This window comes from Pedobacter zeaxanthinifaciens (assembly GCF_003313335.1).
GTDB classification, from domain to species: Bacteria; Bacteroidota; Bacteroidia; order Sphingobacteriales; family Sphingobacteriaceae; genus Pedobacter; species Pedobacter zeaxanthinifaciens.
Window position 1 is genome coordinate 230,686 of record NZ_QMHP01000003.1, and the last position, 57,671, is coordinate 288,356.

Sequence of the window (57,671 nt, forward strand, 5' to 3'; positions counted from 1 at the left end):
ATTTTGGAAGTACAGCTTTACCAAAGCTATTTTCGTTAGCTTTTAAAATACCAGTGTAAGAAACTGGATCATACTGTACTAATTTTGCTGTAGGATATTTCGCAGTAAAATCAGCAACAACAGCTTTAGCCGATGGGCTATTTAAACTGCTAGCTACAACGCGAATTTTTTTACCCGAAGCCTGTACTTTGTTCAACTCGCCTTTAACGAATTTGTCCAAATCAGCCCAAGTAGTTTCCTCTAATACATTTTGTTTCTTCTGTAAAGGATTTTTTAGTTTAGAAACATCATACAAATCCAACACTGAAGCTTGCGCTTGTGCATCTGTACCTTGATTAAAGATACCAGCATTAGGGTTAGCCTCAATTTTGATTGGACGACCCACTACTGTTTTTACCAACACACTGTTTCCTTTAAAAGTAGAAACGTAGTAGTTAGGAATACCAGGAACTACCTCTTCTGGTCTAACCAAATAAGGAATCGATTTGTGTACTGGTGCTTTTTGACAAGCTGCCAAAGTAACTGCTCCCAAACCAAAGCCTAACGCCTTTAAAAAGTCGCGGCGTGGGGTAACGGTACTTAAACCTGCTTCACTTAAAACATCTTCTATTGGAAGCGGTTCAGCAAATTCGCTTTTATTATTCTCAACGAATTCCGGAGTTTGATTCAACTCCTCTAAACCTTTCCAGTATTTTTTGTTGCTTTCCATTTAAGCTATATTACTGTTTATCGAACGTTCTTAAAAAACTCTATTTATTAATAGTGGCATTTACCACACTCTAAACCACCTAACAATGCTGGTGTAATTTTCTCGCCTTTTTTGATTTTCTCATGGGCAGCAATTACGTTAGCATAAAACGCATCGTTTTTCTTGTTAGAGATATCCGCTTCGCGGTGACAGTTGATACACCATTTCATGGTTAATGGAGAATATTGATAAACTTCTTCCATTGTGTTAACTGGACCGTGACAAGCAAAACAAACTGGATCTTTAGGGTTGATACCTGCTTGTTTACGGATAGCCTGCTCGCCAACAACTACGTGCTGTGAGTGGTTGAAGTAAGCGAAATCAGGTAAGTTGTGAACACGAACCCACTCAATTGGCTTCTCTTTAGTTTTATCGTAAGTCTGCGTATCAGGGTTGTAACCTAAAGCATTGTATATTTTTTGAATTTCTGGAGAAATTGCACCATCTTCTGTTCTAGCTTGTACGTTTTTGTGACAGTTCATACAAACATTCAAAGAAGGAATGGTTGAATTTTTAGATTTGAATGCACCAGTGTGACAATACTGACAGTCGATTTGGTTAATACCAGCGTGTAATTCGTGAGAGAACTTGATTGGCTGTGTTGGCTGATAACCAGTGTGAACACCTGTTTCCCACATGCCCATCCAGCCGAAAGAACCTAATACAATTACTAAACAAAGTACAGTGAAGAAAACAAATTTCTTGTTTTTGAATAAACCTTTAACACCTGTAACTAGTGATACGTTTTCATCTTCGTTAACCTCGATGCCTTGTTTTTCTAGAATTAAGCGCTCCAACATTTTGATGGCTCTGCCTAAAACTACTAATACAACGATAGCTACTAAAATGATGGCAATTACACCAGCAATTGAAAGACCTGAAACGCCTTCGTCAGTAGCTTGTGCAGCACCAACTTCAGCTTGTTTCTTAGGCTCTCCAACTTTAGCATAAGCGATGATGTTTTTGATTTGATCATCGGTTAAGTTAGGAAACGCAGTCATTTCCGAAGGTGAGTACTTAGCTGCCTCGATTGCCTGCTTGTTACCAGAAGCTCTTAGCTCAACGTTGTTTCTGATCCATGGAATCAAGAACGACTCTTCAAGCTCGTTCATTTTTGGCGTTAGCGCAGGACCGGTAGCATCATGATCTAAGGCGTGACAAGAAGCACACTTTGACTTGAACAAAGTTTTCCCCTCAACAACATCTTGCGCTTTCGATACAGTTACAGTTAAAAAAGATAGTGCAGCTAAAATGAACGTTGCTTTTCTAAATTTTTTAAGTCCGAATGAGATATCCCTCATAATGAGTATTTTATGCTTTATATTGAAATTAAATTTTTAATCTGAGTGACGAATGAACATTTACCGCTCAGAAATATTGGACAAAAGTAATCTTTATTAAGATACCAATGACATGTTAATGACAGTGAAATACAATTTATAATCATTCTAAACTATTTGTATTTTCTGCACTGTAGCTAAATAAATCAGCGATTTTGGTTAAAAATCGCTGATGTAGTTTAAGTTAAAAAACGAATAATATTTGCAAATTAATTATTGTTTTAATATCCAAGCAAACATTAACGGCGCAACGATTGTAGCATCGCTTTCAACAATGAATTTTGGTGTATGGATATCTAGTTTTCCCCATGTAATCTTCTCATTAGGAACAGCTCCCGAGTAAGAACCATAAGAAGTAGTTGAATCTGAAATTTGGCAGAAATAACTCCAAAACGGGATATTTTCCATTTCCATATCTTGGTAAAGCATTGGCACAACGCAAATTGGAAAATCTCCTGCGATACCGCCACCAATTTGAAAGAAACCTACTCCCTTGCCTTCCGAATTTTTCACATACCAATCTGCCAACCACGCCATATATTCAATACCGCTTTTCATGGTTGACGCTTTGAATTCATTTTTAATTACGTACGAAGCAAAGATATTTCCCATAGTACTATCTTCCCATCCTGGCACTACAATCGGCAAGTTCTTTTCCGCAGCGGCCAACATCCAAGAGTTTTTTGGATCAATTTCATAGTACTGCTCCAATACGCCACTTAATAACATTTTGTACATGTACTCATGCGGGAAATAGCGCTCACCTTTATCATCAGCATCTTTCCAAATGGCATGAATGTGCTTTTGTAACCTACGGAAAGCTTCCTCCTCAGGAATACAGGTATCTGTTACACGGTTGTAATGGTTCTCTAACAAATCCCATTCATCCTGCGGGCTCAAATCACGGTAGTTAGGTACTCTTTTATAATGTGAATGAGCAACAAGATTCATAATGTCTTCCTCTAAGTTAGCTCCGGTGCAAGAAATGATAGCCACTTTATCTTGTCTAATCATTTCAGCTAAAGAAATGCCCAATTCAGCTGTACTCATTGCGCCAGCCAAGGTAATCATCATTTTACCACCCTCTTCTAAGTGTGTTTCATAACCTTTGGCTGCATCCATCATAGCAGCAGCGTTAAAATGGAGATAATTAGTCTCCATAAATTTTGAGATTGGTCCTCTATTAATGCTCATCGTATAATCTTTTTGTTCGCGGCAAAAATACAAATGATTTACGATTTTACCCCGTGTGTACTAGAATGATTTACGATTTGGACTTGAAAGCGATTGAATTACTGAAGTTGTATTGACGAAACAATCACCAAACTTATCGCGATAGCTATTATTAAATGACTATTTTTGTGTTAACCTTCTTTAATAAAATGGACCAAAAAACTACAGATTTCACCAAGCAAACCGCAACCGTATTCCCCATCTTGTTCGCTTTAAGTTTTTCGCATTTGCTTAACGACACTATACAATCATTAATACCGGCAATTTATCCGCTGGTAAAAACCTCATACCATTTGAGCTTCTCGCAAATTGGATTGATCACCTTAACTTTTCAAATGGCAGCATCCCTATTTCAGCCATTTGTAGGTTTATATACTGATAAAAAACCGCAGCCCTTTTCCTTAGCTATTGGCATGGGCTTCACTTTAATCGGACTTATTACGCTTTCCTTATCCAACAGTTTTTATTTGATATTATTTTCGGTAGCCTTAGTCGGTACGGGATCTTCGATATTCCACCCTGAAGCTTCCAGAATGGCTCATGCCGCATCTGGCGGAAGAAGGGGCTTGGCACAATCTGTATTCCAACTTGGTGGCAACTTTGGCAGTTCAATTGGACCGCTGCTAGCCGCTTGGATTATTGTACCAAAAGGACAGTTTAGTGTTATTTGGTTTTCGGTGATAGCATTATTGGCTATTATGGTGCTGAGCTATGTTGGCAGATGGTACAAAGGTTATATCCTGAATAGGGATTTGAAAAAGACTGCTGCCGGCACAGAAAAACATCAGCTCTCAAGAACTAGAGTAATTACAGCCATTGCTATTTTATTAGTGTTGATTTTTTCGAAATACTTTTACATGGCCAGTTTAACCAGCTACTTCACCTTTTACCTAATTGATAAATTCCATGTATCGGTACAAACTTCGCAGATTTATTTATTTGTATTTCTGTTTTCGGTAGCTGCTGGCACCTTACTTGGCGGACCAATTGGAGACAAGATTGGCCGTAAATATGTGATTTGGGTTTCGATATTGGGTGCCGCTCCTTTTGCGCTATTGTTGCCACATGCCAATTTATTTTGGACTGGTGTTTTAATTGTTCCTATCGGGATGATTTTGGCTTCTGCCTTTTCAGCAATTTTAGTTTATGCACAGGAGCTGATCCCAGGAAAAGTAGGTTTGGTAGCAGGCTTGTTTTTCGGGTTTGCTTTCGGAATGGGCGGTTTAGGATCCGCACTAATTGGTAATTTGGCAGATAAAACTAGCATTAACCATGTTTTTAAAGTTTGCGCTTATCTACCATTAATTGGATTGATTACTGCATTTTTGCCAAACATCAGTACTACGAGGAAGGCCAAATAAAACTGATAAAAAAGCACTGGCTTTTGACCAGTGCTTACACAAAAACCAGACTACTTCAGCGCACTTAAAAATGCTTCAGTATGGTAGTCGATGAATTTCTTAGCGCCTGCGTACACGCCATCAATGTATTTTTTATTGTCAACCTTTATTACTTTGTTGGTTTCTGAAGTTCTATCTTCCGGATTAAAATAAGTGACATACATGTTGCTAACACCAACGTAATCGGTACCACCCCTAGCAAAACTAGTTACCTTGGTATCTTCAATTACATCGTCAATTTCTAAAGGCTTCGAGAGCTTCCCAATGTAACTTGTAGTGGCACCTAGTCCCATCTTACCATGAGCAAAGTTGACCGTACTATTTATTGCGGTGACGCTATTTTGCCCCTTAAGTCGTATAAACGAATCATTATCGGACATTACGATTGCTTCGTTATCTGCAATGCGCAAGTTAGTTTTGATTTTAATTGACGCTCCACCGCCTTGGAAAGCATTCTTATCCTCCACAAACATTACATATATGTTCACATCTGCAATAATAGCATCATTTAAATCTTTTGAAAGTTTTGGATATAAAAAAGACGCATTGCCCAAAAACCCTCCACTTTTAGTTTTCCCATCGTCTTTCACCTTTTTAACATACCACTCATAGCCGGTTGGCGCAGTTGTCATGGTGCCTGGAAATTGGGCTAAGCTTACTTTTCCACCTTGCATTTTCACATAATCGCTGTAAGTGTTTGCCTTACCAGCCTCATCGGCAGTCACGATCTCTAGACCTTTCGCTTTAATTTGCGATAAAAAATCTTGATAAAGCCTATCTGTAATTTGTTGCACATCTGCTTCCGTTAAACCAACTAAACCTACAGAGGCTTCAGCTTTCGCATCACCTTTATAGCCGCCGCCTAACATACGTCCGCCTTGCTTAAACTTTTGTTTTTCATTGTAGATTTGGTAATTGATGGCAAAGTTGGAGATGTAAATTCGCTTGGCATCTTTTGCTTTACCCAAGCCGTATTTGGTTTCATCGGGCTTGAATTCGCCCAGTGTTTGTGCTTTAGTGTTAATTGCGAATGCCGCAGATAACGATAATAGTAGGATTTTCTTCATTTTTAAGGATTTAGAATCAGAAAGCTTCAACTTTCCTCAGCTAAATTGCACAGTGAAACCGACTATCCGTATACCGCTTAACACGGATTTGAACTACGTATAATCACGTAGCGAAGACCAATCCAAAAGCATATCAGTTAAAATAGAATAGCCTTTAAAGCAAAAAGCCTCGCTAGTAGAACTAACGAGGCTTGTGTGGAAGCCGAGGGATTCGAACCCCCGACCCTTCCGATGTCAAATCGGAATGCACTGAACCGCCGAGCTAAGCTTTGCGAAAAGCCTTTAAAGCAAAAAAGCCTCGCTAGTAGAACTAACAAGGCTTATGTGGAAGCTGAGGGATTCGAACCCCCGACCCCCTCGGTGTAAACGAGGTGCTCTGAACCAGCTGAGCTAAGCTTCCATTATGTTTTCTTTTGAATTCACTATCCTGTGAATTGAATGTGGAAGCTGAGGGATTCGAACCCCCGACCCCCTCGGTGTAAACGAGGTGCTCTGAACCAGCTGAGCTAAGCTTCCATTTCTTTATAAACTAAAACGAACCGTCCGATTTCGTTTGGGAATGCAAATATAGCGTTATATTATTTCTTTACAATTCTTTTTTTCATTTTTTTAAGAAAGTACCTCTTCTAAAATTTGATGTGACTTTACTTGCCCAAAAGATGCTGTATGCAACTGATAGTAAATCAATATTTTATCTAACAGCAACCTACGGTAAGTATTTGAAAATTTAATTTCATTATTTTTATGAAACGATGTTTCTAACAACAGCATTAAGGATTTTCCTTCCTCAGCATTAGCAAAATAAGGATGTATGGGCGCCAAAGAAGTAAAATTACCATCTTGTAAATCAAAATACTTTTGATCCGGCCTTGTTTGTGGTCTAGGAGCAAAACCCAAAAAACGCGTAAGCTTCATTAAAAACGACAAATGAAAGTTGGTACTCAATCCATCTGTTTCATCGAACCAACTTATTGCATTATAAAGATACTCAAACAACTGCTCATCCACATGCTGCTGTCTAATACTTTTATATAATACTTCGTTAAGAAATTGAATAATCGTATTCTTAATCACATCATATGGAATACTCTTGAACATAGGCATTAGCCTAGCCTCTGAAATGCGTTGTATTTGGATGTTTTGTTTATGATAGACCACCATTTCCAACAAGTGCAATGGCTGCAACATATTCATCGGAATTTTAGCTTTCGGCTTTTTAACTCCATTAATCAGATAAGATTGAATCCCGAATTTTTCCGTAAATACCTGAACCACCACACTGCTTTCGCTGTAGGTAGTAGTCTTCAACACAATTCCTCGGGTTTTATGTAGCATGTCAAAAAATCATCGCAAAAATAAACAAAACCTAATTTAAATAAACATCCTTCAAAACGCTAAATAGCGTAATTAAACAACACATAAATTAGCAACAACAAATCAGGTTAAATCATTGTTTATAAAGCTAAATTAACACTCATTTAACTTACGCTATTTTGGATTCCGTCAATTTTATGCGTTCTTTACATTTTTTTAAAGATTTATATGTGGTCTAAACTATCTAATGCAATATTAAAAAACCGCGTTCTCATTATCATTTTATTTGTTGCCGCTACCATATTTATGGGATGGCAGGCTAAAAATATCAAACTCTCTTATGCTGGCGCCAAAATACTACCGTTAACGGATTCAGTTTTTGTAAAATATAATGCTTTCAAGAAGCAGTTTGGCGAAGATGGCAGCATTGTAGTAATTGGTTTAAAAAGCGAGAAGATTTTCCAAAAAGATACCTATAATAAGTGGGCACAACTTTCTAATGAGCTACAACAAATTAAGGGCATTAAGGGAGTACTTTCGATAGGAAAATTTTTCGAGCTACAAAAGGACACCACCAATCAGAAGTTTACAGTTAAAGCACTACCGGGCAATACTTTTACTAGTCAAGCGGAAATGGACTCGCTAAAAAGCAAACTAAATCAGCTTCCATTTTACAAGGGTTTACTTTACAATAACGAAACCAATGCCACTTTAATGGCCGTTACTTTCGATCAAAAAATACTTAACTCTGCCGCCAGAAACCCAATACTAAAGCAAATTGAGGAAAAAGCAATTGCATTTGGCAAAAGTGAAGGCATAGAAATTCATCTCTCAGGCCTTCCGTATATCAGAACCGCAACAAGCAAATTAGTTTCTAATGAGTTTGTATTGTTCTTGGGCCTATCAATCCTCGTTTCAGCTCTAATTTTGGTGATATTTTTCCGCAGTTTCTCCGCTGTATTCTTCCCTATTTTGGTAGTGATTATGGGTGTAATTTGGAGTGTTGGCACCTTGGTATTATTTGGTTATGAGATTACAATTCTCACAGGCTTAATTCCTCCACTTATTGTGATCATCGGGATTCCAAATAGTATTCTACTGCTTAACAAATACCACAACGAACTCAAAAAACACGGCGATAAGGATAAAGCTTGGCAGGTTACCGTAGAACGGATTTCTGTTACCACATTAATAGCAAACATTACCGCTGCTATCGGTTTTGGTGTGCTGTACTTCACTGGCAGCGAGTTGTTAATGCAATTTGGCAGTGTTGCCGCACTCAACGTAATGTTTACCTGGTTGATGAGCTTATGCCTCATCCCTGCAATTTTTAGTTATTTGCCGGCACCTAAAAGCAAAGTTAGCGGCGTTCATAAAGCTAATTTACTGGACCGTATTTTAGCTAAAACCGATTCATTGGTGCAGCAAAAAAGTGCTACCATCTATATCATCACTATCTTACTAACTGTAATTTCATTGGTTGGCGTTTACCGTATCAACGTAAATGGTTATGTGGTTGATGACCTTCCGAAAAGCTCCAAAATTTTAACCGACTTGAAGTTTTTTGAGAAAAATTTTGAAGGAATTTTGCCGTTGGAAATCAGCGTTGACACTAAACGAAAAAACGGAATTTTAAGCGTTTCCACGCTAAATAAAATCGACAAAATGGAACAAATGATCTCAGCATACCCTGAGTTTTCCCGTTCTATTTCGCTAAATACAGGATTGAAATACGCCACTCAGGTTTTCTACAACAGCGACACCAATTTTTACAGATTGCCAACTGATTTTGAGAAGAATTTCATCTTAATTTATGCCGCAAATTCTGGCAAGGGCAACGGCAATATGCTTACTAATTTTGTCGACAAGGATAAGCAAACTGCTCGTATCAGTTTTCAAATGGCAGATATAGGCTCTAAAAAACTAGATCAAGTTTTGGAAGAATTGAAGCCGAGAATCGACTCCATATTGTCGCCAAAAAGATTTAATGTTACGTTAACCGGATCGAGCATCATTTTCTCCAAAGGCACCGATTACTTACTAAAACATTTATTTGAAAGTATTGGCTTAGCTATCGTGCTGATTTCTTTGCTACGTTTAGCGCAGTTCAGGAGCATAGGCATTATGTTCATCTCGCTTTTACCTAACATTGTCCCATTAATCATCACCGCAGGACTGATGGGATTTTTCGGTATCGCCCTTAAGCCCTCAACTATTCTGATCTTCACTATTGCATTTGGATTGGCCTCTGATCAAACCATTTATTTCCTTACCAGATATCAGCAAGAGTTGAACCTCACCAATTACAGCGTAAGTAAGGTAATTAGTGATACTATTACCGAAACTGGAGTAAGTATGACTCATATTGCCCTGATCTTATTTTTCGGCTTCGGAATTTTTACGGCTTCTACCTTTGGTGGAACGGTGATCTTGGGATTTCTGTTATCGATAACACTAATAGTGGCATTAATTTTCAACTTAACCTTACTACCTGCCTTGATGTTATGGCTAGATAAAAACAAGAAAAGAAAACACATCTCTGAGGCTGAAGTAGCAAAAAACTTAGAGAACTTGGATGATCATTAATAAAAAGACAAATCCTCTAAATCTGTTTGAGATTTAGAGGATTTTCAAATTACTTTCCATAAAATATATTGGTTAGCTTAATATTTTAAAACTTCAATATTAACAAATTTTATTCCGCTAGCTAGCAATTCCCTCAGCTTCTACGCCCCCAACAGGTTCCTTCGCAGCGGGTTTCAATTCCACATGCTTACCATCCTTATCTGCCTTTTTAGCAAACAAAATTGGGTACAAAAATATCAGCGATCCCAAAATAAGCAGCACACCTGACATGGCCAGCACAAACTCGTGTCCTGTAACCCTATAAGCCTCCATTAACTTAGCCACAATTAGCGCTGCTACACCTAACACTATGGCTATGACGGCTTTCCTTAGTTTTAAATTCTTAATCATAACTTATTGTTTATTAGCTCGTCGTTGCATAAGCATACTTCTTATAACAAAAACAAGCCCAATAAGTTCTAGCACCATACTTAAAAAAAGCAAAGCAAGCGTCAATTTATCATTTACACTTTTAAACACGAAGGCCAACGGCATGAGCAAAACTGCCGCCAACATACACCAAAGCCCTTTTTTAATTAAATTATTCATAAAACTATTTACAAAGCAAAACTACTATTATTCATTCTAAAACCTTAACTTTGCAACCTTTAATTTTTTGAGATACTTGATTGATGTATAGGGAATTTAAACAATTAGAACTAGCTAAAATAGGAGAAGAAATACTGGCATTTTGGAAGGCACAAAATATCTTTGATAAAAGTATTGATAGCCGTCCGAAATCAAAACCTTTTACTTTTTACGAGGGCCCACCGTCGGCTAATGGAATGCCGGGTATTCACCACGTAATGGCTCGTGCTATTAAAGATATTTTCTGCCGTTACAAAACCTTAAAAGGCTATCAGGTTAAGCGCAAAGGCGGATGGGACACTCATGGTTTACCTATCGAACTTGCGGTAGAGAAAAAATTAGGTATCGTTAAGGAAGATATCGGCAAGAAAATCTCGGTAGATGAATACAACGCCGCTTGTAAAGAAGAGGTAATGCGTTATACCGATGTTTGGAACGACCTTACAGAGAAAATGGGCTATTGGGTTGATTTAAAAAACCCTTACGTAACCTACGAAAACGAATACATTGAAACGCTTTGGTGGATTTTACAACAATTGTACAATAAAGGCTTACTGTACAAAGGTTACACCATCCAACCTTACTCACCAGCTGCCGGAACGGGGTTAAGCTCTCACGAACTGAACCAACCCGGCACTTACCGTGATGTAAGCGATACCACTATTGTAGCCCAGTTTAAAAGCCTCTCCCAAGGAGAGGAAATTAACACTTTGACTAAGGCATTTCGCTACTCTCCCCCACAGGGGGAGTTGGAGGGGGCTTTTTTAGCTTGGACCACTACACCTTGGACTTTGCCAAGTAATACCGCTTTAACTGTTGGTCCAAAAATCGACTATGTTTTAGTAAAGACTTTTAACCAATACACTTTTGAGCCTATCAACGTAGTTTTGGCAAAAGCTTTAGTAGGCAAACAGTTTGGCGGCAAGTTTTTCTTAGCAGAAGATGAAACAGCTTTTGCCAATTACAAAGCGGAAGACAAAAAAATTCCTTACCAAATTTTAGCCGAATGTAAAGGCGAAGATTTAGTAGGCATCAGATATGAACAATTGTTGCCTTTAGCTACACCTTACCAAAATGCGGAGCATGCTTTCCGTGTAATTAGTGGCGATTTTGTAACTACTGAAGATGGTACCGGTATTGTTCACACTGCTCCTACCTTTGGTGCTGATGATGCTCGAGTAGCTAAATTGGCCACACCAGAAATTCCTCCAATGTTAATTTTGGATGATAAAGGCAATGCTGTTCCTTTGGTTGATTTGCAAGGTAAATTTGTGGCATCATTAGGTGAATTTGGTGGTAAATACGTTAAAAACGAATATTACGCAGAAGGCACAGCTCCCGAAAAATCGGTCGATGTAGAAATCGCTATCCGCTTAAAAGAAGAAAACAAAGCCTTTAAGGTTGAAAAATATGTACACAGTTATCCGCACTGTTGGAGAACTGATAAACCAGTACTTTACTATCCGTTAGATAGCTGGTTCATTAAAACTACAGCCGTTAAAGAAAAAATGGCTGACTTAAACAAAACTATCAACTGGAAGCCAGAGGCAACCGGAACTGGTCGTTTTGGTAACTGGCTAGAAAACTTGGTAGATTGGAACCTTTCGCGTTCTCGCTATTGGGGCACCCCATTGCCTATTTGGCGCACCGCTGACGGTGTGGAAGAGAAGTGTATCGGCTCTATTGCAGAGCTGAATGCAGAAATTGCAAAAGCGATCGAAGCAGGTTTGATGCCAGCTGGATTTGAGCTGAAAGATTTGCACCGTCCTTATGTAGATGATGTATTACTAGTATCATCAAAAGGCGAAAAAATGACTCGTGAAACCGACTTAATTGACGTTTGGTTTGACAGTGGTGCTATGCCTTACGCACAATGGCACTTCCCTTTTGAAAATAAGGAAGAATTTGAAAATGCCTACCCTGCAGATTTTATTGCGGAGGGTGTTGACCAAACTCGTGGTTGGTTCTTTACTTTACACGCCATTGCGGTAATGTTAAGCGAAAGCAGCGACGAAATCAAAGCCATCAACGAACGAGTAAACAACCCGGGCATTGCTTTTAAAAATGTGGTATCAAATGGATTAGTACTGGATAAAAACGGCGCTAAAATGTCTAAACGTTTAGGCAATGCGGTTGATCCTTTCAAAACTATCGACACCTATAGCGCTGATGCTACCCGTTGGTACATGATCTCTAACGCATCACCTTGGGATAACTTGAAATTTAACCTAGAAGGATTGGACGAAGTACGTCGCAAGTTCTTTGGAACGCTGTACAATACCTATTCTTTCTTCGCTTTATATGCTAATATCGATAAGTTTGAGATAGACTTGAACAACCAAACGCCTATTGCGCAACGCAGCGAGTTAGACCGTTGGATTTTATCGCTATTGCAAAACTTAATTGCCGAAGTTGATGAAGCTTACAATACTTACGAGCCAACCAAAGCGGCAAGAGCTATCCAAAACTTTGTCGATGAGCATTTAAGTAACTGGTACATCCGCTTATCTCGTCGTCGTTTTTGGAAAGGCGAAATGACCGCTGATAAAAAAGCGGCTTACGAAACTTTGTACACTTGCTTGGTGAATATCGCACAGCTGATGTCGCCGGTAGCACCATTCTTTTCAGATTGGTTATATCAAAACCTAACGGAGATTTTACCAGCTGATGCAAAAGCGGAATCGGTTCACTTAACCATGTGGCCAGAAGCTGATTTAAGCATGGTAGATAACGCGTTGAATGAGCGAATGGAACTAGCTCAAAACATTTCATCAATGGTGCTTTCGCTTCGTAAAAAGATGGGCATCAATGTACGTCAACCTTTGGCAAAAGTATTGATCCCAGTTTTAGATGATAACTTTAAGGACAAGGTAGAATTGGTGAAGGATTTGATCCTTTCGGAAACCAACATTAAAGAAATATCTTACATAACCGATACTGCTGGTTTCATCAAGAAAAAGGTAAAACCAAACTTTAAAGCCTTAGGAGCAAAGGTTGGTAAAGATATGAAGTTAGTTACCGAGGTGATCAATAAAATGACACAAGAAGAGCTAGCTCAATTCGAAAAAGAAGGCACTTTCTCCATAATCGATACGCCTTACTCAATACTTTTGAGCGATGTAGAAATTATTGCGGAAGATATCCCGGGATGGCAAGTGACCAACATGGGCAGCTTAACCGTAGCTTTGGACATAAATATTACGCCTGAGTTAAAACAAGAAGGTTTATCGAGGGAATTAGTGAATCGGGTGCAGAACCTACGTAAAGAACTTGGCTTTGAAGTAACTGATAGAATAACGGTAACTTTACAAGAGGATAACCTGATTACTCCTGCGGTTTTGAATAACAAGCTGTACATTTGCACCGAAATTTTAGCTGATGATATTATTTTATCAGAAAAAGTGCTAAATGGAAACAAAATTGTAATTGAAGATGTTGAATTGGAAATTTTGATTGCCAAATTATAAAACTATATGGACCCCAACTGAAGCTTCTTATTAAGCAATGTTAGGCTCCATCACCACTAAATTAATTTAAGAGATGGAAAAGACTGAAAAAACACGTTACTCTGACAGCGAATTACAAGAATTCAAAGAGCTTATTTTAGAAAAGCTAAAAAGCTCAAGAGAAGAGCTACAAGCACTAACAGCTTCGTTGAGCAATCCAAATTCTAACGGAACAGAAGATACTTCTGGTGCTTATAAAACATTGGAAGATGGTTCGGCAACTTTAGAAAAAGAGCAAACCAACCAATTGGCTGCACGCCAGAAAAAATTTATTGACAACCTTGAAGCTGCCTTGGTACGTATTGAAAACAAAACCTACGGCATTTGCAGAGAGACTGGTAAACTAATCCAAAAAGAGCGTTTACGTGCAGTACCTCATGCTACTTTAAGTATGGAAGCTAAATTGAAACAAGGTTAATGAAGGGATATACTAAACCTTTACTCTTAATTTTCTTAGTGCTGTTGGCAGATCAGGTGTTAAAAACCTGGATCAAAACCAATATGCTCATTGGGCAAGAGTATAAAATTATTGGTGAGTGGTTTATCATCCACTTCACTGAAAATAACGGGATGGCCTTTGGCTTGGAATTTGGCGGAGAGTTTGGCAAATTAGCCCTATCATTATTTAGAATCATTGCAGTAGGCGGTATTGGTTACGGCTTACACTACTTAATTAAGCACAAATACCATCGCGGCTTAATTTTAAATGTGGCGTTGATTTTTGCCGGAGCATTAGGTAATATCATAGATTCAGTATTTTATGGTGTAATTTACAAATATGCTGGTTTGTTCCACGGACGTGTGGTAGATATGTTCTACTTCCCTATCTTTAAAGGAAATTTCCCGAAATGGTTTCCTTTCTGGGCAGGCGAACCTTTTGAATTTTTCAGGCCTGTTTTTAACCTAGCGGATGCTGCAATTTCAGTGGGCGTTATTGCTATTTTTATCTTCCAAAAAACTTATTTTAAGGAAGAGGTAAAAGATGAAATAGGCATCAATAACGAAAGTGTGGAAGACTAATTAGATTGACGATTGTAGAAGTACGATTTTAGATTTGACCTATACAGTTTACAAAACCCTCACAGCATTAGTTTTGAGGGTTTTTATTTGCGCTATTTCTCATGCGGCACGTCATTTCGAGGCACGGCCTGCTCCAATACTTCTGAGAAGCAATTTGCATTAAGATTGCTTTGTGCCTCGCAATGACGTCTATAATAATTTCCTTACATTTGATAAAACACCAAATCGTATGTATGGCAAAAAACTTCTCTTCATTGCTACGCTATCCATTGGCTTTTGCTTCAATGCTATCGCCCAAAAAAGCATTAACTTATTTAACGGAAAAGATTTAACTGGCTGGCATGCTGATGTACCAGGTAAGGATAAAAATCCCGATACAGCTGCATCTTTCGTTGTGAGAGATGGGAAATTGGTAAGCATGGGTGATCCTCGTGGTCATTTAATTACCGATGCCGTCTATAGTGATTATCGCTTGGAGGTACAATATCGCTTTGCGGGAAAACCTGGAAACTGTGGCGTGTTGGTACATGTCTCTACTCCACGTGTGCTGTATAAAATGTTTCCAAAATCTTTAGAAGTGCAAATGCAACACCTGGACGCTGGTGATTTTTGGTGCATTGAAGAAGATATTACCGTACCAAATATGGAAGAGCGCCGCGGACTAAAAGCCGAGTGGAGTATCAACAAAAAAAATGGGCGGCGTATTAAAAACCTAACGGATGATTCAGAGAAGCCCTTGGGCGAGTGGAATACCATGCGCATTGAGTGCTTAAAAGATAAAGTAAGGGTTTGGGTTAATGGAGTTTTAGTTAACGATGGTTACAATTGCACTGCCGAAAAAGGACAAATTGCGCTACAAGCAGAAGGTAGTGAGGTTGAATTTAAAAAGTTGCAACTAACGCCAATTAAGAAACTAAGCAACTAAGCTGTTGGCTATCAATACCAGCACATAGTTATGCATAAAAAACGAAAATAATCTGCTCATTTAATGGCCTTTGGCTCAATTTTCGCTTACAACAACAAAATTGTTTATGGATTTAGCTTAATCAAAACATCTAAATTGTAAACACACAAAAATTGAACATTATGAAACGTTTATTTGCAATTGCGCTTGTGGCGCTCACAACAATCACGAATAGCTTACACGCACAACAAGTTGATTTGAGAAAAAAAATTTCGGTTAGTGGTACTGCCGAAACCGAGGTTACGCCTGATATCATCTACATCAATATTTCTTTGAAAGAGTACTTGAAAGATGGCAATAGTAAGAAAAAAGTGGACATTACTACCTTGGAAACACAGTTGTTTAATGCGGTACAAAAGGCTGGTATCCCTAAAGAAAACCTGACTATTAACAACTTAAGCAGCTGGAACTATGTAACCGATAAAAAGACAAAAGATCCAGACTTTTTAGCAAGCAAACAATATCGCCTAAAGGTTGCTGATTTAAACAAATTCAACTTGATTTTAGAAGGAATAGATGCTAAAGGAATTGCCAGCACTAACATTGATGCATACGATTACAGCAAAATTGAATCCTTAAAAAAAGAATTGAAAATTAAAGCTCTATTAGCTGCTAAAGAAAAAGCAACCTACATGGTGGAGGCGCTAGGTGATAAATTAGGCAGTGTGCTTGATATACAAGATGTAGGCGACAATGGCGGAATGATGGTGCCTCAGTACAGAAACTACGCCATGAAAGCGGAAATGGCAATGGATGCAGCATCGGCCCCTGAAATTGACTTTAAAAAGATCAAACTAAGTTTCACCGTTAATACCGTTTTTGAGATTAAGTAATTTTTTTTAATAATTTTGTGAACCTATCATCGTACATGTTGATAGGTTTTTTTATTTAAGAGCAGCGTTAATCGCTATCGGGAACTCACCTTAATGATTTAAAAACCATGAAAAAATTACTTTACAGTTTAGCTTTATTTTTTACGCTCACCACAAGTGCAACTAGCTATGCAATGGCTGCGGAAAAACCAAAAACCGAGTTAACAGCTGAGCAAAAAGCAGAATTAGACTACATTACTAAACGTGTGGAAGAAATCAAGTCGATGGATAAATCAACTTTGAGCAAAGCAGAGAGAAAAGCGCTTAAAAAAGAAGTAAAAGAGCTTAAAAGACGCTCTGATTTCTTAAGCCAAAACGTTACACTATCGCTAGGTGCCATCATCATTATCTTATTGTTGTTGATTATTATCCTTTAATTTTTTCTCATCAGATAAGTAGTAAGCAGAACAATTTTTTAACAATGGTTGTTATAGCTACGTAAAAACTTAAAATTATACTGATGAAAAAGATTATTTATCCTCTATTATTAGTGTGCACACTAATGTTTAATTTCAATTTTGCTTATGCAAATGATGATAAGTCTAAAACTAAAGAACTTACCACCGAGCAACGTGCAGAGTTAAACAGAATTATTTCCAGGGTTGATGAAATTAAAGCCATGGACAAATCAAAACTAAGCAGAGAAGAGAAAAAGGAACTTCGCAAAGAGCTTAAAGAGATGAAGAAAAAAGCGAACTCGATGAGTGGCGGCGTTTATTTATCTGTTGGCGCAATCATCATCATTATTTTATTATTGATTTTGATTCTTTAAGAAACAAAAAAACCCAGAAAATTCTGGGTTTTTTTGTTTTTATCTGCCTTAATCGATGATATCAAAGCCGGTATATTTTACTAAAGCTTCCGGAATTTTGATTCCATTTTCAGTTTGATAATTTTCTAAAATTGAAGCAACAATTCGAGGTAAGGCCAAAGCACTTCCGTTTAGCGTATGCGCTAACTGTGTTTTTCCTTCTTTGCCCTTGAACCTTAATTTCAAACGGTTACTCTGGTAAGTTTCAAAGTTCGATACCGAAGAAACCTCCAACCAACGCTGTTGCGCAGCACTCCAAACCTCCATATCATAGGTCATGGCGCTGGTAAAGCCCATATCACCACCACATAAGCGTAGCACACGGTAATGCAAACCAAGCTCTTTCAACAATGATTGTACGTATTGGCTCATGTCCTCTAAGGTTTCATAACTTTTATCGGGGTGCGTAATTTGCACCACCTCCACCTTATCAAATTGGTGCAAACGGTTTAAACCACGTACATGCGCACCATAAGAACCTGCCTCCCTACGGAAACAAGGTGTATAGCCGGTATTTTTAACCGGCAAATCTTCTTCCTTTAAAATCACATCACGGTACAAATTAGTGACAGGAACTTCAGCCGTTGGGATCAAATATAGATCATCAACTCCAACGTGGTACATCTGCCCCTCTTTATCAGGTAATTGACCTGTACCAAAGCCCGAAGCCGCATTAACCAAATGAGGCACTTGCATTTCTTTATATCCTGCAGCAGTAGCGTGATCTAAAAAGAAATTGATCAAAGCACGTTGTAACCTTGCTCCTTTGCCTTTGTAAACTGGAAAGCCAGCACCAGTAATTTTTGTACCTAATTCAAAATCGATGATATCATATTTAGCAGCCAATTCCCAATGTGGCAAAGCATTTTCAGGCAAAGCCGATGGATCACCATGAGTATAAACCACTTCGTTATCATCAGCAGTGCTACCTGCTTTTACTAAATGATATGGCAAGTTAGGCAACTGCACAATAAGTGATTGCTGTTGCTCTTCCAAAGCAGTAAGCTGCTCGTTTAACTGCTTAATTTTCTCTTTATGAGATGCCGTATTTGCTTTTACAAGCTCAGCTTCCTCTTTTTTGCCATTACGCATTAGCTCACCAATTTGCTTGGCAGCGGTGTTTGCTTCAGCTTGTAAACTATCCAAAGAGGACTGTGTAGAGCGGCGTTCTTCATCAACAGCGATGATTTGATCTACCAATTCTACCTGTTTAAAGTTGCGAACGCTCAAACGCTCTAAAACTTTCTCTCTATTTTCACGGATATAGTTAACTTGCAGCATTATTTATAATTTTTGCACAAAGATAAGATTGATTTTAGATTTTAGATTTTAGATTTTAGATTTTAATTGACTTTCTGAAATTTAACCCCTTAATTTCAAATAATCACAACTTTAAACAATTTTTATAAAACTTTGCAACAATCGTAATTCGTCAATCTAAAATCGTAATTCTAATGAGCGGCAAACTTTATATCGTACCCACACCTATTGGCAACTTGGAGGATATGACCTTTAGGGCTATTAGGATTTTAAAAGAAGTGGATTTGATTTTAGCCGAAGATACGCGTACTAGTGCCCCACTGCTAAAGCACTTTGGAATTGACAAGCGAGTTTTCGCACACCACCAGCATAATGAGCATAAAGCTACAGCAGAAATCATCAAATTTTTGAAGGACGGAAAAAACATTGCTTTAATTTCCGATGCGGGAACTCCTGCCATTTCAGATCCTGGTTTTTTCTTAGTTCGCGAAGCGATAAAGGAGCAGTTTGAAGTTTGCTGCTTGCCTGGCGCTACTGCCTTTGTTCCGGCTTTGGTGAACTCGGGCTTACCTAATGATCAATTTATTTTTGAAGGATTTTTACCTGTAAAAAAAGGTCGCAAAACACGATTAAAAATACTTGCCGAAGAAGAAAGGACCATGATTTTTTACGAAAGTCCGCACCGGTTGCTGAAAACTTTGAGTGAGTTTGCTGAGTTTTTTGGGGAAGATAGGCCCGTTTCAGTAAGTAGAGAATTGAGCAAAGTTTACGAGGAAAATGTTCGTGGCACAGTTATGGAAGTAAAATCACACTTTGAAAACAATATTTTAAAAGGAGAATTCGTAATTTGTGTGGGTGGAAATGTGAACAAGGACAGAAGAACAAAGCATAAAGATAAGTATGGAAAAGTTGATAGTTAGTGATTAGCTATCGTCATGCTGAATTTATTTCAGCATCCGCTAGTAAGACAATAGTTATTATAAAACTGATGCTGAATAAATTCAGCATGACGGAAAATACAAAAATGATACGTGGCGGAAGCGTTTACATTTTAACAAACTACAACAATGAAGTACTTTATATTGGTGTAACATCCGATTTATTTTCAAGGATAGTTGAGCATAAAGAGAAATATTATCCAAGCTCATTTACATCAAAATATAATTGCTATAAGTTAGTTTATTATGAGCATTTCAGTAGTATTGAAGAAGCCATAATCAAGGAAAAACAGCTTAAAAACTGGAGAAGGCAATGGAAGGTCAGTTTGATTAATGATTTTAATCCCGATTGGGAAGATTTATTTTATAAATTAAATGAAGAAATTTAGATAAACCCGTCATGCTGAATTTATTTCAGCATCCGCTAGTAACAATTATAAAACTGATGCTGAAATAAATTCAGCATGACGGAACGCCTAGTTAGCATTAGAATAATAAAAAAGAAAACCATGATTAACATCGATAGATTTTTGGCGGACGAGCAAGACCCGAAAGCCGTAGAAAAAGTAGCTGGTAAATTAAACGACTTACTTACCAGCGGCGAAGAAATTTTATACTTAGCAGTGCAAAAAAAACCTGCGGTAAACATCCTTCCAGATTGTATTGCCATTAGCAATAAAAGAATTTTTTATTGCTCGCCAAGCAATTTGGGCCTAACCATGAACTTTAAGGACATCTCTTGGAAAAACATTAAAGAGGTTTCTTTTAAGGAGGGTTTATTAGGTTCGAAATTCATTTGTGTGCCACAATCAGGAGAAAATATTGTTACCGATTTTATTCCTAAAGTACAAGTAAGAAAATTACATCAGGCGGCAAACCAGCAATTGGAAGAGTATAAAGAAATGCTGCGCCAACAGAAATTGGAAGAAAATCGTGCTTCTGCTTCTTCATTTACAGTTCCTGCACCTGTAATTGATTTGCCAATAGAGGAAGCCATCGTAATTCCAGAGGTGATTCAACCTGAAATAAGCAAGGAGGATGAGGTAGAACAAAAATTGATTAAGCTTAAAGGTTTATATGATAAGCAGTTGATTACCCGCGAAGAATACGAACACAAAAAGGCCGCAATTTTAGATAGTATGTAATCAGCTTATCCGTTGCCCTGAATTTATTTTACTGCGTAGCTTTCTGCTTGCTACAAGTCAGGCTCGGCTTTGCTAAAGGATGCTGAAATAAATTTAGCATGACGATGTCGAAAAGACACTAATAATGACAAAGAAAACGACTTTTTTAGCACTTTTAAGTGCCTTGCTAATGTGGTTGGCCTGGCCACCTCACACTTGGTTGGCGCCGCTATTATTCATTGGCCTTGTGCCGTTATTCATCGCACTTAAGCAAGTGATAACCACTTCCGATAAAAAAACCGGAAAGAAGGTATTTCTTACCGCAGGCCTGACTTTTTTAGTATGGAATACCGCCTCCATTTACTGGGTTTTCAATTCCATAAATGCAGTAAACAGCGGCTTTACGGGAGCAATCATCTCCTTGCTGGTTTCCTTAATTCCGTATGGGTTGGGCGCTTTTTTAATGACATCAGCCTTATGGCTTTATTACCGATTTAGCACTTACACCAACAACAAAATCATTGCTTACGTTGCCCTCATTGCTTTTTACATCAGCCTAGAGTACCTGCACCAAACTTGGGATTTAGCATTCCCTTGGATGACATTAGGAAATGGTTTTGCAGGCCTTCATCAAGCCATTCAGTGGTACGAGTTTACTGGCGTTTATGGAGGCTCCTTGTGGATTTTATTAAGTAACATTATCGCTTTTGAAGCTTACCTTCAGCTCAAAACACAGAAAAAATATCTGTTAACCGGAATTTGGGTGCTTTTGTTAGCGTTACCAATTGGCTATTCCATTTATCGCTATCAAAACTATATAGAGAAAAATGTGCCTGTAAATGTGGTAGCGGTTCAACCAAATATTGATCCTTACGAAAAATATGGATCTACCTCTGCCTACGAACAGTTACGCGTTCTTACGCATCTTTCAGATTCTGTTGGACAAACCAATACAGAATATTTCATTTGGCCTGAAACTGCCATTCCTAACTACGCAGACGAAGAACGGATTAGAAGCAACAATGATTTTATTGCCGCACAACAGTTCTTATCGAAATATAAAAATGGAACCCTGATTACTGGCATTGAAAGTGTGAGATATTACAACGATAAACGTACTTTATCAGCGAAAGTAAATCCTAACGGAGGATATTACGATAACTACAACGCTGCTGTACAAATTGAAAACTCAGCTAACGTAGCATTTTATCACAAATCCAAATTAGTTCCGGGAGTTGAAAAAATGCCGTTCCCTAAAGTGTTTTCATTTCTGGGACCAGTTTTTGAAAAGCTTGGCGGCAGTGTTTCTGGTTGGGGTTGGCAAGATGAACCAGGTGTTTTTTACGCTTACAGTGGCATAGGTGCAGCACCGGTAATTTGTTATGAGTCCATTTGGGGCGATTGGGTAGCTGGTTCGGTAAAACAAGGTGCGCAATTCATCGCCATAATCACAAACGATGGCTGGTGGGGCAATACCTCCGGCAAAGATCAGCACTTCTTATACGCAAAACTTCGTTCTATAGAAACCAGAAGATATGTAGTTAGGTCTGCAAATACTGGCATTTCCGGCTTTCTCAATCAGCGTGGAGATGTAGTTCAGCAATCTAAATGGTGGACCCGCACTGCACTAAAAGCCGACATTAACCTCAATGATGAACTTACTTTCTATGTAAGAAACGGGGATTATATCGCAAAAATAAGTGTAGCACTGGCTTTGTTAGCTGCAGTTTTTCTACTCCTAAAAAAATGGTTTTTAAAATAATTGGAGCGTTAAAACAATACTTTTGTTGCATCCAATACAAAAAATAAAATGATGATTAAAAATAGAAGTTCACTAAAGTTCATTTTCTTATTGGTAATTGTTGCACTAAACCTAGGCTGCGATCAGGTATCGAAAATTATAGTTCGGAAAAATCTAGTTCCATACGAACAAATCACCGTCATCAAAGATCATTTTATTTTAACCAAAGTTGAAAATACAGGTGCTTTTTTAAGTGCTGGCAGTAATTTACCTGATTTTATAAGAACACTTATTCTTACCGTATTGCCTGTTTTAGTTTTAGCCTACGGACTATGGTTCATTTACAGCCACAAACAATTGCCAGCTTTAATGCAAATTGGTATTTGCTTTTTAATTGGCGGCGGTATTGGTAATATCTACGATAGGATTGCGCATGGCTCCGTAACAGATTTTATGCACATGGATTTTATCCTTTTCAGAACCGGCATATTTAACTTGGCAGATGTTTCCATTATGGTGGGAATAGCACTATTGCTAATCAACAACTTGATGGCCGCAAAAGCAAAAAAAGAATTAGAAGCTAGCGATGAGGAATTAACAACCGACCAAGCTCAGCATTAAACGCTGGCATTTTGGTTTTTAACGTCAAATGCATCTCTTAAACCAATAGCTATTAGGTTGAAAGCATAAACCGTTAACATGATGGCCAAGCCAGGCAATACGGCCAAATAAGCAGCATCCATAATAATGTAACCATAGTGCTCCTTAATCATGGTGCCCCAACTAGGCATGGGCGGCTGTGCGCCAAATCCTAAAAAGCTTAAACCTGTTTCCAATAAAATTGCTGAGGCGAAATTAGCTGAAGCAACAACTAAAATTGGCCCGGCGATATTTGGTAGGATGTGTTTAATAATAGTTCTACTATTAGAAAAGCCCAGTGCTTTAGCAGCCTCTACAAATTCCACCTGTTTTAGGGCCATTACCTGCCCCCGTACCAAACGGGCAACATCTACCCAAGTAGAAAGCCCTACGGCAATAAATATTTGCCAAAAACCTTTACCCAAGGCAAATGAAATGGCAATTACCAGTAACAACGAAGGCAAAGACCAAATTACATTCATAAACCAACTAATGGTTGCGTCAACCTTTCCGCCAAAAAAACCTGCTATAGCACCTAAACCCACACCAATTAACATCGAAATAATAACAGCCATTAAACCTACCGAAAGCGACACACGCACTCCTAGGATAAGTCGGCTTAACATATCCCTACCGTACATGTCTGTGCCTAGCCAAAAGGTTTGTTTGTATACATTTTCGCCGCCTAGCAATGGATAAACCTCCTCTTCTGCTTGCTCATCGTCTCCAATATATTCTTTAGCGAACACTTTATTTCCTTCTACCCGATAAGATGTGATCGGTATGCTCTTGAAATTGGCCTCTTGCCCATAAAGCATTTTCTCGAAAAAATTTACCTGCCTAATCTTATCGTTTCTGCTAATCACTAAAAACTGAAAAGTTCTGCCCGGCTTTTTGTTGCTAAGCTGCAGGTTCATGGTATTAGCATAAGGCGTTTGATCAGGTGTAATTAAATAACCCAATATCCCTACTATTACTAAAAAGACGATAAAAATTAAACCTATTAAAGCGAATGTATTGCGTTTAAACTTCTTCCAAACTTTTGCAGACTGTGTATGATTTGCCATTTTATTTTACCATTCGGCCTTTCCAATTATATTTTCCTGAATTTCCGGCGATGCCAATATAAATTAAGTAGATGATATGAAGCGCATTTAAAACAGGCAGTAAAAACAATAGATTCTTACGCTTGAAAAAGCCCACCATTTTGTAAAGAAAAACAAATTCTACCAGTAATTTGGAAATAATTTGAAACAATAGAAATGGCGCTACTCCAGCGAAGAAAATACAAAGTATCGAATTGACCACAATACTTACGTTAAACAGCCAAATACTCACGCCAAGTATAATTACTGATTTATCTTTATAACGAGTACTTTTTGAAGCCCATCGTTTACGCTGCTGTATAAATTCAGTTAAGCTTGGTTTAGCATGTGTATAAACAATAGCATCTTTGTTCTTTAAAAACCCTATCCTATCACCATAAATGGCGGCCATTTTATGCAGCAGAAGCTCATCATCTCCCGAGGCCAAATCATCTATTCCTTTAAATCCACCTACTTCAAAAAAGGCCTTTTTTTCGTAAGCCAAATTAGCGCCATTACAAGTACTTGGATTTTTGTTGCCTATTGTTGATGCTCCCAAGCCAATGAGGTAACTAAACTCTAACGATTGGAGCTCCTCAAAAATGCTTTTCTCTTCAAAGTAAGCCACCGGCGATGATATCATTTTGTAGCCATTTTCTTCGTAGTAAGCTACGATGGTTGCTAACCAATGCTGCCCCATCCTACAATCGGCATCAGTAGTGATGATTAAATCACCTTTAGCTTCTCCAACGGCTTTTTGTATGGCCATCTTTTTGTACGAATTAAGTACCGCAGGTTCGTTTAGTTGAATTAGCTTAACACCAGCGTAGTTTTTTACAATCTCTGCCGTCCGATCTGTAGAATGATCATCAATGATAATGAGCTCGAACAGCGTTTTAGGGTAATGCTGTGCCAGTACATCATCAATTGTTTTAGCAATTTTATCTTCTTCGTTGCGAGCAGCAATAATAATGGATACAAAGGTTGTAGGAGGAGTTGCCGGCTTTTTGTAATACTTTATCCTGGCCCAACCAACAATAAAAGTTGCCACTACAAAGATGTATATGAATGTTAGAAAAACAGAGAGGTAACTAATTGCGCTGATTATTTCCAAAGAAGTTAAGTTTAAATACGAAATAAGAGCCTAAGATAGCAGGAATTATAATATTGAGCAGCCAAATACTTGCAATACATGCCACCACAGCGGTGTTTTGAGTGGTGATATGTTTAAAAAAGAATAATGCTGTTAAACTTCTAACTCCCCAATCTAATAAATCCAACGAAGGCAACATTGATTGTACAAAGAGCAGAATGGGTACAAACATCAAAATATCCATTACATGTAAACTTGGGATAAGCCAAAGAAACATAATGAGGTATTGAGTTGTGAATACGGCATATCTAGCTAAGCAATATAATAAAATAGATGCTAACTCCCTTTGGCTGTACCTTGCTAAAACAGCGTAAAATTTATGGTATTTACGCGTAAATTTAATGGAAAGCAAAAGGTTGTTTAACCACTTGATATTGAAATAAAATATGATAAAAAAAGCGATAGATGCTACCGCTATTATACACAGCGCTATAAAAAATGGCAATGATATCTCTACAAACCTGTAAACAAAAATACACGTTGTAATAGCGCCAAAAACGTTAGTAAGCACTAATTGCCCAATGTTGCCCACCGCCATTGCCACTACGCCCACAATTCTTCTTTTAGGCGAAAGAAAAAAAACACGCCCTCCAAATTCACCGATTCTATTAGGCGTAAACACCGCCCACGTTAACCCACAAAAAACCGACTCGATGGACTTCCACAAGCTAATTTTTTCAACGTTTTCTATTAAGCTCTTCCATTTTACAGCTTCTAAACCCCAGTTAAGCAACATCAGCACGAAAGCAATACTTAGCACTAAGAAAATTTCTGTGCCTGGAATATCATGAATTAGATTAACAAAATCTCGAAGATCATCATGCTTAGTAACCTTTCTATAAACGAACCAAAATGCAAAAGCAACTACGGCAATTTTTATAAAACTAGTAAGTATCTTTTTAAAACTTGGAGTCACAGCTCTGCTTTTGGTGTGTGCAAATATGGTTAATCTAGTTGAGTTAGGCATAAAAAAGGGTGGGTAAATTTACTTTAACAACAATTGCGTAAATAAGTTCTATTTTTGTGTTATGCTGGCTGAAAAAAAGGAACGTGTAATATTAGGAGTTGACCCCGGAACGGCAATTATGGGCTACGGTGTAATTTTGGAAAAGGGCAATAAGATGGAATTGCTAAGCATGGGCGTGGTGCGAATGGACCATTTGGATGATCACTTCCTGAAGCTACAACGCATTTTTGAGAAAACCATTGGACTAATTGACAGCTACAAACCAGATGCTTTAGCAATTGAAGCTCCATTTTATGGCAAAAACATTCAAGTGATGCTGAAGTTAGGCAGGGCGCAAGGTATTGCTATGGCAGCAGCTTTATCACGCAATATTCCAGTAACAGAGTACGCACCCCGAAAAATAAAGCAGTCGATTACCGGAAAGGGAACTGCAAGCAAAGAACAGGTAGCTGCCATGTTGCAGCGCTTACTGAACTTTAACGAAACCCCTGAGTTTTTGGATGCTACAGATGGTTTAGCAGTGGCAGTTTGCCATTCGTTCCAAAAAATTCCAACTAGTGGCGGCAAAAGCAAAACCTACTCGGGCTGGGAGGCCTTTGTGAGTGATAATAAAAAAAGGGTGAAGTGAATTAGTTTCGCCTAATTTTTAGGTAAAGCTTTCTTCGGAAAAACCAACGATGCAATAATACTTAAAGCCAAAATAGCTACAATTACAATAAGTGAATGCTCCGTTGTAAAGCCCCAAGCTTTGAGATAGGTATGTCCCAACATTTTTGCGCCAATAAACGTTAGCAGTACGGCCAATCCAGTTTTTAAGTAGTGGAATTTATGGATGATATTCACCAACAAAAAGAACATGGAGCGTAATCCCATGATGGCGAAAATATTCGAAAAGAATACAATATACGCATCTTTAGTTACCGCAAAAATAGCCGGAATAGAGTCTACAGCAAAAATCAGATCGGTAAACTCAACGATCAGCAACACCAAGAACAATGGCGTAATGTATCGTTTACCATGAATTTTATGAAAGAAGTTTTTGCCTTCGTATTTGGGATGGATTTTAAAAAACCTCGAGGCAAACTTAACTACCGGATGATTTTCAGGATCAATTTTATCGTCCTCCTCTTTTGAAAAGAACATCTTAACTCCGGTAAAAACCAAAAAAGCTCCAAATAGATAAAGGATCCAATCGAAACGAGTAATTAAAGCAGCGCCTACAAAAATGAAGATAAATCGCATGATGATGGCACCCAAAATGCCCCAAAACAATACCCTGTGATAGTACTTTTCAGGAACAGAGAAGGCTGAGAATATCAGTACAATTACAAAAATATTATCTACAGAAAGTGCATATTCAACCACATACCCGGTTAAAAATTCGATACCTAAGTTTTGGCGGTAAAGCTGCAGACTGGCCTCGAAGTTTCCTGGAATAACGCTGATTGGATGCTTATGTGCTGTAATTACCTCCTGCAAACGGGCCATGCTATCAATGCCATGCAGATAATCGCCTTTTAAAATCAACAGCAAATAAAAGCTGAGGGCAAAAACTACCATAATGAAACTCATGATACCCGCTTGCTTTAAGCTTACCACGTGTTCCCTTTTGCTAAAAAGCCCTAAATCTAAGGCTAGGATAAATACAATGAAAAGTAGAAATCCGCCAATGAATAATAATTCGTGCGACATTATTTTTTACGTTCTGTAGTGTACCTTACCAATTGTTGCAAGCCTGTTTTTGCATCTCCATCAGGAAAAGATGCTAAAATATCAAAGGCTTTATTTTGGTACTCGAGCATTTTTTGATTGGCATAATGCACTCCTTCGTTGGCATTTACAAAATCAATAATCTCTTGTATTTTTTTAGGCTCATCATTATGGTTTTTCACCAAATTAATGATTCTTTTACGCTCACTTTTTTCTACTCGGTTAAGTGCATAAATCAACGGCAAGGTTACCTTTTTCTCCTTGATATCAATTCCCAGTGGTTTACCCACATCGTCGGTACCAAAATCAAAAGTATCATCCTTAATTTGAAAAGCAATTCCAACTAGTTCCCCAAACAAGCGCATTTTTTCAATATCTTCATCAGAAGCACCTGATGAAGCCGCTCCACAAGCACAACAAGAGGCAATTAAAGAGGCTGTTTTTTGACGAATTACATTGAAATATAACTCCTCACTAATATCCATTCTTCGCACTTTTTCTACCTGCAGCAACTCGCCTTCGCTCATTTGTTGTACCGCTTCAGACACAATCTTCAACAATTGAAATTCGTTGTTGTTTACCGAAAGTAGTAATCCTTTAGAAAGGAGGTAATCACCTACTAAAACCGCAATTTTATTTTTCCATAGCGCATTGATAGAGAAGAAACCTCGTCGCTCGTAGGCATTATCAACCACGTCATCGTGCACCAAAGTGGCGGTGTGTAAAAGCTCAACCAAAGCAGCCCCACGGTGTGTTGACTCCACAATACCTCCGCAGAGTTTTGCCGCGAAAAATACGAACATCGGTCGCATTTGCTTGCCCTTACGCTTCACAATGTAGTGTGTAATTCGGTTCAGCAAAGGCGCACTGCTTTGCATCGATTCTTTAAATTTTACTTCAAAGGCATCAATTTCTGCGGCAATAGGTTGCTTTATTCGATCTATTTGAGACATTGGCAAAAATGTGTTTGCAAACTTAGTTGAATTTCTATTAAAAGCGTATTTTTAATTCAACTATTCACATTAAGCTGAGATACTTTGAAACATTGTTGACCGGCCAATTAAACTTAAGCCAATGAAAACCGCTTTAAAAACGATTTTAATCATCGTTGTTATTTTAGGACTGGTTTATGCAGTAGGTCCTCGCCCATCTGCACCTAAGTATGAAACATCACTGCCTAAAGTTCCAAGCATTGATTCTTTAACTACTTATGTAAAGCAACAAGAAAGTAAACATCATATCAAGCTGGCCAACCAAGCAGAGATAGTTTGGGCGGATAGCTCACATCGGCAAACCGAATATGCGATAGTATACCTCCATGGATTTTCAGCTTCCAAGGAGGAAGGAAATCCGGTGCATTTAAACTTCGCTAAAAACATACATGCTAATTTGTTTTTAAGCAGGCTGGCAGACCATGGCATTGACACCGTTGCACCTATGCAGTACCTCACCGCCGACCGACTTTGGGAAAGCGCAAAAGAAGCATTGTCAATAGGCAAAAGACTTGGCAAAAAAGTGATTTTAGTAGGCACTTCTACCGGTGGAACACTAGCATTGCAACTGGCCGCAGCTTACCCGGAAGTTAACAGTTTGATCCTGCTATCGCCTAATGTTGCCATTAACGACAGCAAGGCTTGGTTATTGAATAACCCTTGGGGCCTACAAATTGCCCGTTTGGTAACTGGTGGAGATGAACGATTTTTAACTGGAAAAAGTCCCATCTATAAAAAATATTGGTACAACCATTACCGTTTAGAATCTGTAGTGCAGTTACAGGAATTGCTTGAAAGTAGCATGAACAAAGCTACATTTGAACGTGTAAAACAGCCTGTTTTATTGCTTTACTACTATAAAAATGAACAACAGCAGGACCCTGTAGTAAAAGTATCGGCTATGCTGAAAATGTTTGACGAGCTAGGAACTCCCACTAATGAGAAGCTAAAAATAGCACTACCTCATACTGGAAATCATGTATTAGGTTCGTACATTACTTCTAAAGATGTTAATGGGGTTGAAAAAGCCGTCAACCAATTTGCATCAAAATACATATTAGCAAATTAATGAAGAAAAAAGTACAGTTAGTTTTAGGTAGCGGCGGCGCAAGGGGTTTAGCTCATATTGGTGTAATTGAACAACTAGAAAACGATGGCTATGAAATTTGCGAGGTAGTTGGTTGTTCAATGGGAGCCGTAGTTGGCGGGCTATACTGTGCCGGGTTTCTAAACGAATATAAACATTGGCTATCTACCTTAACTCGTGGTAACGTTTTTAGCTTAGTTGATTTTACGTTCAACAGTAGAGGCTTTGTACGTGGAGAAAAAATTTGGACATTGATAGCCAAAATTACCGGCGACCAACAAATTGAGAAGCTAAAAATTCCCTTTACCGCAGTAGCTACGGATATGATGCAAATGGAAGAAGTGCATTACACCAGCGGAGATTTATTTGCAGCTCTGCGTTCAACCATTTCTATACCGGGTGTTTTTACTCCGGTAATTGAAAAAAACAGCGTTTTGGTAGACGGTGGCGTACTTAATCCTTTACCCATTAACGTTGTCAAAAAACGGAAAGATGCGATTGTAGTTGCAGTAAATATTAATGGCAAAAACACGCACCATGTGAGCGAAGAAATCAAAGAAAAGAATCAAAGTTGGTTACAGCGCTATTGGAAAAACAACGCTAAAAACGACACGCCCAAGATCTCCTTTTTTGATTTGATGAACACATCTTACGATTTTACCCAAGATAGATTAGCACAACTTACCGTTGAACATTACCAGCCTGATTTGGTAGTGGAAATTCCTAGAAATGCCTGCGGAACATTTGATTTTCATAAATCCGCTCAACTAATTGAGTTAGGAAAACAAGCTTACAATAAAGCCAAAACAAGCTAAAGGCAAAGGGCAAATTAATGTACCTTTGCGCCAAGTTTAATTTAGTTTTTTTATGATGGAATGGAAAACCCTGCTTTCGGCAAAACGTTGGGGCCACGAAGACAAACCAATTCGCGACAATGATGACGCCCGATCGCAGTTTCAAATAGATTACGACAGGCTCATTTTTTCTTCGCCCTTTAGAAGGTTGCAGAATAAAACTCAAGTATTTCCATTGCCTGGAAGCGTATTTGTACATAACCGACTAACACATAGCTTGGAAGTTGCCAGCGTAGGCAGATCCTTAGGAAGGATTTTCTATAATCAAATTAAAAAAGATAATCCCAATATTGACAATGAGGTGCCTTTAATGAGCGAAGTTGGCAACATTGTGGCCGCCGCAGCTTTGGCGCATGATTTGGGCAACCCCGCATTTGGACACTCGGGCGAAGCAGCCATATCAAGGTATTTTACTAATGGTGAGGGTAAATTTTACCTCGATCAGTTGGCGGATCATCAGAAAAAAGATTTTACCAATTTTGAAGGTAATGCCAATGCTATCCGTATCCTCACTCATCCGTTTGAAGGAAAAGGAAATGGCGCTTACGCACTTACTTATGCTACTTTGGCTGCTATTGGCAAATATCCTTGCGAATCATCTATTGGTGGGGATAAATCAAAACTACACCGCAAGAAATATGGTTTTTTTCAATCGGAGAAAGAAATTTTCAGAAAAATTGCTGATGAACTGGGTATGCTGCAAGATAACGACAATCCACTGGGATATTTTCGCCACCCTTTAACTTATTTAGTAGAGGCCGCCGATGATATTTGTTATGGCATTATCGACTTGGAAGATGCGCATCGTTTGCAAATTTTAAGTTTTGATGAAGTGAAAAACTTATTACTGCCTTTGTGCAATAGTGATAAGTTGGAAACCCGTTTGAATGATGATTTGGAAGACGATGACGCTAAAGTAAGTTTGTTACGAGCAAAAGCAATTAGCACTTTAATTTACGAGTGCTCCACTATTTTTTATACTTCTCAACCGGAAATATTAAGTGGTAAATTCAACAAGAGTTTAACAGATGCACTTCCCGCACATTACGCCAAAGCTTGGAAAAAAATCGAGGAAATTTCCGTGGAGAAGATTTACAATTTCCAATCGGTAATTGCCAAGGAAGTTTCAGGTTATAAAGTGATGGCTGGTTTGTTGGAAGAGTTTGTGCCTGCACTGGTCAACAATGATACCCACTATTATAAAAAATTAGTAAAACTGATTCCAAAGCAATTCCATACTGAAAAAACAGACCTATACTCAAAGGTGCAAAGTGTTTTGGATTTTGTATCAGGCATGACCGATTTGTATGCGGTGGAGTTGTATGGTAAAATCAAAGGAATTTCTTTCCCTTCAGTGACTTAGCACACTCATCAATAAAACGTCATTGCGAGGCACGAAGTAATCTTACAACTATAGTTATCTCGGCATTTTGCTTTAAGATTGCTTCGTACCTCGCAAGGACGAGCAGTATAAAAAATGGTCGGTACTTTATCAGCACCGACCATTTTTTACTTTTACTTTTTACTTATCTACCTTGACCCATGCCGCCGCCCATACCGCCGCCTTGTTGTTGGTCTTGTTTAATATCGTCGTTTTTGATTTTCTTTTTCTCAGTAAACTTCAACTTACCAAACTTATAGCTAAAGTTTAAGCCAATTTGACGTAGCGGGTAATAGATGTTTTGCGTTTGCATAGTTCCTCCAGACATGGTTACTGTTTTGATATGCAAATCTCTATTGAATGGATTTAAAAGGTTTAACCCAATAGTACCTTGTTTCTTGAAGATGTCTTTTTTAACCGCACCACCGTAGAAAAACATAGGATCTGTTTTGCTTTGATAAGTGTAGCGAGGAGAATTTACTACGCCAAACAACTCTAAGTTCCATCCACCTTTAAATGAGGTAGCAGAGCGCATAAAGAAGTTGTAATTGATGTAAGTACCCTCGTTCATACCTTGTATATCTTGTCTGCTTCTAATTTCATAAGTGTTTAAGCCAATGTTACTCATTAAAGTCCACTTTGGCGTTGGGTTATATGAACCAAACAAATTGGCGCCAAAGCTAGAAGTGTTACCCACGTTATCAAATGTGGTTAAGGTTTTACCTGATACATCTGGCTGTATAATGTTTTCAATCACATTTCTTGTATTTCTGTAGAAAACAGATGCGTTAATCATTGAACCTTTAATGAAAGTTGAATAACCTAACTCCACATTGTGACTTAACTCAGGATTAAGGTTTGGATTACCTTGAAATACACTGAACTGATTGGCCTCGTTACGGAACGGGTTGAGGTAAGCCAAGCTTGGACGTTGTACACGTTTGTTATAAGCTAACTTAATGGTGGTTTGTCCGCCAATAGTTTGCGAAAGCACCGCACTAGGGAACAAGTTAAAGTAATCATTTTTAACTGGCTTTCCCGCTGCATCTTGGAAATCTATAGCAGTATATTCTCCCCTCACACCACCTTTGAATTTAATCTTTTTAGTTAAATCGAAAGCGATGGTTGAATAAGCAGCACCTACGTTTTGGTCATAATCAAAGTTTTGAGCAGAGTTTTGACTAAACTCACTTTGAATATTTCTTAAGATACCTTTTCCACCTACCTCAAAAGTTACCGATTTTGAGAATGGATATACATAATCAGTTTGGAAAGTATACTCTCTATTTCTACCGATGTTATTACTAGCCGTGTAGTTAACTGGCACACCTGTTCCAGTACGGAAATCGTTGGTAAAATCATTATTGTTTCTACCTTGCGTTAACTGTCCAGCTACCGAAAATTCTTCGCCTTGCTTTTTGCTTGTACGTCTGTAATCCAAATTCCAGTCTAAATTACTGTTACTCATATCGGTAGCACTTGCAATATTTCCACTTGCGCTTCCGTTGGTAGTAATTAATGATGTACCTGGACCACCATTATAAAATCTATTATATTTTGCGTTAGTACTAATGTTATTGTAAGCGTTAAAATCGTAATCTAACCCCAAACTTCCGTTAAACATTTCGCGTTTCCATGCAGATGTACCATCTTGTAACACGTTTGATGAAGGAATAGTAACACTTCCTTCTTGACGTTGAGGTAGCTGGTTAAAGAATACCACCCTCGAATCTTGCGGATAAGCATACATTCCTCCTAAAGCAGTATTTGCACTAAAGCGTCCAGATTTTGCAGTTAAGTTAAAGTTACCAGTATTTTGACGAGTACCAGCTGATGCGTTTACCGAGCCGCTTACTCCCTCAGCATTACTTTTTTTAGTAATGATGTTGATGATACCACCCGAACCCTCTGCTTCGTATTTAGCAGATGGATTGGTAATTACTTCTACACTTTTGATTTGATCAGCTGGAATCATTTTCAAAGCATCAGCTACGCTATTTGCCATGGTACCTGATGGTTTACCATTGATCAAAACCCTAACCGCACTTCCACGTAATTGTACGTTACCATTAATATCTACAGAAAGCATTGGCACCTTACGCATAACGTCCGTTGCATCGCTACCTGCATTGGTAGCATCAGCTTCAGCGTTATAAACCATACGGTCTATTTTGTTTTCCACGATATTTTTTTTACCCTCAATAGTTACTTGGTTTAAGGTATTAGATGTTCCAGCTAAATACACGTTACCAATGTTGTTATCAGGTTTTTCGGGAGTGGTTTTAACCATTACATTTTTGGAAGTGTAACCGATAAAGCCCACCACCAGCTTATATTCTCCTGGTGCAATGTTTTGGATCGATACTTTACCTTTAGTATCTGTTAAAGCTCCATTTACGGTTTTGGAAGTTTTAGCGTTCACCAAAGAAACCGTTGCATATTCTACCGGTTGTTTGGTTAGCGAATCTAAAATGGTAGCTGATATACGCCCTGTCACTTTTGACGCTGCATTGCCCCCGCCTCCCATCATTGGGAATTGAGCCTTCGCATTAATCATCATCAGTAAAGCGGCACAAATTAGTAGTAGTTTTTTCATCAGAGTTAATAATTTCTTTGTGTTGTTTGTACGTATTAGTCTACCAAAGGTATATTTTGTTACAAGGCAACTAAAGCATTTTTTTACAACCAGTAGAAATGCTTCGGTGAATGGTATTTTTTGAGCGGCGAATGGATTGCTGCCGAAATGAAAAATCCCAAACTAGCCTTAAACTCATTTGGGATTTTCAACTTGAGACTTACGAAGTTTTCGAAACTTCGTAAGTCTTGCTTGTTGTGATTAAACCACAATATTTACAATCTTTCCTTTTACGAAGATGATTTTTTTAGGTGCAGCTCCATTTAAAAACCCTTGAACTTGCTCGTTAGCCAACACCGCTTCTTCCGCCTCTTTGGCCTCTAAAGTTAAGCTAAGGTTCAAGTTCATTTTCATTTTACCATTAATGGATATTGGATAAGCAAACTCATCTTCCACCAAATAATTAGGGTTAAATATTGGATATTGCGCTGTAGACAAATCTTTATTACCTAACAACGACCATAACTCCTCACAAATATGTGGTGCATACGGTGCCAATACCACTACCAAATCCTGCAAAATTGCTCGCTTGTTGCATTTCAAGTCCGTTAATTCGTTAACAGCAATCATAAAGCTAGATACTGAAGTATTAAAAGAGAAACGTTCAATATCGTCCTGTACTTTTTTGATGATTTTATGCAATGATTTCAGCTCTGCTTTGGTTGGTTCTGCATCGCTTACGGTAAATTCCCAAGCCTCATTGTGGAACAAACGCCAAAACTTACGCAAGAATTTGAATACACCTTCGATACCGTTGGTGTTCCAAGGTTTACTTTGCTCTAACGGACCTAAGAACATCTCGTACATGCGCAAAGTATCTGCGCCGTATTGTGCAATTAATACATCCGGGTTAACCACGTTGAATTTCGATTTTGACATCTTTTCAACTTCTACACCGCAAATATAAGCCCCCTCCTGGCCTCCCCCTGTTGGGGAGGAAGTGGTTCCGTCTTCGAAAATAAAGACAGCATCACTGTATTCAGGTCTCGAAGCCCGGAATTTCTGGACATTTAGCCTATCATTTTCTACAATGTTGACATCAACATGCAAAGAACCAGCTTGAACTAGCTGATTATTTTCAGCTAAAAACTCTAAAGACGAATATTTGAAAGGAATGTCCCATTTATTTAAAAGATTTTGCTGTTCTTGCAAATTAGCGGCCTTATCCCATTGCTCATACAGCCCTTTTGAAACAAATCTTGTCTGCACAATCTTCCCATCTTCGATACAATTTAACCTATAAACAAAGTTACTTCTACCCTGTATCATCCCTTGGTTAATCAATTTTTTAAAAGGCTCTTCTTCTTGTACAAAACCTAAATCTTTCAAAAACTTGTTCCAAAAACGACTGTACAATAAGTGACCAGTAGCATGTTCAGAACCACCGATATACAAATCCACATCTTTCCAGTAATCTACAGCATCTTTTGATGCAAATGCCCCATTATTTTGCGCATCCATGTAGCGGTACCAGTACCAGCTGCTACCTGCCCAACCTGGCATGGTAGAAAGTTCGTACTCATATTTACCTTCATATTTCCAGCCTTCGGCCCTGCCCAATGGTGGCTCACCAGTTTCAGTTGGCAAATATTTATCGATTTCTGGCAGCAACAATGGCAACTCCTCCTCTTTTAACAAGTAAGGCAATCCATCTTTAAAGTATACTGGAATTGGCTCGCCCCAATAACGCTGGCGACCAAAAATAGCATCACGCTGGCGATAGTTAATTTTAGCTTTACCCACACCTTGCTCTTCCAACCATTGGTTTAAGAAAGCGACCGCCTCTTTGTATTCCATCCCGTTGATGAAACCCGAGTTGATATATTTGCCTTCCTTGGTAGGATCAGCTTGTTGGTCGATATCCTTTTGACTATCTAAAATTTGGATGATTGGCAAGCCAAAGTGAGTTGCAAATAACCAATCACGTTGATCGCCACTTGGTACGCCCATTACGGCACCCGTACCATAACCAGCCAACACATAATCAGCAATCCATAATTGTACACGCTCACCACTTACCGGATTAACCACATAAGTACCGGTGAAAGCTCCAGAAACAGTTTTAGCATCCGCCATGCGGTCTAATTCCGATTTCTTTTTAGTTTGAGCAATGTAAGCTTCTACCTCTTCTTTTTGTGCTGGAGTTGTCAATTCAGCTACCCATTCGTGCTCTGGCGCTAATACCAAATAAGAAACACCAAAAATAGTATCCACACGAGTGGTGAAAACTTCTATATAGTTTTCAGTTCTCAGTTTCGAGTTTTCAGTTCCGTCAATTGCCAACTGAGAATTGTCAATTGCAAACTTAACAGAGGCACCAACACTCTTGCCAATCCAATTGCGTTGCATTTCTTTCATCGGCTCCGGCCAATCGATGGTATCTAAACCTTGCAACAAACGCTCGGCGTAAGCAGTAATTCGCATACTCCACTGCATCATTTTCTTTTGCTCTACAGGGAAACCGCCACGCTCTGAGAAGCCATCTTTTACCTCATCGTTAGCTAGCACGGTACCCAATGCTGGACACCAATTTACAGTGCTTTCCTTTAAATAAGTTAAGCGATACTTCAACAGTTCTTCCTGCTTTTCCTCTTCAGTAAAAGTTGCCCAATCGGTAGGTAAGAAAGTTTTGGTATCTTCATCACAAGCAGCCTTCACATCGGCGCTGCCAGCTTCATTAAATTTATGAATTAGGGTGGATATCGGCTCTGCCTTGTCGGTTTCCAAATTGTACCATGAGTTGAACAACTGCATGAAAATCCACTGTGTCCATTTGTAATAAGCAGGATCGCTGGTACGCACTTCGCGACTCCAATCAAAAGAAAAACCAATTTGATCGAGCTGTCTGCGGTAAGTATTGATATTGGTTTCGGTAGTTACTGCTGGGTGCTGACCAGTTTGAATAGCGTATTGCTCAGCCGGCAAACCAAACGAATCGTAACCCATTGGGTGCAATACATTAAAACCTTTTAAACGTTTATATCTTGCAAAAATATCAGAAGCGATATAGCCCAGTGGGTGTCCAACGTGTAAACCCGCACCCGATGGGTAAGGAAACATGTCTAACACATAATATTTTGGTTTGTCTGAATTTGCCTGAGCTTTAAACGACTGGTTGTCTGCCCAATATTTTTGCCACTTTTGCTCTATCTCTCTAAATTGATAATCCATTGATATGCTGTTTGTAAATAGAGTGCAAAGGTAAGGAAATTTACGATTGTAGAATTATTGAATTTTGAATGAATGAATGATGGGATGAGTGAATGATGGAATGAGTAAATGAGTAAATGAGTAAGTGAGTAAATGATAGAATGAATAAGCCGTGATGTTTCGTACTTCCAGTCTTCCTGACTTTCTAACTTTCTAACTTCCGTACTTTCTGACTCCCCGACTTCCTGACTTTCAGACTTTCAGACTCCCCGACTTTCTGACTTCCCGACTTTCCGACTTTCCGACTTCCCGACTTCCCACCTTCCAAACCGTTAAAGAATGTTAAACTATATGCAAATTAGCTCGTGTTTTTACAACTTTACTGGATAGCAAGCATAAAACAATTGAGCAATTAAACCCTCATTAATTTAAGTTTTAGGTTATCTTTCCTTATTTTCGCAGAAACAATTAACTCGTATGGAAGAATTTGAAGTAAGTCAGGCGGCAAAAAAAACCAAAACAGTATATGTTTCTACTATTTTCAGTATTGCTTTGGTGCTATTGATGCTAGGTATGTTGGGTTTGATATTAGTACATGCTAAAAATCTATCCAATTATGTGAAAGAGAACATTGTACTTAACATTATTGTGGATGAAGGCGCTAAAGAAACTGAAGTACTTGCTTTCAAAAAGAGTTTAGATAATAATGTTGCCGTAAAGCAAACGCAATATGTAAACAAAGAAGTTGCACAGCATAACCTTACTAAAGATTTAGGAGAGGACTTTGTAAACTTTTTAGGTTACAACCCTTTACTTTCCACCATTGATGTTTATATGAAGGCAGATTATGCCAACAACCAAAACATTGATGCACTGAAGAAAAACATCGAAAAAAATCCAATTGTTAAAGAAGTAGTTTATCAAAGTTCATTGATAGACATGGTAAACAAAAACATCAATACCATCAGCTTAATTGTTTTAGGTTTTGCTGCCATTTTATTGATAATAGCCATTGCTTTAATTAACAACACCATACGCCTAGCTATTTTTTCGCAGCGCTTTTTGATCAAAAGCATGCAGTTAGTAGGTGCTACAAAAAACTTTATTCGCAAGCCATTTATTTTAGTGGCTGCGCTACATGGCATTATTGCTTCTTTTATTGCAATCATCATCCTTTTAGGCCTACTTTATTATGCACAAAAGGAATTACCTGAAATTGTGATTTTAAGAAACTTTAGCGAGTTTGGACTGGTGTTTATCAGCCTTGTAGCTATTGGGATTTTTATCACGGCAATTAGCACATGGTTTGCCGTAAGCAAATATTTACGTTTGAAAATTTACGACTTATATAGATAATGGTAGATCAAAAAAATAAAACTGCAACGCAGGATCAAAAAAACGAACTGGTTTTTACCAAAAAAAACTATCAGCTGCTATTGATTAGCATAGGTATCGTTGTACTTGGCTTCATTTTAATGATGGGCGCTGATGGCGATATTTATGACACTAGAAGAACCCTAATTGCTCCAGTGGTAGTACTTGCGGGGTTTAGTTTTGGTGTTTACGCCGTATTGAAGAAATAAAAACGTCATTAGGCGAATTCGACAGATTAACTTAGTCAACAATCGCAGAATCTACAATCGTAATTAGATAATGAACTATCTACAAGCACTTATCCTTGCCATTATTGAAGGATTAACTGAGTTTCTTCCTGTATCATCAACCGGGCATATGGTTATTGCCAGCTCCATCATGGGTATAGCTCAAGATGATTTCGTGAAGCTATTTACCATCGCTATCCAGTTAGGTGCTATTTTAGCCGTAGTGGTAATTTATTGGAAAAAGTTCATCAACTTAAATAGTTTTGCTTTTTATGTGAAGTTGGCCATTGCTGTAATTCCGGCATTGTTTTTTGGTTATTTATTAAATGATTTCATTGATAGCAAATTAGGTAGTCCTATTTTTATTGCTGTAGTTTTGTTGCTTGGAGGTATCATTTTATTATTTATTGATAAGGTATTTAAAAACCCAAGTATTGAAGAGGAAAGCAAAATAACCAATGCAACCGCATTTAAAATTGGCTTATACCAAGTGTTAGCGGTATGTTTTCCAGGCTTAAGCAGAAGTGCCGCAACCATTATTGGCGGGATGCAACAAAAGCTAACTAAAAGTGCTGCAGCCGAGTTTTCATTCTTTTTGGCTGTGCCAACTATGGTAGCAGCAACCGGCTATAAACTGCTTAAAGGTTACAAATTGCTCAATGCGGAAAACATTAAAATTTTACTATTCGGAAATGTAATTGCTTTCGTGGTAGCCATTATTGCTATCAAATCTTTCATCAGTTTCTTAACTAAGCATGGATTTCGCGTGTTTGGATGGTACCGTATTATAGTAGCGTTATTAATATTAGGGCTGTACTTTGCTGGTGTAGAGCTTACAATTTTGTAATCATTCCTGCCCCATTTTGTTACCTTTGCAAAAAATTATTGCATTGCAAGAAAACACAACATTTCCGGAATTTAACTTTGCCGAGGGCGAGTTACTGCTCATTAACAAACCCTATCAATGGACATCCTTTGATGTAGTTGGCAAAATCCGCAACTCCTTAAAACCTCAAAAATTAAAAGTAGGCCATGCTGGAACTTTAGATCCGCTAGCTACAGGCTTGCTAATCATTTGCACAGGGAAACTCACCAAACAAATTGATACTTTCCAGGCAGAAGAAAAAGAATACACTGGAACTTTGGTACTAGGAGCAACTACCCCTTCATACGATATGGAGACCGAAATAGACCAGACCTTCGACATCTCAAAAATCACCGAAGAGCAGATTTACCAAGCAACTAATCAATTCAAAGGGGATATTTCGCAATACCCACCGGCACACTCGGCGGTGAAAGTTAACGGCGAACGCCTGTATGTAAAAGCTCGTTTAGGCGAAGAGGTGGAACTGAAGAAACGCTTTGTTACCGTTAGTACCTTCGAAATTACAAGAATTGCCCTACCAGAAGTAGATTTTAGGGTAGTGTGCAGCAAAGGAACTTATATCCGCTCATTGGTGTCTGATTTTGGAAAAGCACTTGATAATGGCGCTTATCTCTCTAAATTAACACGTACCCGCAGCGGCAATTTTTTGTTAAGCAACGCATTTGAGCTCAAGGATTTGATTGCTTATCTTCGCAATAAGAAAGAACAAGCAAAAACCAATATTGACAATGACGCAAAAGCCTAGTCAGATAGACGGAAAACGTTTAGCCAGAGAAATTCTTTTTATGTGCATGGGAGTAGTTTCCGCATGCTTTGGCTTAAAAAGCTTTTTAATGCCCGAACATTTTATTGATGGTGGAGTAACCGGTATTTCCCTGCTAGTGAGCACCTTAACAGGATGGAATTTATCCTATCTTATTATCGTAATCAACATCCCATTTATCATTTTGGGCTATAAACAAATTGGTAGGGTATTTGCCCTTAAAACGTCAATTGCTATTGCGGCACTTTCTATTTGCTTGATCCTTATCCCTTTTCAACCTATTACCCATGAAAAAGTACTGATTGCATTTTTTGGTGGTTTCTTTTTGGGTGGTGGTATTGGATTAGCTATGCGTGGCGGTTGTGTAATTGATGGCACAGAGGTATTGGCCTTATACATCAGTAGAAAAAGTCAGTTGACGGTTGGTAATATTATTTTTATCCTTAACATCATTATTTTCCTTTTTGCTGCCTATTTTATCAATATCGATACCGCTTTGTACGCTATACTCACTTACTTATCGGCCACAAATACCATCGATTTTATTGTAAACAGATTAGAAGCTTATACTGGAGTAACCATCATTTCTGAAGAGAATGAGACCATCAAAGCTTTTATCATTAACGACATGAAACGAGGTGTAACAATCTATAAAGGAGAGGGCGGATATTTGGAGAAAAAAGATATCGATATTATTTATACAGTGGTAACCAAGCTAGAATTGAGCAAACTGCAGGACAAGGTAAACGATATTGACCCAAATGCGTTTATTGTACAACAACAAATAGCAGATTTGAAAGGTGGTGTGGTTAAACGCCAGGCTTTCCATTAATATAAAATGAAATCACATCAACACATAGCACATTTAATAGTAAAGAAATAGCGAATGGACAATGGAGGAACGTGAAAAGTTTAAGCTAATAGTAAAATTAGAAAGACGATGTTCCTATGTGGTAAACAATAAGTTCTATACATTTTGAAGATATACAACCAACTTTCGGAGTTTAAAAAATTAGATAATGCCGTGGTTACCATTGGTACCTTTGACGGTATACATTTTGGACACCAGAAAATCATCAAACGACTTTGCGAACTTGCTAAATCAGCGGGTGGAGAAAGCGTTTTACTTACATTTTTCCCGCATCCGCGGATGATCATTGATCCTGAAAATCAGGAGTTAAAAATGATTAACACCATTGATGAAAAAGCGCAGATTTTAGCCAGTCTTGGCGTGGATCACTTAATTATTACTCCCTTTACCCGAGATTTTTCGAATTTAGGTGCCGAGGAGTACATTAAAAAAATATTGGTAGATACCATTGGTACCAAAAAAATCATCATTGGCTACGACCACAGATTTGGTAAAGACAGATTGGGCAGCATTCAAACTTTAGTAGAAAACGCTGATAAATTTGGCTATAGCGTGGAAGAAATTCCAGAGCAGGATATTAATGATGTAGCCGTTAGCTCAACTAAAATCAGGAAAGCGTTATTAGATGGCGATGTGGCTTTAGCTAACGATTATTTGGGCTATGCCTTCTCTATTTACGGACCAGTAATTAAAGGCGATAAAATTGGAAGAACCATTGGTTTCCCAACGGCTAATATTTTTGTCGCTGAAACTTACAAGCTGATTCCTGGCGATGGCATTTATGCGGTTACTGTTGAGCTGGAACCTGAAGCAGAAAGTGCCAATACCGAAGTGAACGGAGAACTTTCAACTTTTACGCCACAACCATCGACGTTTAAAGGGATGGCTTACATTGGTCAGCGACCTACCATTAATGGCATGACCAGAAATATTGAAGTAAACATTTTTGATTTCAATAGGGAGATTTACGGCCAGAACATTAAGATGAATTTTTTGGCCTTTTTACGTCATGATGTTAAGTTTACAGGTTTAGAGGCACTTACTAAGCAATTACAACAAGATAAAGCCGACACCTTAGCTTTTTTTAACAATAAATAAAACCTAGGCCTGCTTTTTTACCTCTTTAAAGCCGTTAATTCGGCTTTTTTTCGTATTTTGTGGGCTATGAGGGCGATATTGTTCTTCTGTGGATGGCTAATCCTTTGTTGTACATCAATAGCTGCTAAGGAAATTAATTTTAGCAGCCCGGATGCGCCTACAACATTTATTGAAGCCTCAAAACCGATTTCAAAAAAGAAGAACCTATTTGAAACCAAGTTCAAACGCCATCAGCAAAAGGCTAGGTTATCGGTCATATCAAACATCGTCCCTAAGTTATTTTTTAACGCAAACTGCCTTGCTTCAATTAGCGTTTTAAGTATCCCCAAAACCTATAATCACACTGTTAACAGTATTTTTAAATTAGCCATCTTTAATCACATTTATCCTAAACATGCTTTTTGGTAATCGCTATTGTAAACACCATACAATAGAATCATTCATACACCAATTACATTTTTTAGCTAGATGACACACTTACCTGTACTTATTTCAGATTTAGGACTGATCCTTGCCGCCGGTGGCATTACCACCATTATCTTCAAAAAAATTAAGCAGCCTTTAGTTTTAGGCTACATCATTGCCGGACTTTTAGTAGGGCCACATTTCAAATTTATGCCTACCGTTTCCGATAGTGCAAACATTACCATTTGGGCCGAGATTGGGGTAATCTTCCTCCTTTTTAGCCTAGGCTTGGAATTCAGCTTTAAAAAACTGGTAAAAGTTGGCGGTTCCTCGTCTATTACTGCCTTAGTTGAAATTATAGGCATGTGTTTAATTGGCTACTTTGTTGGCCGTTTGATGGGCTGGAAAACCATGGACAGCATTTTCCTCGGTGCAGTTCTTTCGGTTTCATCCACCACTATCATCATCAGAGCCTTTGACGAACTAGGTGTAAAGCACAAAAAATTTGCGACATTGGTATTTGGGGCGCTTATTGTGGAAGATCTAGCAGCCATCCTAATCATGGTATTGCTAACCACCGTTGCAGTGAGTCAACAATTTGAAGGTGCAGAAATGATTGTTTCCATCTTGAAACTCAGCTTCTTTCTAATTCTTTGGTTTTTAGGAGGGATTTTCATCATTCCTTCTTTCTTAAAATTCACCAAAAAACTGATGAACGATGAAATGCTGTTGGTGGTATCACTTGCTTTGTGTTTAGTGATGGTAATTTTAGCGGTTAAAGTGGGTTTTTCTCCGGCCCTGGGTGCATTTATCATGGGTTCTATACTAGCTGAAACTACCCAGGCCGAAAAAATAGAGCATTTGACAAAATCAGTGAAGGATTTGTTTGGCGCTATATTCTTCGTGTCCGTTGGGATGCTTATTGATCCAAAAATTTTGTTAGCCTACTGGCAACCAATCCTCATTATTACAGGCGTAACCATTGTTGGTAAATTAATTACTACTGGCAGTGGGGCACTTTTATCTGGGCAACCACTTAAAACATCCGTACAAACGGGATTAAGCTTGACCCAAATTGGAGAGTTCTCTTTCATCATTGCTACACTTGGCTTAACGCTAAAAGCAACCAGCGACTTTCTTTATCCAATTACCGTAGCGGTATCGGCAGTTACTACATTTACTACACCGTATCTCATCAAATACTCAGAAAACTTCTATAACTTATTAAAAAAGATACTTCCCCAAAAGTGGTTAGATGCCATTAGCAGATATAGCAACAGTACTGAAGGTATTACCACACTTAGCGATTGGAAAATCCTGTTAAGATCGTATATCGTTAACACCATTACCCACTCGGTAATCATTATCGCTATTGTTGTACTCACCACCAAATACCTGCATCCTTTTATAACCAAAAATATTACCAACGGCACCAATGGCATTATCATTAGCGTTATTGTTTCGTTCCTGATTATGGCGCCATTTTTATGGGCATTATCTATCCGTCGTATCGAAAAAACAGCCTATTCGCACTTATGGTTAAATAAAAAATATACCCGTGGTCCACTTATCGCTATCGAGGTGTTTAGAATTGCGCTAGGCGTGTTTTTTGTAGGATTTTTAATGTACGGCTTTTTTGACACTTGGGTAGCGGCAGGCATTGCACTTGGGTTGATTGTTTTGGTAATGGTGATATTTTCACGCAAGCTGCAAAATTTTTACGAGCGCATGGAGAACCGATTTTTCTACAACCTTAATGCTAGGGAGGCGGCTAAGAAACAACCTGAAATTTTGCCTTGGGATACCCACTTATTGGAACTTACCGTAGCACCTGAATCAAAATTAGTGGGACAAACCTTAATTGATTTGGCAGTTCGCGAAAAATACGGCATCAACATTGCCATGATTGAACGTGGCAAAATCATGATCCCCACACCTAAAGCAAACGAACGACTTTATCCAAATGATAAAGTGTTGGTAATTGGCACTGATGATCAATTGGCTAGCGTGAAACCATTATTCGAAGGAGATCATTTAGACGCACAAGACGAAAACACATTTCCGAAACAGGATATGTCGCTGCAAAAAATTGTCATCAATAGCAAATCCCCCATTTTTGGGCAAACCATTCGCAACAGCGGAATACGTGAAAAAACTCAAGGTTTAGTAGTTGGTATTGAGCGTAATGGCCAACGAATTTTAAATCCCGATTCAAATTTAGTTTTCGAAAACGAGGATATTGTTTGGATTGTAGGAAACAACAAGCGCATTCCCGAATTGCTAAAATAAATGGAGAAAGCTATATTTACTTAGGTCAAACTATCAAACCTATGAAAAAAATAGATCAGGATAAAAGTGAGTTTTTGGATGAAATGCTTGATTACTGGCAATCTGAAAAACTACTTGATCATGCCGACATTCAAAATTTAAAAGGAAGCTACCAATCCAAAACGTTTGATTGGCGTCGATTAGCGCAATACTCTTTTTGGACTGCAATGGCCTGTGGCGTAATTGCTTTGAGCGCATTGTTGGTTGATAAATCCCTACTTAATTACCTGAAAAACCTTTACAATACGCCTAATATTGTAATTAGTTTAATTTCCGCCATTGCAGCAGCGACTTGTTATATATGGGGTTTTCGTAAGAAAAAACTGAAACCACAAAACGTTTTCAGCAACGAAGCCATCATTTTTTCGGGGGTAATGTTAACAGCAAATGCGGTGGCCTATTTGGGTAAAGCCATTGATAACGGCAGCAACCACTTCTCTATTTTAATTTTTATATCGGTATTGGTGTATTTAACACTAGCTTATTTCTTCAAATCTAGATTGATTTGGACTTTTGCGTTACTAGCGCTTGGCGCTTGTTTTGGTACCGAAACTGGCTACCTATCTAAATGGAACTGGTATTTTTTAGGTTTAAACTATCCACTTCGTTTTGTATTCTTTGGGCTGATAGTAACTATTGGCTCACTACTCCTCAACCGAAGCAAAAAGCTATCGTACTTTTTTGATGTATCCTATTTTGCTGGGCTGTTATATCTGTTCACTTCTTTGCTTTTATTATCAATTTTTGGCAACTATGGCAGTTTGGACGAATGGTACACCATCAATCAGCTCTCTTTGTTCTATTGGGCAATCATTTCAGCGTCATTTTGCGTACTAGCCATTATTATTGGGCTTAAAAAAAACGATGCCATGCTTAGAGAGTTCGGGATCATTTTCCTATTTATCAATTTGTACACCCGTTATTTCGAATATTTTTGGGACAGCTGGCATAAGGCCATCTTTTTCACGGTATTAGGTATCTCCTTTGTACTCATCGGCCGCAAGGCAGAAAAAATATGGAGTTTAGAATTCATGAAGAAATAATTGGTCGTGACCACTGCTAACTGCCAACTGTTAATTGCCAACTGATAACGCTTAACTAAAATCCTGACCTAAATCATAGCACTTACAACACTACACGCCCTATCTTCGTACCATAATCATTTGAAATGGCAGCCGCAGACATCAGTAACTTAGACGATATCCAATTATTAGTAAATACGTTTTACACCCGTATTCGGGAAAACGAACTTTTAGGGCCAATTTTTAATGAACGCATAGGAAACCGATGGCCTGAACATTTGGAAAAGATGTACCGCTTTTGGCAAACTGTGCTGCTAGAGGTGCACACCTATACGGGGAGCCCATTTCCGCCACATGCAAAACTGCCTGTAGAAGCACTTCATTTTGATACTTGGCTACAAATATGGAATAGCACCATAGACGAGTTTTTCGTTGGTGAAAAAGCTAGCGAAGCCAAATGGAGAGGCTACAAAATGGCAGAAATGTTCATGTATAAAATTGAATATTATCGCAACAACGACGCCAAGCCATTACTATAGTTCTTAATAATCGACACTAATAAATGAAAATCAAGACTGAACAGCGCTTGGCAATTATTTGCACTTTTGTATGGATTGGTTTTATTTGCGCCATCAGCTTTATGGAAGCTTGGCTCAAATTCAGAGCCCCGGGCGTTACCCTTCCCATTGGATTAGGCATTGGCAGATTGGTTTTTGCTGCCATGAATAAGGTAGAATGGGTACTTGCACTTGTAATTTTTATTAGCCAATTCCGCATAGCCCGTCGACTAAACTGGATTTACATTGGCATATTTTCTATACTCCTACTACAAACCATTTGGCTTCTCCCCGCTTTAGACGCAAGAGCTCAAATGTACATTGACAGCAAAGTGGTACCGAGTTCCTATCTACATTTCTACTATTTGATAGCCGAGGGCTTAAAGTTTATTGCATTATTTGTGTTTGGCATTAGGCTTTTTGAAGTTGTGGAACGAGATGAAACATCAACGACATCTACCCCAAGTAAATCAGCACTTGCTTAACAATCAAATAAAGCGCTAAGCAATACAAGAAAATTGAAATACACTTATTAATTAAGCGGCTGCTCAGCGCAAACTTCTCCTGAATGTATTGTGCAAAATGTGCGTAGCCGTACAAAGCCAACATTGATCCAAAACCAGAACCAAAGCTGAAAACCACCAGTGATAAATAATCGGTATTTACCCACTCATGCAAAATCACATAATTCCCAAAAAACAGCCAAAAAGGAATTTGAACAGGGTTTAGCACCCCTAAAATTACTCCGTATAAAACGCTGCCCTTTCTACTGTCAGTTGCTGTTTTAGGTTCAATACTTTTATTTCGGTTAATCCATGCTAAGGTGGCCATGGTAAGCAATAATACCACCATAAACACATCTACCAAAAAACTCAGCTGAAAAGCGCCAACTTTAATTTTATCGATATCGACATCACTCGAAACCCACCTAGCTAGGCGCATCATTCCAAATGTAAAAAACACTTCGATACAAGAAAATGCCAATATAAAGCCCCAAGCCTGGCGCATACCACGGTTAATAGTCAGTTGGGCAAGCGTTAAGTTGATATTGCCAGGTGGCACATAACCCATCGCATTGAGCAGTAGGCCAATTATAAATGTTAGTACTAGCATAGGTAGGTAGCTATTGCGCTGTTAATTTCTTCCATTGTTGGAGCGTTATTAATGTGAACTGCTGATATTTAAAATTGACGCTGGTTTAAAATAGCTAATCCATGTGAGCTTTTAAGAACTTGCCGGTATATGATGCTTCCACCGCCAGTAAATCTTCTGGTTTACCCTCAAATACAAGCTCGCCACCCTTATCGCCACCTTCTGGTCCAATATCAATTACCCAGTCCGCACACTTGATCATATCCATATTATGCTCAATCACAATTACGGTGCTGCCTTGCTCAATAAGCGTATTTAAAGCTTTTAATAATTTTTTGATATCATGAAAATGCAGACCAGTAGTTGGTTCATCAAAAATGAATACTGCCTTTTGGGCATTATTTCCCTTGATCAAAAACGAGGCTAACTTAATTCGTTGCGCCTCACCACCAGATAGGGTGTTTGACGACTGCCCCAAATGCACATAACCCAAACCTACATCAACCAAGGGCTGCAACTTAGCTAGCACCTTAGGCTCTTTCGCAAAAAATGCTACAGCTTGGTCTATGGTCATATCTAAAATATCAGATACGTTTTTATCCTGATAAGTGATATCCAAAACATTTTGCTTGAATCGTTTACCGCCGCAAGCTTCACAAGGCAAATAAATATCTGCCATAAATTGCATTTCTATTTTAACTTCGCCCTCACCCTGACAAACGTCGCATCTTCCACCCTCCACGTTAAAAGAAAATGCCGCAGGCTTTAGACCAGTTGCCTTAGCAGCAGCTTGCGAAGCATATAAAGTACGGATATCGTCCCATGCTTTTACGTAAGTTACCGGATTGGAACGAGAAGATCTTCCAATAGGATTTTGATCAACCATTTCCACTTGGTGAACTAAATCGATATTACCGAAAATACCATCGTAAGAACCCGTTTGCTCGCCCGCATAATTTCCAATTGCCTTTTGTAGGGCTGGATATAAAATCCGTTTTACTAAACTGGTTTTACCCGAACCAGACACGCCTGTAACGCAAGTAAATATGCCTAATGGGAACTTTACATCTATATTTTTAAGGTTGTTTTCTCTAGCGCCTTTAATCAAAACATGATCTTTCCAAGCTCTTCGCTTTTTAGGAATCTCAATGCGCTCTTCGCCTGCTAAGTAACGTCCGGTAAGCGATTTTTTATCTTTAATGATTTGATTATAGGTACCCGTAAATACCAAATTGCCTCCCAAGGTGCCTGCTTCCGGACCGATATCGATTAAATGATCCGCTGCTTTCATCATTTCCTCTTCGTGTTCAACCACCAAAACGGTATTGCCTACGTTCCTTAAAGACTCCAGCACCCCAATTAATCGATGCGTATCACGAGGGTGTAAACCAATACTCGGCTCATCTAAAACATATACCGAACCTACCAAACTACTACCCAAAGAAGTTGCCAAATTAATACGCTGGCTTTCTCCGCCCGATAAAGTATTGGACAAACGATTTAAAGTTAGATAGCCCAAACCTACGTTGTTGAGGTATAAAATGCGGCTGCTGATTTCTGAAAGCAAACGCTTGGCAATTTTTTGTTCATTTGCTGTAAGTGCCAGGCTATCAAAAAATGGCAATATAGCCGATAGCGGCATAAGCACTAATTCTATAATGGATTTACCTCCCACCTTCACGTAGGAAGCATCTTTACGTAATCGGCTTCCGCGACAATCAGGGCAGGTAGTTTTACCACGATATCGAGACAGCATTACACGGTATTGAATTTTGTAGGTTTGCTCTTCCAATTCCTTGAAAAAATCATCCAAACCTCTAAAATATTTATTGCCCGTCCACAATAACCTTTGTTGTGCTTCGGTTAAATCACTGTAAGGCCTATGAATTGGAAAATCAAATTTATCGGCAGCTTTGATGAAAGCTTTAAGCCAATCTCCCATCTTTTCACCCCGCCAAGGCGCAATGGCACTATCATAAATGCTTTTACTTTTATCTGGAATCACCAAATCTTCGTCAATACCAATTACATTACCGTAACCTTCACAACGCTTACAAGCACCATACGGATTATTGAAACTGAAAAAGTTAGGCGTAGGCTCTTCAAACTTTAAACCATCAAGCTCAAACCTGTCACAAAAAAAATGACGCTCTCCATTATGTTCAACGTAGCAATTGCCTTTGCCCTCAAAAAATGCAGTTTGTGCAGAGTCGGCAATACGGCTTAGCGTTTCATCATCCTTCGCAATAACAACCCTATCTATCAAAATAAAAACCTGATCATCGGCACTTAAAGTAACGTCGCTTACAGTTTCATCCTCTAGTATATTTTCAATTTTTTGGATACTATCTTTATAATACACCCTTAAAAAGCCCTTTTGTAGCAATACGGCAAGCTCTTCTTTAATAGTTCTGTTATTTTGTGGATGCAAGGGACTGAAAATAGTTACTACCTCATCTTCTGCCAATCCAGCAACAAAATCTACCACGGTACTCACGGTATCTTTTTTTACCTCACTGCCCGATATTGGGGAATAAGTTCTACCAATTCTGGAATACAATAATTTAAGGTAATCGTAAATTTCGGTAGATGTACCTACGGTAGACCGAGGATTTGAGGTAATTACTTTCTGTTCTATGGCAATAGCAGGTGCAATTCCTTTGATGTAATCTACATCGGGTTTGTTCATACGCCCCATAAACTGACGGGCATAGGCAGATAAGCTTTCCACATACCTCCGTTGCCCCTCAGCATAAAGCGTATCAAAAGCTAATGACGACTTGCCCGAACCAGACATGCCCGTAATAACCACAAACTTGTTTTTTGGAATGGCTACATCAACATTTTTTAAGTTGTGTACCCTTGCTCCTTTAATGATAATATGTTGATGAGGATCTTTTTCTAATTCCTTGCTCATAGCTAATTTTGATAGGCTACAGTGTAATTTACAAAGATAGTTATAAAAGTCGGAGCTGCGAAGGGGGTTAAATACGGATATGCTTCCGTGCAAAACTTGTTGAAGTATAAAGCCTAAATACGATGCATCAGCGCAACATCAAATATCTACCTAAGTATAATTGGTATAAATTTTGACAAGTTATTGATTTTAGAGCAATGTGGATGGAGGAAACAGAATGAGGATTTTTTAAAATTTCAGAGGCAAATCTTTTACACTTAATTTCGATTTTTTTGAAAAATTAACAATTTAATTCTTTGAATATCACAAAAAAATGTTTCTTTTGAAACTGTAACTAGAAAACAGAACATTTATTTCAAACTAAAAATTAAAAGGAGAACTGCTATAGATTAAAAATTTACGTGTTTATTATTTAATAAAGATGGGTTTAATCAAACACACTCCTATGAGGTTACAACAGGTTAGTGATCAGGATTTGGTGAAGTTATACATCGGTGGCGACGAAAGCGTTATCGAGGAACTTCTTCGTAGGCACAAATCCAAAATCTTCACATCAATTTATTTATTGGTTAAAGATCAATATCTGGCAGAGGATATTTTTCAGGATGCTTTTATCAAAGTAATTAACACCCTACGCTCTGGAAGATACAACGAAGAAGGGAAGTTTTTACCTTGGGTAATGCGTATTGCGCATAACTTGGTTATCGATTACTTTAGGAAAGAAAAACGCACTCCTACCATTACCAGCGCCGATGGCACAGATGTGCTGAACCTCATCCAGATACACGAAGAAAGCGCAGAGGAACGTATATTACGAGAACAGACACATGCTGATTTAAGGAAGATGATCCATTTCCTGCCAGATGAGCAAAAAGAGGTGCTTATTATGCGACACTATGCTGATTTAAGCTTTAAAGAAATAGCTGAACTTACGGATGTGAGCATCAACACAGCTCTTGGACGAATGCGTTATGCATTAAGTAATTTGCGCAAGATGATGAACATTAAAGAAAATGTGAAAGAGATTAGTGTAGGCAGAAATTAAGCAACATAAATGTTACACTTCGTTTGTCATCACATAATATTCGCTTAGTCATACTTAGACAGGGTTTTGCATGAAAGTAGATTCGCCTTTTTAAAAATTTTTAATTTTATACTAAAAAAGATAAAATAAAGGGATTAGCGTTGCGTTTAAAATTGAAACAAAAATATAAACGCGTATGACACAAACCTCTACTCCAATTCACCCAAAAAAATCATCTAAAAAAGAAGCTGCTGAACAGCTACTTGAACCTGAGGAAAATTTTTACAAAGCCTTGAAACCTAAACTTGATGAGCTTTATAAAGAACCTTCCGAAGAAACGATAACAAAGATTTTAGCCTACGCTAAAAAGCGTTAGCAAAAGTCCTGGCAAAATGCCGGGACTTTTTTTTGAACAAGCCTGTGACAATTTCAGAAAATAAAAAAGCCTACCTTTGCTTAGTGTAAAATAAACACTAAGTATGTTAATTAACAAAAAACTAATTCCCCTTACTTTTGGCGGCCTTGGCATCGGCATTACAGAATTTGTAATGATGGGCCTACTGCCAGATATTGCTAAAGATCTTTCTATCACCATTCCCGAAGCAGGGCACCTCATTTCAGCCTATGCTTTAGGCGTAGTTATAGGAGCTCCAACACTTGCCATTGTAGCTGCAAAACATCCTCCCAAAAAAATCCTGCTTGCGCTGATGTTACTGTTCACCTTATTTAACGCCATATCAGCATTTGCTCCAAGTTACATCACCCTATTTATTGCTCGTTTCTTTTCTGGCTTGCCACATGGCGCATTTTTCGGTGTGGGCTCAGTAGTTGCCAGTCGCATTGCACCAGAAGGAAAACAAGCACAAGCGGTTTCTTTGATGTTTGCCGGGTTAACCATTGCTAATTTGTTTGGTGTGCCACTTGGTACATATATCGGTCATAACTTCTCCTGGAGATATTCTTTTGCACTTGTAGCAATAGTTGGCATGATCACCTTGCTAAGCTTGAAGTATTGGCTGCCACAATTGCCTGCTGTAAAAGATAGGAACCTTAAAACCGAGCTCAGTTTTTTCGCCAAAAGCGAAGCTTGGATCATCATTTTAATGATTTCTATTGGTACTGGAGGTTTATTTTGCTGGATAAGTTACATCAATCCTTTAATGACAGATGTGGCGGGTTTTGCGGAAAGCAGTGTTACGTACATCCTTATGCTGGCCGGTTTAGGAATGCTGGTAGGCAACTTTGTTGGCGGTTACTTGGCAGATAAATTTTCGCCAGCTAAAGCATGTGTTGCCCTTTTATTGGCTATGAGTGTTATTCTGCTCATCGTTTTCTTCGTATCGGCAAATCCAATTTTGGCATTAATTACCACCTTTTTAACTGGCGGCATTGCGTTTGCTTCGGCAGCGCCTATACAAATGCTAATGATTAGAACCGCTAAAGATTCCGAGATGATCGCAGCTTCTGCAAGTCAGGCAAGTTTCAATATAGGAAATGCCTTAGGTGCGTTTTTTGGAGGATTGCCTTTAGTATACCACTTAAGCTACAACTACCCTTCCCTAGTGGGTGCTGCTATGGCATTTACCGGATCATTATTTGCGCTATGGCTCATTAGGAGGTTTTCTAATATTAAGCAACAAGAAAAGGCAAACGAACTCGGATAATCAGCTTTTTAAACAACAACTGCTACATCGCTAAAAATTAACAGCAAAAAAAACGTCCCGATAGTAAACCGGGACGCTTAGATTTTATAAAAGTAAACGCTACTGACCTTCTTTTTTATCAGGAACAAAATTCATAGACACCGAGTTTACGCAATGGCGGGTATTTTTAGCGGTTAAAAATTCGCCTACAAAAACGTGTCCCAAATGTGCTTCGCAATTAGCGCACACAATTTCAGTACGCTGTCCGTCGGCATCAGGAATACGTTTTACAGCGCCTTTAATTTCATCATCAAACGCAGGCCAGCCGCAATGCGCATCAAATTTAGTTTCTGAGCGGTATAAAGGCGCATTACATCTTTTACAAACGTAGGTACCTTTCTCAAAAAACTTATCATATTTGCCGGTGCCAGGATATTCTGTTCCCTTGCCTACAATTACTCGCTCTTCTTCCTTAGTTAATTTATTCCATTCCATTTTTCGTGTGGTTTTTGACGGTGTTTGTACTGTCTGTTTAGTTTCTTCTTTTTGCTCTTCGCTACGCTGAGCACAGGCGGTGAAGCTCAGGCTAATTACCATTACGGCAATTAGCGAAGTAAGGTTGATCATCGACTTCATCTTTTACCTATTATTTGTTAATCATTATTATGCTTAAACAAATATAACAACTAAACGTTTGGCATTTTAATGCACAAGTAAGCACAAAGTAAACTTTTTGCACTGGCTTTAGCTGGTTAAATGCTTTTAATTAATAGCCAATAAATAACAAATACAGTATAAGAAGGAAAAAATGCCCAGAAATAAAAAAGCGTCCCAACTTTACATCGGGACGCTTTTCAAAATATATTTTGTCGAGACTATTTTTTCAACAAGGCAGCCATAGCAGCACCAATTTCTGCTGGGCTTTCTACTACCGTGATGCCGCACTCACGCATAATTTTCATTTTTGCAGCAGCAGTATCATCAGCACCGCCTACAATAGCACCAGCATGGCCCATCCTACGTCCCGGAGGCGCAGTTTGACCAGCAATAAAACCTACTACCGGTTTAGTACCGTGTGCTGCAATCCAACGGGCAGCTTCAGCTTCCATACCACCACCAATTTCACCAATCATGATGATACCTTCAGTTTCTGGATCGTTCATTAACAATTCAACAGCTTCTTTAGTTGGCGTACCAATAATTGGATCACCACCAATACCAATCGCTGTAGTAATACCTAAACCTGCTTTAACTACTTGGTCTACCGCTTCGTAAGTTAACGTACCTGATTTAGAAACTACACCAACGTTACCTTTTTTGAAAATGAAGCCTGGCATGATACCAATTTTAGCCTCATCAGCAGTAATAATACCCGGACAGTTAGGGCCAATTAAGCGGCTATCTTTATCTGAAAGGTAAGATTTAACAGCAATCATGTCTTTAGTAGGGATACCTTCAGTGATACAAACAATCACTTTAATTCCAGCATCAGCAGCTTCCATAATGGCGTCAGCAGCAAAGGGAGGAGGTACAAAAATAATAGATACATCGGCACCAGCCTTATCAACCGCATCTTTAACAGTGTTAAAAACAGGTCGGCCTAAATGCTCTTGACCGCCTTTGCCAGGAGTTACCCCGCCAACAACGTTTGTACCGTAAGCTATCATTTGCTCAGCGTGGTAAGTACCTTCGTTGCCGGTAAAACCCTGAACAATTACTTTTGAATCTTTATTTACTAAAACACTCATTGTATCTATTTTTTTGTGCAAACTTAAGTTAATTGCAACGTATTGTCAACTGCAAAAGCATATTATTTCAACTGTTTGTTTTTTATCGCATCAGCTTGTATCAAAAATGCCATGGGCGTATCACAACTCTTACATCCATCTCGCTATCAACTGGTTTAAACTTTATGAGAAAAGCAAAAGCACTACAATAAACCAAAAGCAGTCCTGCCTTCTGCTTAACCCAATAGCCTTAATGCAATTGCTGGCTTTTACTGTAATACTGGCTATTGGGTAACGCTGCCAGTCAGGTTTATTTTACAAAAACTCATGCTATACACCAGCTTTTACAAACCTCTTCCCCGCTTTTTATAGGTTTGTCAAAGCTGAACGCAGGTTTGAGAATCAGGAATTTACATTTTTGGGGTCTCAATGCGCTTCTAGCTATTTTGTGGAAATACCTTTGCGCTCTTGGTAAAAACTTATTTCCCTTTGCGCTAAAAAATAACCGCAAAGACAAGGAGATCGCAAAGCGGTGTAAAAGGATGCCTAATCATCAAAATACCTTTGCGCCCTTTGCAAAACTTAATTCCCTTTGCGTTAAAAAATAACCGCAAAGATAAGGAGAACGCAAAGTCATGTAAGAAACCCTAATCATCAAAATGCCTTTGCGCTCTTGATAAAAACTTAATTCCCTTTGCGCTAAAAAATAACCGCAAAGATAAGGAGAACGCAAAGCCATTTAAGAAACCCCATTTATCAAAATACCTTTGCGCTCTTGGTAAAACTTATTTCCCTTTGCGCTAAAAAATAACCGCAAAGATAAGGAGAACGCAAAGCCGTGTAAGAAACCCCATTTATCAAAATACCTTTGCGCTCTTGGTAAAACTCATTTCCCTTTGCGCTAAAAAATAACCGCAAAGATAAGGAGAACGCAAAGCAGTGTAAAAGGATGCCTAATCATCAAAATGCCTTTGCGCTCTCGGTAAAAACTCAATTCCTTCTGCTTTATATCAAAGCTTATTCAAATGTTAAATCCTTATTGCAAGTACGTGATATTGCTTCTAAGGCATTACTTATAAATAAATTTTGAGGGAAAATAAATTTACCGATATTTACCAAGTAGGCTCTGATGAGCAAACTGAACCAAAACCAGCATCAAATGATAGATACACTGTTAAGCTACGATTTTGCATGGAAATCTTACGCTACAGGGCAAACGTTAGCTACAGATAAAACACATATCTTTCGCATCTCTGTAGACCATCATTTTCCAAAAGTAAAGCGTGCGGTAGAGGAGGTACTCTCCGATCGTGAACTTGAAAAAGCTGGAAGAATGTTTATCCAAAAAGACAAGGAGCGCTACATCGTCAGTAAGTTTTGTTTAAGAACCATTTTAGGCCTTTGCCTAGAAGTTCCTCCAAACGAAGTTAACTTTATATTTCACGAGCATAAAAAACCAACCGCAAACGGCATTGAATTTAACATTAGCCATACCGGCGATTACGTGTTAATTGCCGTAAGCCCAACACCGGT

The 57,671-nt window shown here is 38.5% G+C and carries 51 protein-coding genes and 3 tRNA genes (2 of these 54 only partly in view); 32 read left to right on the forward strand and 22 right to left on the reverse strand.

Translation table 11 applies throughout. The features are described 5' to 3' along the window. The 3 genes from DUT68_RS05975 to DUT68_RS05985 form a co-directional block, all read right to left on the reverse strand. Positions 1-709: the 5' portion of a TAT-variant-translocated molybdopterin oxidoreductase gene (locus tag DUT68_RS05975; RefSeq protein ID WP_113636637.1), read on the reverse strand. Its footprint begins 2,345 nt before the window's first position; 709 of the gene's 3,054 nt are visible here — the first part of the coding sequence; its start codon is at positions 707-709; the stop codon falls past the left edge of the window. A gap of 47 nt (positions 710-756) precedes the next feature. Next, a complete protein-coding gene (locus tag DUT68_RS05980; RefSeq protein WP_113636639.1) occupies positions 757-2,049 on the reverse strand; it encodes a c-type cytochrome in 1,293 nt (430 codons plus the stop codon). 252 nt (positions 2,050-2,301) lie between these two features. Next, positions 2,302-3,282, reverse strand: coding sequence for a deoxyhypusine synthase family protein (locus DUT68_RS05985; RefSeq protein WP_113636641.1), 981 nt, complete (start codon positions 3,280-3,282; stop codon positions 2,302-2,304). Between the two features lie 188 nt (positions 3,283-3,470). Between DUT68_RS05985 and DUT68_RS05990 the strand changes: the two genes are divergently transcribed. Then, on the forward strand, positions 3,471-4,682 hold the full coding sequence (locus DUT68_RS05990; RefSeq protein WP_113636643.1) for an MFS transporter: 1,212 nt from the start codon (positions 3,471-3,473) through the stop codon (positions 4,680-4,682). A gap of 50 nt (positions 4,683-4,732) precedes the next feature. Here the strand turns inward: DUT68_RS05990 and DUT68_RS05995 are convergent, their stop codons facing one another. From DUT68_RS05995 to recO, 5 genes are all read right to left on the reverse strand, one after another. Next, on the reverse strand, positions 4,733-5,788 hold the full coding sequence (locus tag DUT68_RS05995) for a hypothetical protein (protein WP_157960783.1): 1,056 nt from the start codon (positions 5,786-5,788) through the stop codon (positions 4,733-4,735). Between the two features lie 196 nt (positions 5,789-5,984). Next, positions 5,985-6,058 (reverse strand) — tRNA-Ser (locus DUT68_RS06000). A 55-nt stretch (positions 6,059-6,113) separates the two neighbouring features. Next, positions 6,114-6,188, reverse strand: a tRNA-Val gene (locus DUT68_RS06005). 41 nt (positions 6,189-6,229) lie between these two features. Further along, positions 6,230-6,304 (reverse strand) — tRNA-Val (locus tag DUT68_RS06010). Positions 6,305-6,397: 93 nt separating this feature from the next. Further along, entirely contained in the window at positions 6,398-7,123 is a 726-nt protein-coding gene (recO, locus tag DUT68_RS06015) for a DNA repair protein RecO (RefSeq protein WP_113636647.1), read from the reverse strand. 207 nt (positions 7,124-7,330) lie between these two features. Between recO and DUT68_RS06020 the strand changes: the two genes are divergently transcribed. Next, positions 7,331-9,688: an efflux RND transporter permease subunit gene (locus tag DUT68_RS06020; protein WP_113636649.1), complete on the forward strand. Its 2,358-nt coding sequence runs from the start codon at positions 7,331-7,333 to the stop codon at positions 9,686-9,688. Positions 9,689-9,805: 117 nt separating this feature from the next. Here DUT68_RS06020 and DUT68_RS06025 read toward each other — a convergent pair whose 3' ends face one another. Beyond that, the gene (locus DUT68_RS06025) at positions 9,806-10,078 is read right to left on the reverse strand and encodes an isoleucyl-tRNA synthetase (protein ID WP_113636651.1); all 273 of its coding nucleotides are present in this window, start codon (positions 10,076-10,078) and stop codon (positions 9,806-9,808) included. A gap of 3 nt (positions 10,079-10,081) precedes the next feature. Beyond that, positions 10,082-10,276 carry a hypothetical protein gene (locus DUT68_RS06030; protein ID WP_113636654.1) on the reverse strand — a complete coding sequence of 65 codons (195 nt, stop codon included), beginning with the start codon at positions 10,274-10,276 and terminating at the stop codon, positions 10,082-10,084. A gap of 83 nt (positions 10,277-10,359) precedes the next feature. Between DUT68_RS06030 and ileS the strand changes: the two genes are divergently transcribed. The 7 genes from ileS to DUT68_RS06065 all read left to right on the forward strand — a co-directional run bounded on the left by ileS (position 10,360) and on the right by DUT68_RS06065 (position 17,449). Then, on the forward strand, positions 10,360-13,782 hold the full coding sequence (gene ileS, locus DUT68_RS06035) for an isoleucine--tRNA ligase (RefSeq protein ID WP_113636656.1): 3,423 nt from the start codon (positions 10,360-10,362) through the stop codon (positions 13,780-13,782). Positions 13,783-13,855: 73 nt separating this feature from the next. After that, a complete protein-coding gene (locus DUT68_RS06040; protein WP_113636658.1) occupies positions 13,856-14,239 on the forward strand; it encodes a TraR/DksA family transcriptional regulator in 384 nt (127 codons plus the stop codon). After that, positions 14,239-14,841, forward strand: coding sequence for a lipoprotein signal peptidase (locus DUT68_RS06045; RefSeq protein ID WP_113636660.1), 603 nt, complete (start codon positions 14,239-14,241; stop codon positions 14,839-14,841). Before DUT68_RS06040 ends, DUT68_RS06045 begins: the two co-directional genes overlap by 1 nt. Before the next feature lie 229 nt (positions 14,842-15,070). After that, positions 15,071-15,766, forward strand: a complete 696-nt coding sequence (locus DUT68_RS06050) for a 3-keto-disaccharide hydrolase (RefSeq protein WP_113636662.1) — start codon at positions 15,071-15,073, stop codon at positions 15,764-15,766. 161 nt (positions 15,767-15,927) lie between these two features. Then, positions 15,928-16,638 (forward strand): SIMPL domain-containing protein, encoded by a 711-nt coding sequence (locus DUT68_RS06055; protein ID WP_113636665.1) that lies wholly within the window; start codon positions 15,928-15,930, stop codon positions 16,636-16,638. A gap of 107 nt (positions 16,639-16,745) precedes the next feature. Beyond that, positions 16,746-17,054: a hypothetical protein gene (locus DUT68_RS06060; protein WP_113636667.1), complete on the forward strand. Its 309-nt coding sequence runs from the start codon at positions 16,746-16,748 to the stop codon at positions 17,052-17,054. 83 nt (positions 17,055-17,137) lie between these two features. Further along, entirely contained in the window at positions 17,138-17,449 is a 312-nt protein-coding gene (locus DUT68_RS06065; protein WP_113636669.1) for a hypothetical protein, read from the forward strand. A gap of 48 nt (positions 17,450-17,497) precedes the next feature. Here DUT68_RS06065 and serS read toward each other — a convergent pair whose 3' ends face one another. Then, positions 17,498-18,769 (reverse strand): serine--tRNA ligase, encoded by a 1,272-nt coding sequence (gene serS, locus DUT68_RS06070; RefSeq protein WP_113636671.1) that lies wholly within the window; start codon positions 18,767-18,769, stop codon positions 17,498-17,500. A gap of 173 nt (positions 18,770-18,942) precedes the next feature. Between serS and rsmI the strand changes: the two genes are divergently transcribed. The 5 genes from rsmI to lspA all read left to right on the forward strand — a co-directional run bounded on the left by rsmI (position 18,943) and on the right by lspA (position 23,172). Continuing rightward, positions 18,943-19,668 carry a 16S rRNA (cytidine(1402)-2'-O)-methyltransferase gene (gene rsmI, locus DUT68_RS06075; protein WP_113636673.1) on the forward strand — a complete coding sequence of 242 codons (726 nt, stop codon included), beginning with the start codon at positions 18,943-18,945 and terminating at the stop codon, positions 19,666-19,668. A 68-nt stretch (positions 19,669-19,736) separates the two neighbouring features. After that, a complete protein-coding gene (locus DUT68_RS06080; protein WP_237088268.1) occupies positions 19,737-20,075 on the forward strand; it encodes a GIY-YIG nuclease family protein in 339 nt (112 codons plus the stop codon). Positions 20,076-20,150: 75 nt separating this feature from the next. Next, positions 20,151-20,831, forward strand: coding sequence for a PH domain-containing protein (locus DUT68_RS06085; RefSeq protein ID WP_237088269.1), 681 nt, complete (start codon positions 20,151-20,153; stop codon positions 20,829-20,831). A gap of 124 nt (positions 20,832-20,955) precedes the next feature. Then, the gene (lnt, locus tag DUT68_RS06090; protein WP_113636677.1) at positions 20,956-22,572 is read left to right on the forward strand and encodes an apolipoprotein N-acyltransferase; all 1,617 of its coding nucleotides are present in this window, start codon (positions 20,956-20,958) and stop codon (positions 22,570-22,572) included. 48 nt (positions 22,573-22,620) lie between these two features. Then, complete coding sequence (gene lspA, locus DUT68_RS06095) at positions 22,621-23,172, forward strand: signal peptidase II (protein WP_113636679.1); 552 nt, start codon at positions 22,621-22,623, stop codon at positions 23,170-23,172. On the opposite strand, the gene DUT68_RS06100 is transcribed toward lspA, so the two are convergent. Genes DUT68_RS06100 through DUT68_RS06110 form a run of 3 tightly spaced genes read right to left on the reverse strand, consistent with a single transcriptional unit; the run spans position 23,169 to position 26,344 of the window. Further along, positions 23,169-24,257, reverse strand: coding sequence for an ABC transporter permease (locus tag DUT68_RS06100; RefSeq protein ID WP_113636681.1), 1,089 nt, complete (start codon positions 24,255-24,257; stop codon positions 23,169-23,171). The two genes, lspA and DUT68_RS06100, sit on opposite strands and share 4 nt — an antisense overlap. Before the next feature lies 1 nt (position 24,258). Beyond that, complete coding sequence (locus DUT68_RS06105; protein ID WP_237088270.1) at positions 24,259-25,326, reverse strand: glycosyltransferase family 2 protein; 1,068 nt, start codon at positions 25,324-25,326, stop codon at positions 24,259-24,261. 40 nt (positions 25,327-25,366) lie between these two features. Next, positions 25,367-26,344: a hypothetical protein gene (locus DUT68_RS06110; RefSeq protein WP_113637044.1), complete on the reverse strand. Its 978-nt coding sequence runs from the start codon at positions 26,342-26,344 to the stop codon at positions 25,367-25,369. 112 nt (positions 26,345-26,456) lie between these two features. On the opposite strand from DUT68_RS06110, the gene ruvC reads away from it, so the two are divergent. Beyond that, entirely contained in the window at positions 26,457-27,023 is a 567-nt protein-coding gene (gene ruvC, locus DUT68_RS06115) for a crossover junction endodeoxyribonuclease RuvC (protein ID WP_113636685.1), read from the forward strand. A gap of 11 nt (positions 27,024-27,034) precedes the next feature. On the opposite strand, the gene DUT68_RS06120 is transcribed toward ruvC, so the two are convergent. After that, positions 27,035-28,087: a TerC family protein gene (locus DUT68_RS06120; RefSeq protein WP_113636686.1), complete on the reverse strand. Its 1,053-nt coding sequence runs from the start codon at positions 28,085-28,087 to the stop codon at positions 27,035-27,037. Further along, positions 28,087-29,058, reverse strand: coding sequence for a polyprenyl synthetase family protein (locus DUT68_RS06125; RefSeq protein ID WP_113636688.1), 972 nt, complete (start codon positions 29,056-29,058; stop codon positions 28,087-28,089). The genes DUT68_RS06120 and DUT68_RS06125 overlap by 1 nt, the downstream gene beginning before the upstream one ends. A 121-nt stretch (positions 29,059-29,179) precedes the next feature. Here DUT68_RS06125 and DUT68_RS06130 point away from each other — a divergent pair, with 121 nt between their 5' ends. Genes DUT68_RS06130 through DUT68_RS06140 form a run of 3 tightly spaced genes read left to right on the forward strand, consistent with a single transcriptional unit; the run spans position 29,180 to position 32,401 of the window. Then, positions 29,180-30,166, forward strand: a complete 987-nt coding sequence (locus tag DUT68_RS06130; RefSeq protein WP_113636690.1) for an alpha/beta hydrolase — start codon at positions 29,180-29,182, stop codon at positions 30,164-30,166. After that, on the forward strand, positions 30,166-30,999 hold the full coding sequence (locus DUT68_RS06135) for a patatin-like phospholipase family protein (RefSeq protein WP_113636692.1): 834 nt from the start codon (positions 30,166-30,168) through the stop codon (positions 30,997-30,999). The genes DUT68_RS06130 and DUT68_RS06135 overlap by 1 nt, the downstream gene beginning before the upstream one ends. Positions 31,000-31,054: 55 nt before the next feature. Then, on the forward strand, positions 31,055-32,401 hold the full coding sequence (locus DUT68_RS06140; RefSeq protein ID WP_198659542.1) for a deoxyguanosinetriphosphate triphosphohydrolase: 1,347 nt from the start codon (positions 31,055-31,057) through the stop codon (positions 32,399-32,401). Between the two features lie 163 nt (positions 32,402-32,564). Here DUT68_RS06140 and DUT68_RS06145 read toward each other — a convergent pair whose 3' ends face one another. Together DUT68_RS06145 and DUT68_RS06150 are read right to left on the reverse strand one after the other, a co-directional pair. Further along, complete coding sequence (locus tag DUT68_RS06145) at positions 32,565-35,015, reverse strand: TonB-dependent receptor (protein WP_113636697.1); 2,451 nt, start codon at positions 35,013-35,015, stop codon at positions 32,565-32,567. Positions 35,016-35,255: 240 nt separating this feature from the next. Beyond that, entirely contained in the window at positions 35,256-38,225 is a 2,970-nt protein-coding gene (locus DUT68_RS06150) for a leucine--tRNA ligase (protein ID WP_113636700.1), read from the reverse strand. 456 nt (positions 38,226-38,681) lie between these two features. On the opposite strand from DUT68_RS06150, the gene DUT68_RS06155 reads away from it, so the two are divergent. From DUT68_RS06155 to DUT68_RS06205, 10 genes are all read left to right on the forward strand, one after another. Further along, the gene (locus DUT68_RS06155) at positions 38,682-39,560 is read left to right on the forward strand and encodes a cell division protein FtsX (RefSeq protein ID WP_113636702.1); all 879 of its coding nucleotides are present in this window, start codon (positions 38,682-38,684) and stop codon (positions 39,558-39,560) included. Continuing rightward, the gene (locus DUT68_RS06160) at positions 39,560-39,787 is read left to right on the forward strand and encodes a DUF3098 domain-containing protein (protein WP_113636704.1); all 228 of its coding nucleotides are present in this window, start codon (positions 39,560-39,562) and stop codon (positions 39,785-39,787) included. The genes DUT68_RS06155 and DUT68_RS06160 overlap by 1 nt, the downstream gene beginning before the upstream one ends. A gap of 70 nt (positions 39,788-39,857) precedes the next feature. Then, positions 39,858-40,652 carry an undecaprenyl-diphosphate phosphatase gene (locus DUT68_RS06165; protein ID WP_113636706.1) on the forward strand — a complete coding sequence of 265 codons (795 nt, stop codon included), beginning with the start codon at positions 39,858-39,860 and terminating at the stop codon, positions 40,650-40,652. 43 nt (positions 40,653-40,695) lie between these two features. Continuing rightward, complete coding sequence (gene truB / locus DUT68_RS06170; RefSeq protein ID WP_113637046.1) at positions 40,696-41,436, forward strand: tRNA pseudouridine(55) synthase TruB; 741 nt, start codon at positions 40,696-40,698, stop codon at positions 41,434-41,436. Next, complete coding sequence (locus tag DUT68_RS06175) at positions 41,420-42,286, forward strand: YitT family protein (protein ID WP_113636708.1); 867 nt, start codon at positions 41,420-41,422, stop codon at positions 42,284-42,286. Before truB ends, DUT68_RS06175 begins: the two co-directional genes overlap by 17 nt. Before the next feature lie 144 nt (positions 42,287-42,430). Beyond that, positions 42,431-43,423: a bifunctional riboflavin kinase/FAD synthetase gene (locus DUT68_RS06180; RefSeq protein ID WP_113636709.1), complete on the forward strand. Its 993-nt coding sequence runs from the start codon at positions 42,431-42,433 to the stop codon at positions 43,421-43,423. Between the two features lie 468 nt (positions 43,424-43,891). After that, complete coding sequence (locus DUT68_RS06190) at positions 43,892-46,117, forward strand: cation:proton antiporter (protein WP_113636712.1); 2,226 nt, start codon at positions 43,892-43,894, stop codon at positions 46,115-46,117. Between the two features lie 41 nt (positions 46,118-46,158). Further along, positions 46,159-47,199: a DUF2157 domain-containing protein gene (locus DUT68_RS06195; RefSeq protein ID WP_113636714.1), complete on the forward strand. Its 1,041-nt coding sequence runs from the start codon at positions 46,159-46,161 to the stop codon at positions 47,197-47,199. A gap of 125 nt (positions 47,200-47,324) precedes the next feature. After that, entirely contained in the window at positions 47,325-47,717 is a 393-nt protein-coding gene (locus DUT68_RS06200) for a group III truncated hemoglobin (RefSeq protein ID WP_113636716.1), read from the forward strand. 23 nt (positions 47,718-47,740) lie between these two features. Beyond that, positions 47,741-48,220, forward strand: a complete 480-nt coding sequence (locus DUT68_RS06205; protein ID WP_113636717.1) for a hypothetical protein — start codon at positions 47,741-47,743, stop codon at positions 48,218-48,220. Here DUT68_RS06205 and DUT68_RS06210 read toward each other — a convergent pair. Then, positions 48,192-48,848, reverse strand: coding sequence for a LysE family transporter (locus DUT68_RS06210; RefSeq protein ID WP_113636719.1), 657 nt, complete (start codon positions 48,846-48,848; stop codon positions 48,192-48,194). The genes DUT68_RS06205 and DUT68_RS06210 overlap by 29 nt on opposite strands. A 94-nt stretch (positions 48,849-48,942) precedes the next feature. Then, positions 48,943-51,744 carry an excinuclease ABC subunit UvrA gene (gene uvrA, locus DUT68_RS06215; RefSeq protein WP_113636721.1) on the reverse strand — a complete coding sequence of 934 codons (2,802 nt, stop codon included), beginning with the start codon at positions 51,742-51,744 and terminating at the stop codon, positions 48,943-48,945. Between the two features lie 445 nt (positions 51,745-52,189). Here uvrA and DUT68_RS06220 point away from each other — a divergent pair, with 445 nt between their 5' ends. From DUT68_RS06220 to DUT68_RS06230, 3 genes are all read left to right on the forward strand, one after another. After that, positions 52,190-52,789, forward strand: a complete 600-nt coding sequence (locus DUT68_RS06220; protein ID WP_113637048.1) for an RNA polymerase sigma factor — start codon at positions 52,190-52,192, stop codon at positions 52,787-52,789. Between the two features lie 175 nt (positions 52,790-52,964). Further along, entirely contained in the window at positions 52,965-53,144 is a 180-nt protein-coding gene (locus DUT68_RS06225; RefSeq protein WP_113636722.1) for a hypothetical protein, read from the forward strand. Between the two features lie 103 nt (positions 53,145-53,247). Then, complete coding sequence (locus tag DUT68_RS06230) at positions 53,248-54,432, forward strand: MFS transporter (protein ID WP_237088272.1); 1,185 nt, start codon at positions 53,248-53,250, stop codon at positions 54,430-54,432. 99 nt (positions 54,433-54,531) lie between these two features. On the opposite strand, the gene DUT68_RS06235 is transcribed toward DUT68_RS06230, so the two are convergent. Both DUT68_RS06235 and sucD read right to left on the reverse strand, forming a co-directional pair. After that, positions 54,532-55,047: a methionine-R-sulfoxide reductase gene (locus DUT68_RS06235; RefSeq protein WP_113636724.1), complete on the reverse strand. Its 516-nt coding sequence runs from the start codon at positions 55,045-55,047 to the stop codon at positions 54,532-54,534. Positions 55,048-55,286: 239 nt separating this feature from the next. After that, on the reverse strand, positions 55,287-56,159 hold the full coding sequence (gene sucD / locus DUT68_RS06240) for a succinate--CoA ligase subunit alpha (protein WP_113636726.1): 873 nt from the start codon (positions 56,157-56,159) through the stop codon (positions 55,287-55,289). Positions 56,160-57,267: 1,108 nt separating this feature from the next. On the opposite strand from sucD, the gene DUT68_RS06250 reads away from it, so the two are divergent. After that, positions 57,268-57,671, forward strand: partial view of a 4'-phosphopantetheinyl transferase family protein gene (locus DUT68_RS06250; RefSeq protein ID WP_113636730.1) — the 5' portion only. The gene runs 328 nt beyond the window's last position; 404 of the gene's 732 nt are visible here — the first part of the coding sequence; it begins with the start codon at positions 57,268-57,270; the stop codon falls past the right edge of the window.

Coding starts and splice junctions, on each gene's coding strand:
- DUT68_RS05980 (WP_113636639.1), bottom strand. CDS start 2,049: ATGAGGGATATCTCATTCGGACTTAAAAAATTTAGAAAAGCAACGTTC.
- DUT68_RS05985 (WP_113636641.1), bottom strand. CDS start 3,282: ATGAGCATTAATAGAGGACCAATCTCAAAATTTATGGAGACTAATTAT.
- DUT68_RS05990 (WP_113636643.1), top strand. CDS start 3,471: ATGGACCAAAAAACTACAGATTTCACCAAGCAAACCGCAACCGTATTC.
- DUT68_RS05995 (WP_157960783.1), bottom strand. CDS start 5,788: ATGAAGAAAATCCTACTATTATCGTTATCTGCGGCATTCGCAATTAAC.
- recO (WP_113636647.1), bottom strand. CDS start 7,123: ATGCTACATAAAACCCGAGGAATTGTGTTGAAGACTACTACCTACAGC.
- DUT68_RS06020 (WP_113636649.1), top strand. CDS start 7,331: ATGTGGTCTAAACTATCTAATGCAATATTAAAAAACCGCGTTCTCATT.
- DUT68_RS06025 (WP_113636651.1), bottom strand. CDS start 10,078: ATGATTAAGAATTTAAAACTAAGGAAAGCCGTCATAGCCATAGTGTTA.
- DUT68_RS06030 (WP_113636654.1), bottom strand. CDS start 10,276: ATGAATAATTTAATTAAAAAAGGGCTTTGGTGTATGTTGGCGGCAGTT.
- ileS (WP_113636656.1), top strand. CDS start 10,360: ATGTATAGGGAATTTAAACAATTAGAACTAGCTAAAATAGGAGAAGAA.
- DUT68_RS06040 (WP_113636658.1), top strand. CDS start 13,856: ATGGAAAAGACTGAAAAAACACGTTACTCTGACAGCGAATTACAAGAA.
- DUT68_RS06045 (WP_113636660.1), top strand. CDS start 14,239: ATGAAGGGATATACTAAACCTTTACTCTTAATTTTCTTAGTGCTGTTG.
- DUT68_RS06050 (WP_113636662.1), top strand. CDS start 15,071: ATGTATGGCAAAAAACTTCTCTTCATTGCTACGCTATCCATTGGCTTT.
- DUT68_RS06055 (WP_113636665.1), top strand. CDS start 15,928: ATGAAACGTTTATTTGCAATTGCGCTTGTGGCGCTCACAACAATCACG.
- DUT68_RS06060 (WP_113636667.1), top strand. CDS start 16,746: ATGAAAAAATTACTTTACAGTTTAGCTTTATTTTTTACGCTCACCACA.
- DUT68_RS06065 (WP_113636669.1), top strand. CDS start 17,138: ATGAAAAAGATTATTTATCCTCTATTATTAGTGTGCACACTAATGTTT.
- serS (WP_113636671.1), bottom strand. CDS start 18,769: ATGCTGCAAGTTAACTATATCCGTGAAAATAGAGAGAAAGTTTTAGAG.
- rsmI (WP_113636673.1), top strand. CDS start 18,943: ATGAGCGGCAAACTTTATATCGTACCCACACCTATTGGCAACTTGGAG.
- DUT68_RS06080 (WP_237088268.1), top strand. CDS start 19,737: ATGCTGAATAAATTCAGCATGACGGAAAATACAAAAATGATACGTGGC.
- DUT68_RS06085 (WP_237088269.1), top strand. CDS start 20,151: ATGACGGAACGCCTAGTTAGCATTAGAATAATAAAAAAGAAAACCATG.
- lnt (WP_113636677.1), top strand. CDS start 20,956: ATGACAAAGAAAACGACTTTTTTAGCACTTTTAAGTGCCTTGCTAATG.
- lspA (WP_113636679.1), top strand. CDS start 22,621: ATGATGATTAAAAATAGAAGTTCACTAAAGTTCATTTTCTTATTGGTA.
- DUT68_RS06100 (WP_113636681.1), bottom strand. CDS start 24,257: ATGGCAAATCATACACAGTCTGCAAAAGTTTGGAAGAAGTTTAAACGC.
- ruvC (WP_113636685.1), top strand. CDS start 26,457: ATGCTGGCTGAAAAAAAGGAACGTGTAATATTAGGAGTTGACCCCGGA.
- DUT68_RS06120 (WP_113636686.1), bottom strand. CDS start 28,087: ATGTCGCACGAATTATTATTCATTGGCGGATTTCTACTTTTCATTGTA.
- DUT68_RS06125 (WP_113636688.1), bottom strand. CDS start 29,058: ATGTCTCAAATAGATCGAATAAAGCAACCTATTGCCGCAGAAATTGAT.
- DUT68_RS06130 (WP_113636690.1), top strand. CDS start 29,180: ATGAAAACCGCTTTAAAAACGATTTTAATCATCGTTGTTATTTTAGGA.
- DUT68_RS06135 (WP_113636692.1), top strand. CDS start 30,166: ATGAAGAAAAAAGTACAGTTAGTTTTAGGTAGCGGCGGCGCAAGGGGT.
- DUT68_RS06140 (WP_198659542.1), top strand. CDS start 31,055: ATGGAATGGAAAACCCTGCTTTCGGCAAAACGTTGGGGCCACGAAGAC.
- DUT68_RS06145 (WP_113636697.1), bottom strand. CDS start 35,015: ATGAAAAAACTACTACTAATTTGTGCCGCTTTACTGATGATGATTAAT.
- DUT68_RS06150 (WP_113636700.1), bottom strand. CDS start 38,225: ATGGATTATCAATTTAGAGAGATAGAGCAAAAGTGGCAAAAATATTGG.
- DUT68_RS06155 (WP_113636702.1), top strand. CDS start 38,682: ATGGAAGAATTTGAAGTAAGTCAGGCGGCAAAAAAAACCAAAACAGTA.
- DUT68_RS06160 (WP_113636704.1), top strand. CDS start 39,560: ATGGTAGATCAAAAAAATAAAACTGCAACGCAGGATCAAAAAAACGAA.
- DUT68_RS06165 (WP_113636706.1), top strand. CDS start 39,858: ATGAACTATCTACAAGCACTTATCCTTGCCATTATTGAAGGATTAACT.
- DUT68_RS06175 (WP_113636708.1), top strand. CDS start 41,420: ATGACGCAAAAGCCTAGTCAGATAGACGGAAAACGTTTAGCCAGAGAA.
- DUT68_RS06190 (WP_113636712.1), top strand. CDS start 43,892: ATGACACACTTACCTGTACTTATTTCAGATTTAGGACTGATCCTTGCC.
- DUT68_RS06195 (WP_113636714.1), top strand. CDS start 46,159: ATGAAAAAAATAGATCAGGATAAAAGTGAGTTTTTGGATGAAATGCTT.
- DUT68_RS06200 (WP_113636716.1), top strand. CDS start 47,325: ATGGCAGCCGCAGACATCAGTAACTTAGACGATATCCAATTATTAGTA.
- DUT68_RS06205 (WP_113636717.1), top strand. CDS start 47,741: ATGAAAATCAAGACTGAACAGCGCTTGGCAATTATTTGCACTTTTGTA.
- DUT68_RS06210 (WP_113636719.1), bottom strand. CDS start 48,848: ATGCTAGTACTAACATTTATAATTGGCCTACTGCTCAATGCGATGGGT.
- uvrA (WP_113636721.1), bottom strand. CDS start 51,744: ATGAGCAAGGAATTAGAAAAAGATCCTCATCAACATATTATCATTAAA.
- DUT68_RS06220 (WP_113637048.1), top strand. CDS start 52,190: ATGAGGTTACAACAGGTTAGTGATCAGGATTTGGTGAAGTTATACATC.
- DUT68_RS06225 (WP_113636722.1), top strand. CDS start 52,965: ATGACACAAACCTCTACTCCAATTCACCCAAAAAAATCATCTAAAAAA.
- DUT68_RS06230 (WP_237088272.1), top strand. CDS start 53,248: ATGTTAATTAACAAAAAACTAATTCCCCTTACTTTTGGCGGCCTTGGC.
- DUT68_RS06235 (WP_113636724.1), bottom strand. CDS start 55,047: ATGAAGTCGATGATCAACCTTACTTCGCTAATTGCCGTAATGGTAATT.
- sucD (WP_113636726.1), bottom strand. CDS start 56,159: ATGAGTGTTTTAGTAAATAAAGATTCAAAAGTAATTGTTCAGGGTTTT.